Source organism: Streptomyces sp. NPDC050619 (assembly GCF_040654815.1).
Classification (GTDB): domain Bacteria; phylum Actinomycetota; class Actinomycetes; order Streptomycetales; family Streptomycetaceae; genus Streptomyces.
In genome coordinates this window covers 1-55,028 of sequence record NZ_JBFAIR010000043.1, presented here as the reverse complement: position 1 = coordinate 55,028, position 55,028 = coordinate 1, and the positions used below count along the sequence as shown (strand labels likewise).

Annotated in this window: 56 protein-coding genes (1 of these 56 running past the window's edge); 22 read left to right on the top strand and 34 right to left on the bottom strand. The window is 69.8% G+C overall.

The window, feature by feature from the left end; translation table 11 throughout:
* On the bottom strand, positions 1-321 hold the 5' portion of the coding sequence (locus tag AB0I77_RS44885; RefSeq protein WP_363288677.1) for a DUF3817 domain-containing protein. Its footprint begins 27 nt before the window's first position; 321 of the gene's 348 nt are visible here — the first part of the coding sequence; its start codon is at positions 319-321; its stop codon lies off the left edge, out of view.
* A 133-nt stretch (positions 322-454) separates the two neighbouring features.
* Here AB0I77_RS44885 and AB0I77_RS44880 point away from each other — a divergent pair, with 133 nt between their 5' ends.
* The 5 genes from AB0I77_RS44880 (at position 455) to AB0I77_RS44860 (ending at position 3,509) form a co-directional block, all read left to right on the top strand.
* A complete protein-coding gene (locus tag AB0I77_RS44880) occupies positions 455-772 on the top strand; it encodes a DUF6191 domain-containing protein (RefSeq protein WP_363288676.1) in 318 nt (105 codons plus the stop codon).
* Between the two features lie 85 nt (positions 773-857).
* Entirely contained in the window at positions 858-1,490 is a 633-nt protein-coding gene (locus tag AB0I77_RS44875) for an AIM24 family protein (protein WP_363288709.1), read from the top strand.
* A 1-nt stretch (position 1,491) separates the two neighbouring features.
* A complete protein-coding gene (locus AB0I77_RS44870; protein ID WP_363288675.1) occupies positions 1,492-2,142 on the top strand; it encodes an AIM24 family protein in 651 nt (216 codons plus the stop codon).
* A gap of 2 nt (positions 2,143-2,144) precedes the next feature.
* Positions 2,145-2,939 carry an AIM24 family protein gene (locus AB0I77_RS44865; RefSeq protein ID WP_363288674.1) on the top strand — a complete coding sequence of 265 codons (795 nt, stop codon included), beginning with the start codon at positions 2,145-2,147 and terminating at the stop codon, positions 2,937-2,939.
* 93 nt (positions 2,940-3,032) lie between these two features.
* Positions 3,033-3,509 (top strand): MarR family transcriptional regulator, encoded by a 477-nt coding sequence (locus AB0I77_RS44860; protein ID WP_363288673.1) that lies wholly within the window; start codon positions 3,033-3,035, stop codon positions 3,507-3,509.
* 212 nt (positions 3,510-3,721) lie between these two features.
* Here the strand turns inward: AB0I77_RS44860 and AB0I77_RS44855 are convergent, their stop codons facing one another.
* Together AB0I77_RS44855 and AB0I77_RS44850 are read right to left on the bottom strand one after the other, a co-directional pair.
* A complete protein-coding gene (locus tag AB0I77_RS44855; RefSeq protein WP_363288672.1) occupies positions 3,722-5,140 on the bottom strand; it encodes a HAMP domain-containing sensor histidine kinase in 1,419 nt (472 codons plus the stop codon).
* The gene (locus AB0I77_RS44850) at positions 5,137-5,805 is read right to left on the bottom strand and encodes a response regulator transcription factor (RefSeq protein ID WP_363288671.1); all 669 of its coding nucleotides are present in this window, start codon (positions 5,803-5,805) and stop codon (positions 5,137-5,139) included. Before AB0I77_RS44850 ends, AB0I77_RS44855 begins: the two co-directional genes overlap by 4 nt.
* 154 nt (positions 5,806-5,959) lie before the next feature.
* Here AB0I77_RS44850 and AB0I77_RS44845 point away from each other — a divergent pair, with 154 nt between their 5' ends.
* Positions 5,960-6,625: a PepSY domain-containing protein gene (locus AB0I77_RS44845; RefSeq protein ID WP_363288670.1), complete on the top strand. Its 666-nt coding sequence runs from the start codon at positions 5,960-5,962 to the stop codon at positions 6,623-6,625.
* Between the two features lie 161 nt (positions 6,626-6,786).
* Here the strand turns inward: AB0I77_RS44845 and meaB are convergent, their stop codons facing one another.
* Together meaB and AB0I77_RS44835 are read right to left on the bottom strand one after the other, a co-directional pair.
* Positions 6,787-7,743 carry a methylmalonyl Co-A mutase-associated GTPase MeaB gene (gene meaB, locus AB0I77_RS44840; protein WP_363288669.1) on the bottom strand — a complete coding sequence of 319 codons (957 nt, stop codon included), beginning with the start codon at positions 7,741-7,743 and terminating at the stop codon, positions 6,787-6,789.
* A 40-nt stretch (positions 7,744-7,783) separates the two neighbouring features.
* A complete protein-coding gene (locus AB0I77_RS44835; RefSeq protein ID WP_363288668.1) occupies positions 7,784-8,986 on the bottom strand; it encodes an acetyl-CoA C-acetyltransferase in 1,203 nt (400 codons plus the stop codon).
* A 150-nt stretch (positions 8,987-9,136) separates the two neighbouring features.
* On the opposite strand from AB0I77_RS44835, the gene mce reads away from it, so the two are divergent.
* The 3 genes from mce to AB0I77_RS44820 all read left to right on the top strand — a co-directional run bounded on the left by mce (position 9,137) and on the right by AB0I77_RS44820 (position 14,843).
* The gene (gene mce / locus AB0I77_RS44830) at positions 9,137-9,577 is read left to right on the top strand and encodes a methylmalonyl-CoA epimerase (RefSeq protein ID WP_363288667.1); all 441 of its coding nucleotides are present in this window, start codon (positions 9,137-9,139) and stop codon (positions 9,575-9,577) included.
* A gap of 233 nt (positions 9,578-9,810) precedes the next feature.
* Entirely contained in the window at positions 9,811-13,725 is a 3,915-nt protein-coding gene (scy, locus tag AB0I77_RS44825; RefSeq protein ID WP_363288666.1) for a polarized growth protein Scy, read from the top strand.
* 182 nt (positions 13,726-13,907) lie between these two features.
* On the top strand, positions 13,908-14,843 hold the full coding sequence (locus AB0I77_RS44820; protein WP_363288665.1) for a cellulose-binding protein: 936 nt from the start codon (positions 13,908-13,910) through the stop codon (positions 14,841-14,843).
* 86 nt (positions 14,844-14,929) lie between these two features.
* On the opposite strand, the gene AB0I77_RS44815 is transcribed toward AB0I77_RS44820, so the two are convergent.
* Positions 14,930-15,493 (bottom strand): TetR/AcrR family transcriptional regulator, encoded by a 564-nt coding sequence (locus AB0I77_RS44815; RefSeq protein ID WP_363288664.1) that lies wholly within the window; start codon positions 15,491-15,493, stop codon positions 14,930-14,932.
* Between the two features lie 84 nt (positions 15,494-15,577).
* Between AB0I77_RS44815 and AB0I77_RS44810 the strand changes: the two genes are divergently transcribed.
* From AB0I77_RS44810 to AB0I77_RS44790, 5 genes are all read left to right on the top strand, one after another.
* Positions 15,578-16,933 carry an MDR family MFS transporter gene (locus tag AB0I77_RS44810; RefSeq protein WP_363288663.1) on the top strand — a complete coding sequence of 452 codons (1,356 nt, stop codon included), beginning with the start codon at positions 15,578-15,580 and terminating at the stop codon, positions 16,931-16,933.
* 9 nt (positions 16,934-16,942) lie between these two features.
* Complete coding sequence (locus AB0I77_RS44805) at positions 16,943-17,902, top strand: ABC transporter ATP-binding protein (protein WP_363288662.1); 960 nt, start codon at positions 16,943-16,945, stop codon at positions 17,900-17,902.
* Between the two features lie 2 nt (positions 17,903-17,904).
* The gene (locus AB0I77_RS44800; RefSeq protein ID WP_363288661.1) at positions 17,905-18,675 is read left to right on the top strand and encodes an ABC transporter permease; all 771 of its coding nucleotides are present in this window, start codon (positions 17,905-17,907) and stop codon (positions 18,673-18,675) included.
* 124 nt (positions 18,676-18,799) lie between these two features.
* A complete protein-coding gene (locus AB0I77_RS44795; RefSeq protein ID WP_363288660.1) occupies positions 18,800-19,996 on the top strand; it encodes an ABC transporter ATP-binding protein in 1,197 nt (398 codons plus the stop codon).
* Positions 19,993-20,865: an ABC transporter permease gene (locus AB0I77_RS44790; RefSeq protein ID WP_363288659.1), complete on the top strand. Its 873-nt coding sequence runs from the start codon at positions 19,993-19,995 to the stop codon at positions 20,863-20,865. The genes AB0I77_RS44795 and AB0I77_RS44790 overlap by 4 nt, the downstream gene beginning before the upstream one ends.
* Positions 20,866-20,872: 7 nt before the next feature.
* On the opposite strand, the gene AB0I77_RS44785 is transcribed toward AB0I77_RS44790, so the two are convergent.
* Positions 20,873-21,205, bottom strand: coding sequence for an ATP/GTP-binding protein (locus AB0I77_RS44785; RefSeq protein ID WP_363288658.1), 333 nt, complete (start codon positions 21,203-21,205; stop codon positions 20,873-20,875).
* Positions 21,206-21,427: 222 nt separating this feature from the next.
* On the opposite strand from AB0I77_RS44785, the gene AB0I77_RS44780 reads away from it, so the two are divergent.
* Positions 21,428-22,456 (top strand): LLM class flavin-dependent oxidoreductase, encoded by a 1,029-nt coding sequence (locus AB0I77_RS44780; RefSeq protein WP_363288657.1) that lies wholly within the window; start codon positions 21,428-21,430, stop codon positions 22,454-22,456.
* Between the two features lie 90 nt (positions 22,457-22,546).
* On the opposite strand, the gene AB0I77_RS44775 is transcribed toward AB0I77_RS44780, so the two are convergent.
* Entirely contained in the window at positions 22,547-22,939 is a 393-nt protein-coding gene (locus AB0I77_RS44775; RefSeq protein ID WP_100109179.1) for an SCO5389 family protein, read from the bottom strand.
* Between the two features lie 244 nt (positions 22,940-23,183).
* Here AB0I77_RS44775 and nucS point away from each other — a divergent pair, with 244 nt between their 5' ends.
* Positions 23,184-23,855 carry an endonuclease NucS gene (gene nucS, locus AB0I77_RS44770; RefSeq protein ID WP_363288656.1) on the top strand — a complete coding sequence of 224 codons (672 nt, stop codon included), beginning with the start codon at positions 23,184-23,186 and terminating at the stop codon, positions 23,853-23,855.
* Positions 23,856-23,957: 102 nt separating this feature from the next.
* On the opposite strand, the gene AB0I77_RS44765 is transcribed toward nucS, so the two are convergent.
* The 4 genes from AB0I77_RS44765 to AB0I77_RS44750 all read right to left on the bottom strand — a co-directional run bounded on the left by AB0I77_RS44765 (position 23,958) and on the right by AB0I77_RS44750 (position 28,958).
* The gene (locus tag AB0I77_RS44765) at positions 23,958-26,513 is read right to left on the bottom strand and encodes an ATP-binding protein (protein ID WP_363288655.1); all 2,556 of its coding nucleotides are present in this window, start codon (positions 26,511-26,513) and stop codon (positions 23,958-23,960) included.
* A gap of 274 nt (positions 26,514-26,787) precedes the next feature.
* Positions 26,788-27,111: an STAS domain-containing protein gene (locus tag AB0I77_RS44760; protein ID WP_363288654.1), complete on the bottom strand. Its 324-nt coding sequence runs from the start codon at positions 27,109-27,111 to the stop codon at positions 26,788-26,790.
* 219 nt (positions 27,112-27,330) lie between these two features.
* Positions 27,331-28,179, bottom strand: a complete 849-nt coding sequence (locus tag AB0I77_RS44755; protein WP_363288653.1) for a 3-hydroxyacyl-CoA dehydrogenase family protein — start codon at positions 28,177-28,179, stop codon at positions 27,331-27,333.
* Between the two features lie 137 nt (positions 28,180-28,316).
* On the bottom strand, positions 28,317-28,958 hold the full coding sequence (locus AB0I77_RS44750) for a TetR/AcrR family transcriptional regulator (protein ID WP_363288652.1): 642 nt from the start codon (positions 28,956-28,958) through the stop codon (positions 28,317-28,319).
* An 80-nt stretch (positions 28,959-29,038) separates the two neighbouring features.
* Between AB0I77_RS44750 and AB0I77_RS44745 the strand changes: the two genes are divergently transcribed.
* Genes AB0I77_RS44745 through AB0I77_RS44735 form a run of 3 tightly spaced genes read left to right on the top strand, consistent with a single transcriptional unit; the run spans position 29,039 to position 31,170 of the window.
* Positions 29,039-29,821, top strand: coding sequence for an ATP-binding cassette domain-containing protein (locus AB0I77_RS44745; RefSeq protein ID WP_363288651.1), 783 nt, complete (start codon positions 29,039-29,041; stop codon positions 29,819-29,821).
* A gap of 13 nt (positions 29,822-29,834) precedes the next feature.
* The gene (locus tag AB0I77_RS44740) at positions 29,835-30,584 is read left to right on the top strand and encodes an ABC transporter permease (protein ID WP_363288650.1); all 750 of its coding nucleotides are present in this window, start codon (positions 29,835-29,837) and stop codon (positions 30,582-30,584) included.
* A 13-nt stretch (positions 30,585-30,597) separates the two neighbouring features.
* Positions 30,598-31,170, top strand: coding sequence for a cob(I)yrinic acid a,c-diamide adenosyltransferase (locus AB0I77_RS44735; RefSeq protein WP_363288649.1), 573 nt, complete (start codon positions 30,598-30,600; stop codon positions 31,168-31,170).
* A 9-nt stretch (positions 31,171-31,179) separates the two neighbouring features.
* On the opposite strand, the gene AB0I77_RS44730 is transcribed toward AB0I77_RS44735, so the two are convergent.
* From AB0I77_RS44730 to AB0I77_RS44720, 3 genes are read right to left on the bottom strand one after another with little or no spacing between them, the layout of a single operon-like run.
* Positions 31,180-31,449 carry a type II toxin-antitoxin system RelE/ParE family toxin gene (locus AB0I77_RS44730; protein WP_363288648.1) on the bottom strand — a complete coding sequence of 90 codons (270 nt, stop codon included), beginning with the start codon at positions 31,447-31,449 and terminating at the stop codon, positions 31,180-31,182.
* On the bottom strand, positions 31,446-31,721 hold the full coding sequence (locus AB0I77_RS44725; RefSeq protein ID WP_363288647.1) for a type II toxin-antitoxin system Phd/YefM family antitoxin: 276 nt from the start codon (positions 31,719-31,721) through the stop codon (positions 31,446-31,448). The genes AB0I77_RS44730 and AB0I77_RS44725 overlap by 4 nt, the downstream gene beginning before the upstream one ends.
* A 47-nt stretch (positions 31,722-31,768) precedes the next feature.
* Positions 31,769-32,356: a hypothetical protein gene (locus AB0I77_RS44720; protein ID WP_363288646.1), complete on the bottom strand. Its 588-nt coding sequence runs from the start codon at positions 32,354-32,356 to the stop codon at positions 31,769-31,771.
* Between the two features lie 153 nt (positions 32,357-32,509).
* Between AB0I77_RS44720 and AB0I77_RS44715 the strand changes: the two genes are divergently transcribed.
* The 3 genes from AB0I77_RS44715 (at position 32,510) to AB0I77_RS44705 (ending at position 36,291) form a co-directional block, all read left to right on the top strand.
* Positions 32,510-33,697, top strand: a complete 1,188-nt coding sequence (locus AB0I77_RS44715) for a histidine kinase (protein ID WP_363288645.1) — start codon at positions 32,510-32,512, stop codon at positions 33,695-33,697.
* Positions 33,694-34,335: a response regulator transcription factor gene (locus AB0I77_RS44710; RefSeq protein ID WP_363288644.1), complete on the top strand. Its 642-nt coding sequence runs from the start codon at positions 33,694-33,696 to the stop codon at positions 34,333-34,335. The genes AB0I77_RS44715 and AB0I77_RS44710 overlap by 4 nt, the downstream gene beginning before the upstream one ends.
* A 132-nt stretch (positions 34,336-34,467) precedes the next feature.
* Positions 34,468-36,291 carry a glycoside hydrolase family 18 chitinase gene (locus tag AB0I77_RS44705; RefSeq protein WP_363288643.1) on the top strand — a complete coding sequence of 608 codons (1,824 nt, stop codon included), beginning with the start codon at positions 34,468-34,470 and terminating at the stop codon, positions 36,289-36,291.
* A gap of 78 nt (positions 36,292-36,369) precedes the next feature.
* Here AB0I77_RS44705 and AB0I77_RS44700 read toward each other — a convergent pair whose 3' ends face one another.
* From AB0I77_RS44700 to AB0I77_RS44610, 19 genes are all read right to left on the bottom strand, one after another.
* Positions 36,370-36,816, bottom strand: coding sequence for a DUF2550 domain-containing protein (locus AB0I77_RS44700; RefSeq protein WP_363288642.1), 447 nt, complete (start codon positions 36,814-36,816; stop codon positions 36,370-36,372).
* A 161-nt stretch (positions 36,817-36,977) separates the two neighbouring features.
* A complete protein-coding gene (locus AB0I77_RS44695) occupies positions 36,978-37,352 on the bottom strand; it encodes a F0F1 ATP synthase subunit epsilon (RefSeq protein WP_363288641.1) in 375 nt (124 codons plus the stop codon).
* Between the two features lie 129 nt (positions 37,353-37,481).
* Complete coding sequence (atpD, locus tag AB0I77_RS44690) at positions 37,482-38,918, bottom strand: F0F1 ATP synthase subunit beta (RefSeq protein ID WP_363288640.1); 1,437 nt, start codon at positions 38,916-38,918, stop codon at positions 37,482-37,484.
* Positions 38,918-39,835: a F0F1 ATP synthase subunit gamma gene (locus AB0I77_RS44685; protein ID WP_363288639.1), complete on the bottom strand. Its 918-nt coding sequence runs from the start codon at positions 39,833-39,835 to the stop codon at positions 38,918-38,920. Before AB0I77_RS44685 ends, atpD begins: the two co-directional genes overlap by 1 nt.
* 20 nt (positions 39,836-39,855) lie before the next feature.
* Entirely contained in the window at positions 39,856-41,448 is a 1,593-nt protein-coding gene (atpA, locus tag AB0I77_RS44680; protein ID WP_363288638.1) for a F0F1 ATP synthase subunit alpha, read from the bottom strand.
* 135 nt (positions 41,449-41,583) lie between these two features.
* Positions 41,584-42,399 (bottom strand): F0F1 ATP synthase subunit delta, encoded by an 816-nt coding sequence (locus AB0I77_RS44675; protein WP_363288637.1) that lies wholly within the window; start codon positions 42,397-42,399, stop codon positions 41,584-41,586.
* Positions 42,396-42,941, bottom strand: coding sequence for a F0F1 ATP synthase subunit B (locus AB0I77_RS44670; RefSeq protein WP_363288636.1), 546 nt, complete (start codon positions 42,939-42,941; stop codon positions 42,396-42,398). Before AB0I77_RS44670 ends, AB0I77_RS44675 begins: the two co-directional genes overlap by 4 nt.
* A 38-nt stretch (positions 42,942-42,979) precedes the next feature.
* A complete protein-coding gene (atpE, locus tag AB0I77_RS44665) occupies positions 42,980-43,210 on the bottom strand; it encodes an ATP synthase F0 subunit C (protein WP_363288635.1) in 231 nt (76 codons plus the stop codon).
* Between the two features lie 75 nt (positions 43,211-43,285).
* Complete coding sequence (gene atpB, locus AB0I77_RS44660; protein WP_363288708.1) at positions 43,286-44,122, bottom strand: F0F1 ATP synthase subunit A; 837 nt, start codon at positions 44,120-44,122, stop codon at positions 43,286-43,288.
* A gap of 210 nt (positions 44,123-44,332) precedes the next feature.
* Positions 44,333-44,770 carry a hypothetical protein gene (locus AB0I77_RS44655; RefSeq protein ID WP_363288634.1) on the bottom strand — a complete coding sequence of 146 codons (438 nt, stop codon included), beginning with the start codon at positions 44,768-44,770 and terminating at the stop codon, positions 44,333-44,335.
* Between the two features lie 298 nt (positions 44,771-45,068).
* The gene (locus AB0I77_RS44650) at positions 45,069-46,388 is read right to left on the bottom strand and encodes an MraY family glycosyltransferase (RefSeq protein ID WP_363288633.1); all 1,320 of its coding nucleotides are present in this window, start codon (positions 46,386-46,388) and stop codon (positions 45,069-45,071) included.
* A 129-nt stretch (positions 46,389-46,517) separates the two neighbouring features.
* Entirely contained in the window at positions 46,518-47,759 is a 1,242-nt protein-coding gene (gene glyA, locus AB0I77_RS44645; protein ID WP_363288631.1) for a serine hydroxymethyltransferase, read from the bottom strand.
* 68 nt (positions 47,760-47,827) lie between these two features.
* Positions 47,828-48,496, bottom strand: coding sequence for a protein-tyrosine-phosphatase (locus AB0I77_RS44640; RefSeq protein WP_363288630.1), 669 nt, complete (start codon positions 48,494-48,496; stop codon positions 47,828-47,830).
* Positions 48,493-49,140, bottom strand: coding sequence for an L-threonylcarbamoyladenylate synthase (locus AB0I77_RS44635; protein ID WP_363288629.1), 648 nt, complete (start codon positions 49,138-49,140; stop codon positions 48,493-48,495). The genes AB0I77_RS44640 and AB0I77_RS44635 overlap by 4 nt, the downstream gene beginning before the upstream one ends.
* Before the next feature lie 52 nt (positions 49,141-49,192).
* Positions 49,193-50,032 (bottom strand): peptide chain release factor N(5)-glutamine methyltransferase, encoded by an 840-nt coding sequence (gene prmC, locus AB0I77_RS44630; RefSeq protein WP_363288628.1) that lies wholly within the window; start codon positions 50,030-50,032, stop codon positions 49,193-49,195.
* Between the two features lie 81 nt (positions 50,033-50,113).
* The gene (gene prfA / locus AB0I77_RS44625) at positions 50,114-51,190 is read right to left on the bottom strand and encodes a peptide chain release factor 1 (protein WP_363288627.1); all 1,077 of its coding nucleotides are present in this window, start codon (positions 51,188-51,190) and stop codon (positions 50,114-50,116) included.
* A 106-nt stretch (positions 51,191-51,296) separates the two neighbouring features.
* Complete coding sequence (gene rpmE / locus AB0I77_RS44620; RefSeq protein ID WP_363288626.1) at positions 51,297-51,521, bottom strand: 50S ribosomal protein L31; 225 nt, start codon at positions 51,519-51,521, stop codon at positions 51,297-51,299.
* Between the two features lie 140 nt (positions 51,522-51,661).
* Entirely contained in the window at positions 51,662-52,801 is a 1,140-nt protein-coding gene (locus AB0I77_RS44615; RefSeq protein ID WP_363288625.1) for an LCP family protein, read from the bottom strand.
* 215 nt (positions 52,802-53,016) lie between these two features.
* Complete coding sequence (locus AB0I77_RS44610; protein ID WP_363288624.1) at positions 53,017-54,822, bottom strand: trypsin-like serine protease; 1,806 nt, start codon at positions 54,820-54,822, stop codon at positions 53,017-53,019.
* Positions 54,823-55,028: the final 206 nt, after the last annotated feature.

The following is a 55,028-nucleotide window of genomic DNA, read 5'->3' as shown; positions in this document are numbered from 1 at the left end:
ACGGGCGCGGGAGGCGATGACCGCGGCGTCGCTCTCACGCCGGAGCTTGCGCTCGGCGAAGAAGCCGCCGGTGGGCAGCACGGAGAGGACGAAGTAGAGGGCGGCGGTCTTCAGCGACCACTTCGTGCGGTTCCAGGCGTCCGCCCAGAAGATCACGTACAGGATGAAGAGAACGCCGTGGATCATCCCCATCACGGGGACCGCGTTGAAGTCCGTGGTCCGCTTCAGCACCGAGCAGACCAGCAGAAGGAGGAAGGACACCGCCTCGGGGGCCGAGACAAGGCGGAGGCGGCGGATGGCGGTGGCGGTCTTGATGTCCACGGGTCACCTTCGGTGGGAGAGACGTCGACGATTGTGAACGCAAGCACAAACGTTGCCCCATTGTGGCAAACCCCTGTGCGGAGCGCGGCCGGGGGGGTGGAAGCTGGCCCCGACGGCGACCCGAGGAGCGCGCGTGCAGTTCGTCTTCTTCATGACCTTGCCGGGGCTGGTGGTCCTGCTGACCGTACTGGCCTTCGCCGATCAGCTGCTGATGCGGGCCGGCCGGGCCGGTGTGCTGCCCTGGCGGAACTCGGCGCGGCAGGGCCAGATCTCCGCGACCGGCTTCGAGCAGCTGCACGCCTCCTTCTCGCCGGGCAAGCAGAACGAGCTCAAGGAACGCCAGAGCGCGCTGGTGATGCGCGACGACGAGGAGGACGGGGCGCCGCCGTGGTCCACCGTCGACCTGACCGCGGGAAAGGCCGTCATACGGCTGCCCGGAGCAGGCGGCTGAACCCTTAAGGGTGCGGTCAGGGTGCGTCTCCACCTCCGGGACCTGTTGGTGGAGGCCTGCCTCCGGCTACCTTCACAGCGTGGCGATGTTCCGACTGCAAGGCAGCAAGGTGCTCGCCGTCGACATGACCGGGGACGCCGTGAAGGCGAAGAACGGCTCGATGGTCGCGTACGACGGGCAGATGGCGTTCAAGAAACTCAGCGGCGGCGGTGAGGGCATCCGGGGGATGGTGACCCGGCGGATCACCGGCGAGCAGATGACATTGATGGAGGTGAAGGGGCACGGGACGTGCTGGTTCGCGGACCGCGCCTCGGAGATCAATCTCGTCGGTCTCCAGGGGGACAAGCTGTACGTGGAGTCGAGCAATCTGCTCGCGACCGACGCCGGGCTCAGGACCGGCACGTCGTTCACGGGGATGCGCGGGGCCTCACAGGGCAACGGGCTGTTCACGACGACGATCGAGGGGCACGGCCAGGCGGCGATCATGTCGGACGGGCCGGCGGTCGTGCTGCGGGTCAGCGGGCAGTATCCGCTGACCGTCGACCCGGGCGCCTACATCGCGCACCAGGGGAATCTGCGGCAGTCCTTCCAGTCCGGTGTGACGTTCCGCACATTCATGGGCGAGGGCGGCGGCGAGGCCTTCCAGATCCGGTTCGAGGGCGACGGCGTGGTCTACGTCCAGCCGAGCGAGCGGAACACGATCGCGGGGGAGGTGTGACATGGCCTTGCGTGAGATCAACTCCAAGATGGTCGAAGCCACGGTCATGCCGGGGCAGCGGCTGTTCAGTCAGCGGGGCGCGATGCTCGCCTACAAGGGCGAGGTGTCCTTCACACCCAACATCCAGGGCGGCCAGGGCGGCGTCATGTCGATGCTGGGGCGCCGGGTGGCGAACGAGGCTACGCCGCTGATGACCGTCGAGGGCAGCGGCACCGTGCTCTTCGGGCACGGCGGCCACCACGTCCAGGTGATCAACATGACCGGCGACACGCTCTACGTGGAGGCGGACCGGCTGCTCGCCTTCGAGGGCACGCTGGAGCAGGGCACCATGTTCATGGGCTCGCAGGGCGGAGTCATGGGCATGGTCCGCGGGCAGGTCACGGGCCAGGGCCTGTTCACCACGACCCTCCGGGGACACGGCTCGGTCGCGGTCATGGCGCACGGCGGGGTCATCGAGGTCCCGATCACCCCGCAGCGCCCGGTCCATGTGGACCCGCAGGCGTACGTCGCCCACCACGGCGACGTCCGCAACAAGCTGTCCACCGCGCTGGGCTGGCGCGACATGGTGGGCCGCGGCTCCGGCGAGGCGTTCCAGCTGGAGCTGAGCGGCCACGGCGCGGTGTACGTCCAGGCCTCGGAGGAGAAGCTGTGAGCATGTACGGGGCTCCGGGCGGCGGCCCGACGGTCTACGACCCCATGACGCTGCCGGTCGACGACAACGTCAACAGCTACACCTTCTGCGTGGAGCTCAAGGGGAGCCAGTGGTTTCTCCAGAAGGGGAAGATGATCGCCTACTACGGCTCGATGGAGTTCAACGGCATCGGGCACGGGCGGTTGGACCGTCTTGTCCGTACGTCCTTCCATTCGCCTCTGCACGCGAGCGACTGGGTCGTGGCGGAGGGCTCGGGCAAGCTGCTGCTCGCCGACCGGGCCTTCGACGTGAACTCGTACGACCTGGAAGAGGGCAACCTGACCATTCGCTCGGGCAACTTGCTCGCTTTTCAGCCAAGTCTTGCGCTCAAGCAGTCGATCGTCCCGGGTTTTCTGACCCTGATCGGAACCGGAAAGTTCGTGGCCGCATCCAACGGTCCGGTGGTGTTCATGGAACCCCCCATCCGGGTGGACCCGCAGGCGCTCGTCGGCTGGGCCGACTGCCCCTCGCCGTGCCATCACTACGACCACGGCTACATGAGCGGCCTGATGGGCGGTCTACGTGCGATGACAGGCGTGGGCGGGGCCTCCGGAGAGGAGCATCAGTTCGAGTTCGTGGGAGCGGGCACGGTACTGCTCCAGTCGTCCGAGGCACTGATGGCCGAGCAGGCCGCGGGGGCAATTCCGCACGAGGCGGGGGTGCCCGGCGGCGGGGCGCACACAGGCCCTTCACAGCAGGCGGGGCAACCGCGCCTTCCCGGACAGCTGGGAGACCTCCAGCGTCGCTTCGGGCTGTGAGCGGTAGTCTGCGGAGTGTGACGTCGAACGTGTGCGCGCCGTCACGGAAACCCTCACTAGTTCGCCTTTCAACCTTTTAGGTAGACTTCATTTATGGAGACCGAAACGGCCACGCGGTGGCTGACCGATGCGGAGCAGTGCGCCTGGCGCACCCACCTGGAGGTCAACAGGCTGTTGACGTACCAGCTCGAAAAGGATCTGCAGCCGTTCGGCCTGACCATGAACGACTACGAGATCCTGGTGAATCTCTCCGAGTCGGAGGACGTACGGATGCGGATGAGTGACCTCGCGTCCGCCACCCTCCAGTCCAAGAGCCGACTGTCCCACCAGATCACGCGCATGGAGAACGCGGATCTGGTGCGACGCGAGAACTGCGAGTCGGACCGCCGCGGTCTGTACGCGGTGCTCACCGAGCATGGCATGGAGACGATGAAGAAGGTCGCGCCCCATCATGTGGCGTCTGTGCGGAGGCACTTCATCGATCTCCTGTCCTCCGACGCCCTGGCGGAACTCGACAAGGGTCTGAAGCCCATCGCGGAACACCTCCGCGGCCAGCGAGCCCGCCCCTAGGGCCCTTCTGACGGATCTCCGTGGAAGAAGGAGCGGCGTTCGGTGCGTGCTCTCGGCGTGCCGGGCGGAAGTCCTCGATGGGGGTCCCCCCGCGCGAGCGAAGCCGAGCGTGGGGGAGGAGCTACTAGGGCTTTCGTCCGGTGCGGCGAGAGTGCGTGCCGGGCGTCGCGACGCCGCGGAGATCCGTCAGAAGGGCCCTAGCGTCGCCAGCGTCACCCAGCGGCGAGCGGCAGGCGGAGTTCGAACAGGGCTCCGCCTGCCGGTGCGTCACGGACCGTGAGCGTGCCGCCGTGGCGTACGGCGACATCGCGGGCTATGGCGAGCCCGAGCCCGGCGCCGCCGTCGTCGCGGCTGCGGGCGTCGTCCAGCCGTACGAATCGCTCGAAGATCCGCTCCCGGTCGCCCGCGGGCACCCCGTCCCCGTCGTCGGCGACCTCTACGACGGCCCACTCCCCCAGGCGCTGTACGGTCACGGCGATCTCCGACCGGGCGTGCCGCCGCGCGTTGTCCAGCAGGTTCGTGAGCAGCCGCCCCAACTGCACCCGGGACCCGGCCACTTCCGCGGCCTCCGGCGCCTTCACGGTCACGCCCGGCCGCCCGTCGGCCTCCTCCCGCGTCAGCGCGGCGAGGTCGAACCGCGCGTCGGCCGGCCGCTCCCCCGCGTCCAGCCGGGCGAGCAGCAGCAGATCGGCGGCGAGATGCTGGAGTCGTACGGTGTCCTCCACGGCCCCCTCCACATCCAGCAGCTCGGGATGGGCGGCGCCCACCTCGAGCTGGGTGCGCAAGGAGGCGATCGGGCTGCGCAGCTCGTGCGAGGCGTCGGCGACGAACCGGCGCTGCCGCTCCACCGAGGTCTGAAGCGCGGACAGCGTCTCGTTCGTGGTGCGGGCCAGCCGGGCCACCTCGTCGTGCGTGTCCGGCACCGGCACCCGGCGTGCGAGGTCCTCCGAGGCGGTGATCGCGGCCATCTCGCAGCGGATGCCCTCGACGGGACGCAGGGCGCGCCGGGTGACCAGCCAGGTCACCACCGCGACGACGGCGAGCAGCAGCGGGAAGCCGATCAGCATGACGGTCAGCGCGGTGCTCACGGCGCGCCGCTCGGCGGACAGGGGGGCGCCGGCGTACACGGTGAGCCGGCCCTCGTGCTCGGTCTCCACCCGGACGGCGGCGAAGCGGTAGTCGGCGCTCTCGCCGTCGATCGTCGCGGAGCCGTTGGTGAACTTGGTCCTGTCCTCGATCTCGGCGTGTTCGAGGGGGTCTTCCCCGCCGTCGGAGTCGTCGTCCCCCTCATCCCCCGCACCGCCGGTCGGCGCCTGCGGCCGCACCTGGTCGCTGCCCGTGCCGCTGATCCGCCGCAGGTCCTCGCTGGCCGCGACCAGCGTCCCGTTCTCGTCGACGACCTGGACCGGCTCTTCGTCCTCGTCCAGGGGCAGCTTGTCGAACGGCTTCTCCAGGGCCAGGTAGGAGGCGATCGACCGCGCGGAGCGCTCCGCCTGGGTGTCGGCCTGGTCGGTCAGGTTGGAGCGCAGGGACAGCAGGACGGCGGCTCCGGCGGCGACCAGCGCCACGGCGACGACGAGGGTGGCGGCGAGGGTCGCCCGGGACCGGACGGAGCCGAAGAGGCGTCTCATTGCTCTGCCTCCAGCCGGTACCCGGCGCCGCGGACCGTCTTGATGAGCCCGGCGCGCAGCTTGCGCCGCAGGGCGCTGATGTACACCTCGACGATGTTCGGGTCGCCGTCGTAGGCGAAGTCCCAGACGTGCTCCAGGATCTGGGCCTTGGACACCACCTCGCCGGCCCGCAGCACGAGCTGTTCCAGGACGGCGAACTCCTTGGCGGTCAGGGTTATCTCCTCCTCCGCCAGGAACACGCGGTGGGCGGCGGTGTCGATCTTGAGGTCGCCGTTGAGGTGCACGGGCGAGGCACCGGCGCCCTGGCCGCGGCGCCGGAGCAGGGCCTTGATCCGGGCGACGAGGACGACGTACGAGAACGGCTTGGTCAGGTAGTCGTCCGCGCCCGTGTCGAGGCCCTCCGCCTCGTCGTACTCGCCGTCCTTGGCGGTGAGCATCAGGATCGGCACGTCGTGGCCGGCGGCGCGGAGGGCGGCGCAGACCCGGTAGCCGTTGAGGCCGGGCAGCATGATGTCGAGGATCACGAGGTCGTACGACGCCTCAGTGGCCCGGTACAGGCCCTCCCGGCCGTCGTGGACGACGTCCACGGCGTAGCCCTCGGCCGTCAGGCCCTTGGCGAGCGACAGGGCGAGCCGCTTTTCATCCTCGACGATCAACAGGCGCATGCGTACAGGTTCGCAAAGTGAAGCTGAAGATCACTTCAGGGGGCTTCAGGTTCCGCTCAGCGTCGGTCGGCCAAGTTGGTTGACGTCGAAAGCGCGACGAAGCAAACGAAGCGAAACGAAGCGCGACGAAGCGAATGACTTTGGAGGAAACCCCATGAAGCGCAACATCGTGATCGCCGCCGTTACGGCTGCCGCCCTGATCGGGGGCGGTACGGCCACGGCTCTCGCGGTGACGGGGGACGACGGGGGAACGGCGCGGCAGGCGGATGCGCGAGTGACCGGGGACGGTGTGCGGGACGACGACTCGGCTGAGGTGTCCGGCGATGTGACCGCGGCCGACGCCATCGCCGCCGCGCTGCGGCACGACCCGGGTACCGCCGTCTCCGTCGACCTGGATGACGAGGACGGCGACGACGGCGCGGACGACAACGGTCCGGTCGTGTGGGAGGTCGACGTGCTCGCCGGGGACGACACCTGGCACAGCGTGCGGATCGACCCCGGCAGCGGGAAGGTCCTCGGCTCCCACACCGAGCGCGACGACGACACCGCCGAGGTGCGGGCCGCGCTGAAGGGCTCGTCCGTGACGGCGGCGGAGGCCGCTCAGGCGGCGGCCGGCCAGGGGACGGTGACGTCGGTGGACCTGGACGAGGAAGGTACGTCGAAGGCCTGGGAGGCGGAGACGCGTGTCTCCGGCAAGGCCGAGCAGGACTGGCAGGTCGACCTGCACAGCGGCAAGGTCACGGCGGACCGGGCGGACCGGGCGGACCGGGCGGACCGGGCCGACGACGGTGACGACGACAGCGACGGGGACGACGACTGACGGGCGGTGCGGGTGCGTGGGGGTGGGCGTCGGGTGTGTTTCGCCCCCGCCGCCCCTACCCTTCCCGTCCCTGGGGGCTGCGCCCCCAGACCCCCGCTTCGGCCTGAACGGCCTCGTCCTCAAACTCCCCCACGACGGGCTGAAAACAACTGGCCGGCGCGTCAGCCCCGCGTCAGCCCCGTCACCAGTTCGTCCGCCGCCCGGTAGGGATCCAGCTCCCCGGCGACGATCTTCTCCGCCAGTGCGCTCAGCCGCCGGTCCCCGTGCAGGTCGCCGATCCGCTGCCGCAGGGCGGTGACGGCGATGGTCTCCACCTCGCGCGCGGCCCGGGCACGCCGGCGTTCGGTCAGGACGGAGCGCTCCTCCATCCAGGCGCGGTGCTTCTCCAGCGCCTCGACGACCTCGTCGACGCCCTCGGCGCGGGACGCGACCGTCTTGACGATGGGCGGGCGCCAGTCGCCGGGGCCGCGGGACTCGCCCAGGCCCAGCATGTGGTTCAGCTCGCGGGCGGTCGCGTCGGCGCCGTCCCGGTCGGCCTTGTTGACGACGTAGACGTCGCCGATCTCCAGGATGCCGGCCTTCGCCGCCTGGATGCCGTCGCCCATGCCGGGGGCCAGGAGGACGACGGACGTGTCGGCCTGGGAGGCGATCTCGACCTCCGACTGACCCACCCCCACCGTCTCGACCAGGATCACTTCGCAACCCGCCGCGTCCAGGACGCGGATCGCCTGCGGGGCGGCCCAGGCGAGGCCGCCCAGATGGCCGCGCGTGGCCATCGAGCGGATGTAGACACCGGGGTCGGAGGCGTGCTCCGACATCCGGACGCGGTCGCCGAGCAGGGCGCCGCCGGAGAAGGGCGAGGACGGGTCGACGGCCAGGACGCCGACCCGTTTGCCCTGCTTGCGGTAGGCCGTCACCAGCGCCGAGGTCGACGTCGACTTGCCGACACCGGGCGAGCCGGTCAGGCCGACCACATACGCCCCGCCCGTCAGCGGAGCCAGCGCCGCCATGACCTCCCTGAGCTGCGGGGACGCCCCCTCCACCAGGGAGATCAGCCGGGCCACGGCCCGCGGCCGGCCCTCCCTCGCCTGGTCCACCAGCGTGGAGACGTCCTGCATCACAGCTCCGTTCGAAGGTCGGACGTACCGGGAACCGAACTCAGGCCTTGGGTACCCGCACGATCAGCGCGTCACCCTGACCTCCGCCCCCGCACAGCGCCGCCGCACCCACACCGCCGCCGCGCCGCTTCAGCTCCAGCGCCAGGTGCAGGACGAGGCGGGCGCCGGACATGCCGATCGGGTGGCCGAGGGCGATGGCGCCGCCGTTGACGTTCACCTTTTCCGTGGAAATTCCGAGGTCCTTCATTGACTGGACCGCTACGGCGGCGAAGGCCTCGTTGATCTCGATGAGGTCCAGGTCCGAGACGTCCAGGCCCTCCTTCTTGAGGGCGTGCTGGATGGCGTTGGACGGCTGGGACTGGAGGGAGTTGTCCGGACCGGCCACATTGCCGTGGGCGCCGATCTCCGCGATCCACTCCAGGCCGAGCTCCTGCGCCTTGGTCTTGCTCATCACGACGACCGCGGCGGCACCGTCGGAGATCTGCGACGAGGAACCCGCCGTGATCGTTCCGTCCTTCGTGAACGCCGGGCGCAGCTTGCCCAGCGACTCGGCGGTGGTGTCGCCGCGGATGCCCTCGTCCTTGCTGAAGACGACCGGCTCGCCCTTGCGCTGCGGGATCTCCACCGGCGTGATCTCGGCCTCGAAGACGCCGTTCTTCTGCGCGGCGGCGGCACGCTGATGGCTCAACGCGGCGATCTCGTCCTGCTCGGGGCGCGCGATGCCGAGGCGCGTGTTGTGCTTCTCCGTCGACTCGCCCATGGCGATGTTCTCGAAGGCGTCGGTCAGACCGTCGTACGCCATGGCGTCGAGCATCTCGATCGCGCCGTACTTGAAGCCCTCGCGGGACTTCGGCAGCAGGTGGGGGGCGTTGGTCATGGACTCCTGGCCGCCGGCGACGATCACGTCGAACTCACCGGCGCGGATCAGCTGGTCGGCGAGCGCGACGGCGTCGAGGCCCGACAGACACACCTTGTTGATGGTCAGCGCCGGGACACTCATCGGGATGCCGGCCTTGACGGCGGCCTGGCGTGCCGGGATCTGCCCTGTCCCGGCCTGGAGCACCTGGCCCATGATCACGTACTGCACCTGGTCGCCGCCGATCCCCGCGCGGTCGAGGGCTGCCTTGATCGCGAAGCCGCCGAGGTCGGCTCCGGAGAAGGACTTGAGCGAGCCCAGCAACCGTCCCATGGGCGTGCGGGCGCCCGCGACGATCACCGAGGTCGTGCTGTTCGAACCGGTCATGATCTGCGATCCCCTTACCGGCCTGCACTGGCCGAGGAGTGAACGAGGGTTTACTTCGAATGTACTGAGCGGTAGTCCACCCCGTCATCGGGCTGTCAGTGTGATCGCGCGCACGTTGCGTAACCACCTCCGTCGCGCTGCACTGAATTCATGCTGACGCGAATCGACCACATCGGGATCGCCTGTCACGACCTCGACGCGACCGTCGAGTTCTACCGGGCCACCTACGGCTTCGAGGTGTACCACTCCGAGATCAACGAGGAGCAGGGCGTGCGCGAGGCCATGCTCAAGATCAACGATACGTCCGACGGCGGGGCTTCGTACCTCCAGCTCCTGGAGCCCACCCGGGAGGACTCCGCCGTGGGCAAGTGGCTCGCGAAGAACGGAGAGGGGGTCCACCACATCGCCTTCGGTACGGCGGACGTGGACGCGGACGCCGCCGACATCAAGGAGAAGGGCGTACGCGTTCTGTACGAAGAGCCGCGACGCGGCTCCATGGGGTCACGGATCACCTTCCTGCACCCCAAGGATTGCCATGGCGTACTGACAGAACTGGTCACTTCGGCGCCTGTTGAGTCACCTGAGCACTGACCCTCGTACATAGGGGCCGGTAGGGTTGGGGGCGGTCGCCGCTCCACCACGGCGATCGTGGTCCTGCCGTGACGGCAGGACCTGGCCGGGGTTCCGGGTTTCGGGGGGCGAGCGTCGGGGCAGCAGCCCGTGCTCCGCCGTTGATCTGACACCATTCCCCGGGGGCCCCGTTCGGCGGATGGACAGGGCTCGTATGGAGTGACTTGCGACCAGGGGACGGATGGGACCGCGCAGTGCGGGGCTACGAGAGCCAGGAGCGGGAGCCGGCGGCTGACGTCGACCACCTCACTCGGTTCGAAGCCGAGATGAAGCGGCTGAAGACCGAGCGGGAAAAGGCGATCCAGCACGCCGAGGACCTCGGCTACCAGGTCGAGGTGCTGCGCGCCAAGTTGCACGAGGCGCGGCGCACCATCATGTCCCGGCCCGCCTTCGACGGCGGCGACCTCGGATATCAGGCCGAGCAGTTGCTGCGCAACGCCCAGATGCAGGCCGACCAGCTGCGTCAGGAGGCCGAGCGCGAGCTGAGCCAGGCCCGGGCGCAGACCCAGCGCATCCTCCAGGAGCACGCCGAGCAGGCCGCCCGCCTCCAGGCGGAGCTGCACCAGGAGGCGGTCACCCGGCGCCAGCAGCTCGACCAGGAGCTGTCAGAGCGCCGGCAGACCGTCGAGTCGCACGTCAACGAGAACGTGGCGTGGGCCGAGCAGCTGCGGGCCCGCAGCGAGCAGCAGGCCCGCCGGCTCCTCGACGAGTCCCGTGCCGAGGCCGAGCAGGCCATGTCGGCGGCGCGTGCCGAGGCCGAGCGGGTGACCTCCGAGGCCCGGCAGCGGCTCCAGAGCGAGGCCGAGTCGGCCCGCGCCGAGGCCGAGCAGCTGCTGCGCCGTGCCCGCACGGACGCCGAGCGGCTGCTGAACGCCGCCTCCACCCAGGCCCAGGAGGCCACCGACCACGCCGAGCAGCTGCGTACCTCCACCACGTCGGAGTCGGAGGCGGCCCGCCGCGAGGCCCAGGAGCTGAGCCGGACCGCCGAGCAGCGGATGACTCAGGCCGACGCGGCGCTGCGCGAGGCGCGCAGCGAGGCGGAGAAGCTGGTCGCGGAGGCCAAGGCCGCCGCCGAGAAGGCGCTCTCCAGCGCGGAATCGGCGAACGAACAGCGCACGCGTACGGCGAAGGAGCAGGTCGCCCGGCTGGTCACCGAGGCCACCAAGGAGGCCGAGGCCACCAAGTCGGACGCCGAGCAGCTCGTCGCCGACGCCCGTGCCGAGGCCGAGAAGCTGCTGGCCGAGGCCGCCGAGAAGGCCCGCACCCTCACGGCCGAGGAGAGCGCGACCCAGCTGTCGAAGGCGGCCAAGACGGCCGAGGAGGTCCTCAACAAGGCACAGGAGGACGCGCGCGGCACCACCAAGGCGGCGGCCGAGGAGGCCGAGCGGATCCGCACGGAGGCCGAGACCGAGGCGGACCGGCTGCGGGCCGAGGCGCACGACATCGCCGAGCAGCTCAAGGGCGCGGCGAAGGACGACACCAAGGAGTACCGCGCCAAGACGGTCGAGCTCCAGGAAGAGGCCCGCCGACTGCGCGGCGACGCCGAGCAGCTGCGTGCCGACGCGGTCGCCGAGGGCGAGAAGATCCGCGCGGAGGCCCGCAAGGAGGCCGTCCAGCAGATCGAGGAGGCGGCCAGGACCGCCGAGGAACTGCTCGCGAAGTCCAGGCAGGACGCGGACGAGCTGCGCCAGAAGGCCACGACGGACAGCGAGAAGGTCCGCACCGAGGCCATCGAGCGGGCGACGACGCTGCGCCGGCAGGCCGAGGAGACCCTGGACCGCACCCGCAAGGAGGCCGAGCGCCACCGCGCCGAGGTCGTCGAGCAGTCCGAGGGCATCAAGGCCGACGCCGAGCGGGCCGCGCTCGAGCTGCACGAGGAGACCGAGCAGGCCATAGAGGCCCGCCGCCGGGAGGCCGCCGAGGAACTGACCCGGCTGCACACCGAGGCCGAGGAGCGCCTCGCCGCCGCCGAGCAGGCGCTGTCCGACGCCCGTGAGGAGGCCGTTCGGCTGCGCCGCGAGGCCGCCGAGGAGACCGAGCGGCAGCGGGCCGAGGCCGCCGAGCGGATCCGTACGCTCCAGCAGCAGGCCGAGTCGGAGGCCGAGCGGCTGCGCGACGAGGCGGCGTCCGACGCGTCCGCCTCGCGGGCCGAGGGCGAGGCCGTCGCCGTACGCCTGCGGTCGGAGGCCGCGTCCGAGGCCGAGCGGCTGAAGTCGGAGGCCCAGGACACCGCCGACCGGGTCCGCGCCGAGGCGCAGGCCGCGGCGGAGCGGCTGGCGACGGAGGCGTCGCAGGCGCTGGCCGCCGCGCAGGAGGAGGCCAACCGGCGTCACCGCGAGGCCGAGGAGTACCTGGGCTCGGCCCGGCAGGAGGCCGACCAGGAGCGCGAGCGGGCCCGCGAGCAGAGCGAGGAGCTGCTGGCCTCGGCGCGCAAGCGCGTGGAGGAGGCGCAGGCCGAGGCCGTACGCCTGGTCGAGGAGGCCGACCGGCGCGCCTCCGAGATGGTGTCGGCCGCCGAGCAGCACGCCCAGCAGGTGCGGGACTCGGTCGCCGGGCTGCACGAGCAGGCCCAGGAGGAGATCACCGGGCTGCGCAGTGCCGCCGAGCACGCGGCGGACCGTACCCGGCGCGAGGCCCAGGAGGAGGCGGACCGCGTCCGCACCGACGCCTACGCCGAGCGGGAGCGGGCGAGCGACGACGCGAACCGGCTCCGGCGCGAGGCGAGCGAGGAGTCCGAGGCCGCCAAGGCGCTCGCTGAGCGCACGATGTCGGATGCGATCGCGGAGGCGGAGCGGCTGCGGTCGGAGGCGTCCGAGCACGCCCAGCGGGCGCGTACGCAGGCCTCCGAGACCATCGCCGAGGCCGACCAGGCCGCGGGGCGCACCCGGGCGGACGCCCGCGAGGACGCCAACCGCATCCGGTCGGACGCGGCGACGCAGGCGGACACCCTCATCACCGAGGCGCGCAACGAGGCCGAGCGGCTCACCACGGAGACGATCGCCGAGGCGGAGCGGCTGCGCTCGGAGACGATCACGGAAGCGGAGCGGCTGCGTTCGGAGACGATCGCGGAGGCCGAGCGGGTCCGGGCCGAGTCGATCGCCAAGGCCGAGCGGCTGATCGGGGAGGCCTCCGGGGACGCGGAGCGGCTGCGGGCCGAGGCCGCCGAGACGGTCGGGTCCGCGCAGCAGCACGCCGAGCGGATCCGCAGCGAGTCCGCGCGGGTCAGGTCCGAGGCGGCGGCGGAGGCCGAGCGCCTGGTCAACGCCGCGCGCGAGGAGGCCGAGCGCACCCTCGACGAGGCCCGCCAGGCCGCCCACAAGCGGCGCTCCGAGGCGGCCGAGCAGGTCGACAAGCTCATTTCGGAGACCACGGCCGAGGCCGACAAGCTGCTCACCGAAGCGCAGCAGCAGGCGCTCAAGACGACGGCGGACGCGGAGTCCCAGGCCGACACCATGGTCGGCGCGGCCCGCACCGAGGCCGACCGGCTGGTGTCCGAGGCGACGGTCGAGGGCAACTCGAGGGTGGAGAAGGCCCGTACGGACGCGGACGAACTGCTCGTCGGTGCCCGCCGGGACGCGACCGCGATCAGGGAGCGCGCGGAGGAGCTGCGCGACCGCATCACGAACGAGATCGAGGGTCTGCACGAGCGGGCCCGCCGGGAGTCCGCCGAGACGATGAAGTCGGCGGGCGACCGCTGCGACGCGCTCATCAAGGCCGCCGAGGAGCAGCTGGCGAAGGCGCAGGCGAAGGCCAAGGAGCTGGTGTCGGAGGCCAATTCCGAGGCCGGCAAGGTGCGCATCGCCGCCGTCCGGAAGGCCGAGGGGCTCCTGAAGGAGGCCGAGCAGAAGAAGGCGACGCTCGTGCGGGAGGCCGAGGAGCTCAAGGCCGAGGCGATCCGCGAGGCGAAGCGCACGGTCGAGGAGGGCAAGCGCGAGCTGGAGATCCTCGTCCGCCGCCGCGAGGACATCAATGCCGAGATCTCCCGTGTCCAGGACGTCCTGGAGGCGTTGGAGTCCTTCGAGGCTCCGTCGGCGGCCAAGGACAACGGAGTCAAGGCCGGCGCCGCGGTGGGTGCCCCTCGTTCGGGTGGCAAGTCGTCAGACGGCTAGCATGGGCATCGGTTTGAGGGGTGTTCTGGGGCCTTTGACCAAGTCTTTGGCAAGCCCTCCTATGGTGAGCCACCCAAAAGGGGTCCCAATTGCAGATCAAACACGTATCCGCTCGATGACACACCGCTTCGGCCCCTAGGATTCCCCCTATCACCTCACCGGTCTCATTCGACAGGAACCCCATGAGCGACACTTCCCCCTACGGCTTCGAGCTTGTGCGGCGTGGGTACGACCGCGCTCAGGTGGACGAACGGATCTCGAAGCTCGTCTCCGATCGTGACAGCGCTCTCGCCCGCATCACCGCTCTGGAAAAGCGCATCGAGGAGCTCCACCTCGAAACGCAGAACGCCCAGGCTCAGGTAACCGATGCCGAGCCGTCGTACGCCGGTCTCGGCGCGCGTGTCGAGAAGATCCTCCGCCTCGCCGAGGAAGAGGCCAAGGATCTGCGCGAGGAGGCCCGTCGCGCGTCCGAGCAGCACCGTGAGCTCGCCGAGTCGGCCGCCCAGCAGGTGCGCAACGACGCAGAATCGTTCGCTGCGGACCGCAAGGCCAAGGCGGAGGACGAGGGCGTCCGGATCGTCGAGAAGGCCAAGAACGAGGCCTCTACGCTGCGTCAGGAGGCGCAGAAGGACGCGCAGCAGAAGCGTGAGGAGGCGGACGCCCTCTTCGAGGAGACCCGCGCCAAGGCCGCGCAGGCCGCCGCCGACTTCGAGACGAACCTCGCCAAGCGCCGCGAGCAGTCCGAGCGCGACCTGGCCTCTCGCCAGGCCAAGGCGGAGAAGCGGCTCGCGGAGATCGAGCACCGGGCGGAGCAGCTGCGCCTGGAGGCGGAGAAGCTGCGCACCGACGCCGAGCGCCGTGCCCGTCAGACCGTCGAGACGGCGCAGCGCCAGTCCGAGGACATCGTGGCCGACGCCAACGCCAAGGCGGACCGCATCCGTTCGGAGTCCGAGCGGGAGCTGGCGGCTCTCACCAACCGTCGCGACTCCATCAACGCCCAGCTGACGAACGTGCGCGAGATGCTCGCCACGCTCACGGGCGCCGCGGTGGCCGCGGCCGGTACGCCGGCCGAGGACGAGCCGATCTCTCGCGGGGTGCCCGCGCAGCAGACCCGGTAAGTGTGTGAAGCGGTGAAGTAGTACGGCTGAGGCCCGCATTCCCCGAGGGGGGGTGCGGGCCTTTGTCATGTCATGTCACCAACGGCTCACGTCACCAGCGGCAGGAACACCTGGTCCACGATCTCCTCCAGCGTCGCCTCCGCCACCGGCTCGCGGCTGAGCAGGATCTCGTGGCGCAGCAGGTCCGCGGGGAGAGTGACGACGCGTCGAGGAAGGTCCGCCGTCGGGATCTCGCCCCGCTCGGCGGCCTGTTCCACGACGGTCCGCAGCACGCCCCGCATGGTGCCGAAGAAGGACGGGTCCAGGTCCCGGGCCTCCGCCAGCAGCCCGTGCAGGACGTCGTGGCCGATGTCCCGCTGGCGCCGCGCTCCCGCCCGCAGCACCTCCAGCACGTCCTCCCGCAGCGACCCCGTGTCCGGCACTCGGTCGGCGATCGATCCCGTGCGGTGCCGCAGGGCGGCGATCACGAGTTCCGCCCGGTTGCTCCAGCGGCGGTAGAGGACCTGCTTGCCGGTCTTCGCCCGCGCCGCGACGCCCTCCATGGTGAGCTTCGGGTAGCCGACCGCCTCCAGTTCCGCCCAGGCGGCGTCCAGGAGGTCGGCCTCCAGGGCGGCACCCCGGCGCCGGGTACTCGCGTGCTCAGCGGCCATCCAGCACTCCTTTAAGAGACCTTGCGTCTCCTACGAGCCTAGCTTACCGTCTCTTAGAGACGTACCGTCTCTTAAGGAGTCCGCGTGCCCGGCACGACCCAAGAACGCCTCGACCCCGCCGTCCTCAGACTCGCCGGCATCCTCGTGCTCGGCGCCCTCGCCCCGCTGCTGGACAGCACGATCGTGTCCATAGCGATCCACACCCTCGGCACCGACCTGGACGCGTCGACTGCGGCTTTGCAGTGGGTGAGCACCGCCTACCTGCTCGCTCTCGCGACGGTGGTGCCGGTCTCCGGCTGGGCCGTGGAGCGCTTCGGTGCCCGGCGGGTCTGGCTGGGCTCGCTCGCTCTCTTCCTCGCCGGGTCCGTGCTGTGCGGGCTCGCCTGGAACATCGGCTCGCTGGTCGCTTTCCGCATCCTCCAGGGCGTGGGCGGCGGGATGCTGCTGCCCGTCCTGCAGACGCTCGTCATGCGGGCCGCGGGCGGACGCGACCTCGGCCGTCTCATGGCCGTGATCACCCTGCCCGCACTGGTCGGCCCGATCCTCGGTCCGGTGATCGGCGGCCTGATCGTCGGCCACCTCAGCTGGCGCTGGATCTTCTACGTCAACCTGCCCCTCTGCCTGGTCGCCCTCGCCCTGGCCTGGCGGGGCATACCGAAGGACGCCCCGAAGGCCCGTCACCGGCTCGACGTCACCGGTCTGCTGCTCCTCTCCCCCGGCCTGGCCGCGCTTGTGTACGGCCTGACCGAGGACGGCCTCTCCCGGGCGGCGGCCATCCCCGCGGGCGCCGCACTGGTCGCCCTGTTCGCCGTCCACGCACTGCGCGCGCCCCGCCCCCTCGTCGATCTGCGCCTGTTCCAGGACCGCTCCTTCGCCGTCTCCTCGGCGCTGATGTTCCTCAACGGACTCGCCCTGTACGGCGGAATGTTCCTGCTGCCCCTCTACTACCAACAGGCGCGCGGCGAGGGCGTGATCGCGGCCGGGCTGCTGCTGGCACCCCAGGGCGTGGGGAGCCTGCTCGCGCGGGTGACGGGACCGCTCACCGACCGCGTCGGACCCCGCCCGGTCGTGCTGTGCGGGATGCTGCTGTCGGCGCTGGGCACCCTCCCCTTCGCCTTCCCACACCCGACCGGCGCTCTCCTCGCCCTCGCCCTCGTCGTCCGCGGCCTGGGCATGAGCGCCGCGAACCTCGCCGTCAACGTCGGTGCCTACCAGGGCCTGACGCCCGACCGCATTCCGCACGGCAGCACCACCGTGCGGATCGTGCAGCAACTCGGCGGCTCCTTCGGCACCGCCGTCCTGGCCGCCGTACTGGCACAGGGACACGGCGACAGCGCCTTCCCCGACGCCTTCCTCTGGTCGACGGCTTTCACTGTTGTTGCCGTTCTCGTCGGCCTTCGTATGCCCATTGGGTTGGCATCCGCCGAATCCCGGCCCTAGCGTGGTCGCATGATCGAGCTCGAAGGGCTGACCAAGCGGTACGGCGAGAAGGTGGCGGTCAACAACCTCACCTTCGCCGTCAGACCGGGCATGGTGACGGGCTTCCTCGGCCCCAACGGCGCCGGGAAGTCGACGACCATGCGCATGATGCTCGGGCTCGACCGCCCCACCTCCGGCGACGTCCGGATCGACGGCAAGCACTACGACCAGCTGAAGGACCCGCTGACGTACATCGGCGCCCTGCTGGACGCGAAGGCCATGCACGGCGGCCGCAGCGCCTACAACCACCTGCTGTGCCTGGCGCAGAGCAACGGCATCCCCAGGAAGCGCGTGCACGAGGTCCTCGACACGGTCGGCCTCACGGCGGTGGCGAGGAAGAAGGCCAAGGGCTTCTCGCTCGGCATGGGCCAGCGGCTCGGCATCGCCGGGGCACTGCTCGGCGACCCGCGGATACTGATGTTCGACGAACCGGTCAACGGCCTCGACCCCGAGGGCATCCACTGGATCCGCAACCTGATGAAGTCGCTGGCGGCTCAGGGGCGGACCGTGTTCGTCTCCAGTCACCTCATGAGCGAGATGGCGCTGACCGCCGATCACCTGGTCGTCATCGGGCAGGGGCGGCTGCTCGCCGACACCACGATGGCCGACTTCATCGCGCGGAACTCGCGGTCGTACGTCCGCATCCGCACCCCGCAGCGCGAGCGGCTGCTCGACGTCCTGCACGGCGCCGGAGTCACCGTCGTGGAGGCCGGCAACGGCACGCTGGAGGTCGACGGCAGCAAGTCCGAGCACATCGGGGAGCTCGCGGCGCAGTACCAGATCGTGCTGCACGAGCTGAGCCCCCAGCAGGCCTCCCTGGAGGAGGCGTTCATGCAGCTGACCGCCGAGTCGGTCGAGTACCACGCACACGACGGGATGCCGCCCGAACTGCAGCAGCAGCAGTGGGGCGACTCCTGGAACAGGAGCTGAGCATGGCGGCGATCCAGGTCGTCCGGTCCGAGTGGACCAAGATCAGGTCGGTGGCCTCCACGGTGTGGACGCTCTCCTTGGCCGTGGTCGTCACCATCGCCCTCGGCATGCTGATCTCGGCGCTCCAGAAGAGCGAGTTCGACTCCATGAGCCGGACCGACCAGCTCACCTTCGACCCGACGTTCACCAGTTTCGCCGGCATGAGCCTCGGCCAGCTCGCGATGATCGTGTTCGGGGTGCTCGTCGTGTCGAACGAGTACAGCACCGGCATGATCCGCACCTCGCTGGCCGCCGTGCCGCAGCGGGGCACCTTCCTGGCCAGCAAGCTCGCGGTCGCCGCCGGCCTCGCCCTCGCCGTGGGCCTCGCCACCAGCTTCGTCACCTTCTTCCTCGGGCAGGCGATGCTCGGCACCCACAAGGCGTCGATCGGCGACCCCGGCGTGCTGCGCGCGGTGATCGGCGGCGGCCTCTACATGACCCTCATCGCGGTGTTCTCGATGGGTGTCGCCGCGATGCTGCGCTCGCCGATGCTGTCGCTGGGCATCCTGATGCCGTTCTTCTTCCTGATCTCCAACATCCTCGGCAGCGTGGACGCCACCAAGAAGATCGGCCAACTCCTGCCCGACCAGGCCGGCAGCAAGATCATGCAGGTGGTTCCCCCGGTCGACGACGACACTCCCTACGGCCCCTGGGGCGGACTCGGCATCATGGGGCTGTGGGTGCTCGCCGCGCTCATCGGGGGTTATGTTCTGCTCAAGAAGAGGGACGCGTAAAGCTCTGGGCTTTGCTTTGATTTGAGCGGAACCGTCAGCGCCCCGATAGGCTCCTAACCCTTACGGGGGCGTGTGCCCTGCTGTCCCCGAACTTTTCGATGGGTACCTCCGACGGGTGGGGAGCATGATCGAGGCAGTCGGCCTGACCAAGCGGTACGGCGACAAGACCGCTGTGTACAACCTTTCCTTCCAGGTGCGGCCCGGTGCCGTCACCGGCTTCCTCGGGCCCAACGGCTCGGGCAAGTCGACGACCATGCGGATGATCCTCGGCCTGGACAACCCCACCTCGGGGCAGGTGACGATCGGCGGCCACCCGTACCGCAGGCTGCCCAACGCCCCCCGCCAGGTCGGCGCGCTGCTGGACGCCAAGGCCGTGCACGGCGGCCGGGCCGCCCGCAACCACCTGCTGTCCCTGGCCCAGCTGTCCGGCATCCCGGCCCGCCGGGTGGACGAGGTGCTCGGCGTGGTCGGCCTCCAGGACGTGGCGAAGAGGCGGTCCAAGGGCTTCTCCCTCGGCATGGGCCAGCGCCTCGGCATCGCCGCCGCGCTCCTCGGCGACCCCCAGGTGCTGCTGTTCGACGAGCCGGTCAACGGCCTCGACCCCGAGGGCATCCACTGGGTGCGCAACCTGATGAAGGCGCTCGCGGCGGAGGGCCGTACGGTCTTCGTCTCGTCGCACCTGATGAGCGAGATGGCGCTGACCGCCGACCATCTGATCGTCATCGGACGCGGTCAGCTGCTCGCCGACATGAGCGTGACGGACTTCATCTCGGCGAACTCCGCCGACTTCGCGCGCGTGCGCACGCCCGACACCGAGCCGCCGCTGCGCGAGAAGCTGTCGTCCGCGCTCACCGAGGCGGGCGCGCACGTGCTGCCGGAGCAGGACGGCGCGCTGCGGGTCACCGGACTGCCGCTGGCCCGCATCAGCGACATCGCGCACCACGCCGACGTACGGCTGTGGGAGCTGTCGCCGCACCAGGCCTCACTGGAAGAGGCGTACATGCGGATGACGCAGGGCGCCGTCGACTACCGCTCGACCATCGACCAGAAGGCCGGGCTCCAGCAGCAGCTGCCGCCCGGCGCGCAGCCTCCGATGCCGGTGCCCGGGCAGGGCCAGCAGGGCTGGTACGCCCCGCCGCCGCCCCAGCAGGGCGGCCGGCCGTTCACGCCGCCGCAGGGACAGCCCGCTCCGGGCCCGTACGGCGCTCCCGCCGGGCCCGGCGCCGGTGCGCCCAACCCGTACGCGCAGCCGCCGCAGGGACAGGCGCCGGCCCCTGCCGCCCCCGCCGCCGACCTGACCAAGCCCGAGGACGCCCGATGAGCACCCCGCAGCCCCCGATGCCGCAGGCCGCCGCACCCAACTGGCAGGCGGCGCCCGGACCGTCGTACCCCGGCTACACCTCGCCGATCCCGGTCGTGCCCACACACCTCGGGCACGCGATCGCCTCCGAGTGGACGAAGATCAGGTCGGTGCGCTCCACGATGTGGACGCTCGGCGTCTTCCTCCTGCTCGTGATCGGCATCGGGCTGCTGACCGGCGCGGTGGTCGGCTCCTCGTCGTCGGACCTGTCGGGCGAGAACCCGCTGTCCATGGGCTTCTTCGGGCTGCTGCTCGGCAGCATGTGCATCATCACGCTCGGCGTGCTGACCACGGCCTCGGAGTACGGCACGGGGATGATCCGCACCACGATGGTGGCGTGCCCCTCCCGCGGCCGGGTCCTCGCGGCGAAGTCGATCGTGTTCTTCTCGGTCGCGTTCGTGGTCACGCTGGCGGCCGCCTGCCTCGTGGCGCTCATTCAGATTCCGCTGCTGGACGGCACCGGCGCCAAGGACCCCTCCGGCGCGGAATGGCTGAAGGGCACGGTCGGCGTCTCGCTCTACATCGCGCTGCTCGGACTGCTCTCGCTCGTCATCGGCTCGATCATCCGGCACTCCGCGGGCGCCATCACCATCATGATCGGCGCCGTGCTGGCCCCGCTGGTCATCGCGCTGTTCATGTTCTCGGAGTCCCTGGCCGAGGTGCGCGAGGCCCTGTTCGAGTACTCCATCCCGAACCAGCTCAGCGTCTTCTACTCCAACTCGCTCACCCAGACCGGCCCGTCCGGCTGGGACCCGCTGTGGATCGCCCTGGGCATCACGGCCGTCGCCTTCGCCGGCGCCTTCGCGCTGCTGGAGAAGCGGGACGTGTAGCGCCGGTTCAGTATCTGGGCGCGTTACGGGACCGCCGCACCGGCGTGGTGCGGCGGTCCTTGGCGTTCCAGCAGGCTTTGTGCCAGTGGCGGCGGTCGTCGACGCCCGCGTGCTCCGGCCAGGCGACCAGATGCGGGACGCCGTCCGGGATGAGCTGCTCGCAGCCCGGGCAGCGGTACGCCTTGCCCTGGGCGCTCGCGCCGGCCACATGACGCACGCTGTACGCCTCGCCCTCCCAGTTCTCCGTGGACTGCCAGCCGCCGTAGCGGCCCGGGCGGTCGTCGTCAAAACCAGGGCCTGACGAGCCGACTCCCTTGGGTCGGTTGCGACGCGGGGACACAGGACACCTCACGGGGCTATACAGGATGCAGGGGCTGTGTCCAGCCTACGCGGCGCGGACCGGGGTACGCGTAGAGCACCAACCCGCACAAGTCCCCCTCGTCGGGTGCCCATTCTGCAGACAATCCGCAAATCTCTTCGCCAGGCCGTGTCCTAGGCACGTGTCAGAGGGTTATGCCGGGTGGGGGAGCTCCGCGTCGGAGCCAAGGAAGCAGGAAATGCGATGCACGTAGGAAGTTTCGTGTTGGCGGCCCAGTTCCCGGGGCAGGGCCAGGGGGAGGCGCTGCACCGCGCGGTCCGCTCGGCCGAGGTCGCGGAGGAGGCCGGGCTGGACGCGGTCTGGCTGGCAGAGCACCACTTCGTGCCGTACGGCACCTGCCCGTCGGCGATCACCCTGGCCGCCTTACTGCTCGGCCGCACCCGCCGCATCCAGGTCGGCACCGCCGTCAGCGTGCTGCCCACCACCCACCCCGTGGCCCTCGGCGAACAGGCAGCCCTGCTGCACATGACGAGCGGCGGCCGCTTCTCGCTGGGCGTGGGGCGCGGCGGGCCGTGGGTCGACCTGGAGGTGTTCGGCTCGGGCCTGGAGGCGTACGAGACGGGGTTCCCGGAATCACTCGATCTGCTGGTGCGCTGGCTGCGCGAACCCTCGGTCTCGGCCGCCGGGGAGCGGTTCAACTTCCGCGAAGTCCCCGTCGTACCAAGGCCGTCGGAGTCGCTCACGGACACCGCGGGACCCGAAGTGGTCCTCGCCTGCACCTCCCCGGCGAGCGTGCGGATGGCCGCCGAGCGCGGGCTGCCGATGCTGCTCGGGATGCACGTCGGGGACGAGGAGAAGGCCGAGATGGTCGCCCTGTGGCGCAGGCACGCGCGCGCGTGTGGGCACCCGGCTCAGACGGTCCTCGACGCGGCCCATGTCTCGGCCGGCGTCTGCCAGATCGCGGACCGCCGCACGGACGCGGTGGAGGCGCTGGTGAAGGCGATGCCTGGCTGGCTGAGGCAGGGCCTCGGCGCCCATGTCACGGTGGACGGCCGCGCGCGCGGGATGCGCGACCCGCTGGCCTACACCGAACTGCTCTGCGGGCTGCACCCGGTGGGCACCCCGAGGCTGTGCGCCGACCGGCTCGCGGCGACCAGCGAGCGGACCGGCGTCTCCCGCTTCGCGCTGCTCGTCGAGGGCTCGGGAGACCTGGCGGCCACCGAGGAGAACGTACGGCGGCTGGGTGCCGAAGTCCTGCCACGGCTCGGCTGAGCCGCCCCGGCCTTGGTCGACAGGGAGCTTGCCGCTCCGGTACTTGAAGCACCTCCCGCGTACGGAGCGGCAAGCCGGTGGGTCACTGCGTCAGCAGTCCCGCAGCTCCGGAGACTGGTTCAGGAGCTGGCCACGGATCGAGGTGAAGCGGGCCAGCCTCTCGTCGACGGAGGAGTCCAGCGGGAACACCGCCACCCTGTGGCAGTTCTGGAAGGCCAGCCGCACACCGAAGTGCCGCTGCAGCGCGCCGCGTATCGCGTCACTCGCAAGCGCACGCAGCAGCTGACCGCGTGCCTGCTCGTCCGGCGGAGGCGTCTGGTTGTCGGCGAACTCGCCGCCGTCCACCTTCAGCTGGGCCACCAGGGAGCTGATCATCTCCCACGCGTAGGGCAGGGAGGTCCGGACGCAGTCGACGAAGGCAGCTTCGTCGACCTCGCCTCGCTCGGCCTGTTCGAGTAGGGCCGGTGAGACGTCGAGCGACATGGGTACTCCTCTCGCACCCCCGGTCACCGGGGGTTGCCGGACAGATAAAGGGAGTTCGCGACCCAAACACGCTGCGTACACGACCCGCGACCTCCCGTTTACTACGGTAAGCAACGGACGGTGACGGCACCAGGAGAATGCGTACATAGACAGACCCCATTGGGCACACAATCGGCCACAACCGAACAGGTACTATCTGGGCCGAATCGCGTGCACGGCAGCCCGTCGAGTAGCGTTGCCGACCATGCGTCTCGTCATTGCCCGATGCTCCGTCGACTACGCGGGCCGGCTCACCGCCCACCTGCCCTCGGCCCCCCGTCTGATCCTTGTCAAGGCGGACGGCAGCGTGTCGATCCACGCGGACGACCGGGCCTACAAGCCTCTGAACTGGATGTCGCCGCCCTGCACGCTGAAGGAGGGTTCCGGCGAGGAGGACGGCGTCTGGACCGTCGTCAACAAGGCGGGCGAGAAGCTCATCATCACCATGGAGGAGGTTCTCCACGACTCCTCGCACGAACTGGGCGTGGATCCCGGCCTGATCAAGGACGGCGTAGAAGCACACCTCCAGGAGCTGCTCGCCGACCGCATCGAAACCCTCGGCGAGGGCTACACGCTCATCCGCCGCGAGTACATGACGGCCATCGGCCCGGTCGACATCCTGTGCCGGGACGCGGCCGGGCAGACCGTCGCGGTGGAGATCAAGCGGCGCGGCGAGATCGACGGCGTCGAGCAACTCACGCGCTACCTGGAGCTGTTGAACCGCGATCCCCATCTCGCCCCGGTCCGGGGCGTCTTCGCCGCGCAGGAGATCAAGCCGCAGGCCCGCGTCCTCGCCACGGACCGCGGCATCGGCTGCACGGTCCTCGACTACAACGCGATGCGGGGCATCGAGGACGACAAGCTGCGGTTGTTCTGACGGTCGCTTTTCCGCACCCGCTTTTCTACGGTTCTTCTACGGCGTGAAGGGCCCGGTCCGTTGACGGACCGGGCCCTTCCGCGCTGAAGAACCTGCCGAACCTCAGATCACCGGGTCCGAGTTGCTGGGTGAACCTGCCTCGCTGGTCTCCGGGGCGTTGGAGGACGCCGGGCCGCTGGCCGTGTCGGAGGTCTCCGGTGTGGACGGCGGTGGCGTGGTCGTCGGCGGCGGGGTCGTCGGTGTCGGCGATGTGGGCGTCGGTGGCGGGGACGTCGTGGTCGTCGGCGGCTTCGACGGCGACGTCGGCGGCTTGGACGGCGTCGTCGGCGGCCTCGACGGCGACCGGGTCGGCGAGCCGGTCGGACCGCTGCTCGACCCCCGCGTCCCGCTGGGCTCGTCCGACGGCTCGCCCGTGTCCGTCGGGGTCGGGTCGTCGGAGGTGCCGAGGGTGCCGTCGGGGCCCGGCTCGGTCGGCCGGCTCGGCGCGTTGCCTGTGTGGCCCGAGCCGTCGTCGTCGTTCTTCGGCACGTCGGCACCGAGGTTGCCGTTCTCCACGCCCTGGCTGGCGGACGGGTTGACGCCGACCTCGCCGGCCGGAGGGTTGGCGTCCTTGTCGGAGGTGGCGCCGAGGGTCACCACCGTGCCGAGTACGGCCACGAGCAGTGCGCCCGCGCCGGCCGCCACGAGGTTGCGCCGGGCCAGGCCCTTGAGGCCGCCCCGGGCCCGGTGCCCCGACACAGCTGCCGGGCCCGACGGGGACTCGGCCCGGTAGGTGACCAGCGTGGAGCTTTCGGCGGGCGGCTGGAGCGGAGGGAACGCCGCCGGTACGCCGCCCGGGGGCGACTGCGACTCCTCGTAGCGGGCGTCGGGCACCTCCTCCCCCGCGGTGGCACCGAGGCCGGGGACCGTGCCCGAGCGGTCGGCGACCAGGGCGAGGGCGCGGCGGCCGGCGACGGTGCCGCGCTTGTCGGCGCGTGCGCCGCGCAGGCCGATGGCGGCCTCCAGCTCGGCGCGGGCCCGGTCGAACTGTCCGGCGCAGAGCGCGAGGATGCCCAACTCGTGGTGGAAGTAGGCCTCCTCGGCGACGTCCCCGGCGAGCCGGGAGGCCTCGGCGCCGGACCGCAGCGTCCGCTCCCAGGCGCTCCAGTGCCCGCCCGCGGCGAACGCGGGCGCCGCCGTGCGGGCCAGCTGCACGGTGGCGCTCTCCTCGCCCTCGGCGGGCGCTGTCGTGGCCGGCGCCAGGACGCCGAGGGCGGCGAGCAGGGCATCGGCCTCGGCGCACACGCGCTCGGGAGTGACCGAGGGGTGTCCGGCCCACCAGGCGTAGTGCTGGGCGGCGGTGAGCGCGGCGGCCTCGATGCCGTCGCCGTACCCGGCGGCCTCCAGCTGGGTCTGCACTCCGGCGGCGAGCCGGTAGCGGGAGCCGACCGGGGAGACCAGCCCGCAGGCCGCCAGCTCGCCCAGCGCGGCGTCCGCGTGGGTGTCGCCGACGAGGGCGGGCAGATGCGCCTGGTGCGGCACCTCGCCGTCGAGCGCGACGGCGAACCGCAGGGTGGCGCGCGCCGACTCGCCGAGCCGGGTGGCGAGCAGCGGGGCGGGCGCGGCGGCCTCGCCGAGCGACGGCAGGGGTACCTCCTCGCCCTGGTCGGAGTCGAAGGGCGCGTCGACCGGGAGGGCGTCCGCGAAGACGCCGAACTCGTCGACGGCGCCCGCCCCGGCCCGCAGCCGGTCGCTCTGCCGCAGCAGGGCCCCGGCCTGGACGAAGCGCAACGGCAGGCCCTCGGACTCGAACCAGAGGTCGCCCGCCCAGTTGGCCTCCTCCTCGGTGAGGACACGGCCGACGGCACGTTCCAGGAGTTCCAGGCCGTCGGCCCGCTCCAGGCCGCTGAGGAAGACCTCTTCGAGCGTGGAGTCGGCGGAGGGGGCGGGCACGTCGGGCGTGGCCGCGACCAGGAAGGCGCACTCGGGTGTGGCGTCCAGCAGTTCGTCGAGCGAGGCGCCGCCGAACTCGAGGTCGTCGAGGACGACGACCGCGCCGATCTCCCGGACACAGCTGAGCAGTTCGTCCCGGCCCGGGCGGTGCAGGGGCGCGTTGTGGACGGCGTAGAAGAGGTCGTACAAAAGGTCACTCGAAGTGCGGTGGTAGCCGCTCAGGCGGATGACGCCGTCCGGGGCGAGGTCCGCGCAGTCCTCGGCGACGACGTCGAGAAGGCTGGTGCGGCCGGAGCCGGCCGGGCCGGTGAGGCGTACGGAGCGGCCGCGGGCGAGCAGCCGTACCAGGCGCTCGCGCTCGTCCCCTCTGGCCAGGAGCGGCAGCTCGGGCCGGGCCGGGCCGGGCGGGATGGGCGGTCTGGCCGCGCGGGCGACCTCGGCGCGTTCGGCCGCGGTGAACTTCGCGGGCCGGCCGGGGCGCTCGCCGGGCGGGCAGGCCTCGATCTCGCTGCCGTCGACCGGGTTGACGGTGAGCAGGAAGTCGCCGGACACGAGCTGCACCGTGCGGGCGAGTGCGGGCGTGCTCGTTCCGAAGTCGGATGAGAGAGAGTCCCGGGACGGGCGTGGGCGCGGCGCTGGGCCTCCCCCAGTCTCGAATGCACTCGAGCGGGAGGTGCCCCCATCGTCATGGCCGTACTCCTCGGGCTCCCGGTTGTTCGGGTCCATAGGTTTCAAGCCCCCCAAAAGCGTCGTGTGCCCATCCGGCCCCTCCCGGCCTGTTGCACACCGCGCTGTCGCTTCTGGTCCGGGCCCGCTCGAGGGTGGTGCACGCTGCGGGCGACCGAACCCTAAACCTTCGCACAGTATCTACGACAGCCCGGGGTACCGCGCCGTCCGAGACGTCACAGTCTCATGAGGATGGCGCGCGTCCGTTTTTCGCGACGCGCCGGTGCGCGCCGCAGGAATCTCCCCGCCCGCCGGCGCCAACCGGTGACGGAGGTCATACGTGGGGCAGCGACTCCACCCCGATGCCGCCCTCGATCGCCAGGATGCGGTGCAGCCGGGTGGCGACGAGCAGGCGCTGCATCTGTGGCGGTACGCCGCGCAGCACGAGCCGTCGGCCGCAGCGGCCGGCCCGCCGGTGTGCTCCCATGATCACCCCGAGTCCGGTGGCGTCCCAGGAGTCCAGCTCGGACAGGTCGAGCACCAGATCGCCGACTCCGTCGTCGACGGCCGAGTGCAGGACCGTACGGGCGTCCGCCGCGCTGCGGACGTCGAGGCGGCCCCCGACGACCAGCTCGGCGTGGTCGCCCCTGATGTACATATGTGCTCCCCTATGCGTGCGTGCCGTGCTCCGCGTCGTGAAGTCCTACGTGTGTCTGCGTGCGTCCGGTGATGCAACCTCTGACGGCGTGAACCGGTTCGAGGTTGCCGTCCGTAAGCGAACCGATACCGAATTCACCCCAGGGTGTGATGCCCGAAGGGCGTGTGCGGTTTCCGTGCCTGTTGCGGTGCGTGCCTCAGTGCTTGTTCAGTGGACGCTTCAGTGCTTGTAGAAGCCCTGCCCGCTCTTGCGTCCGATGTCACCCGCGTCCACCATCCGGCGCATCAGCTCCGGCGGTGCGAACTTCTCGTCCTGGGACTCGGTGTAGATGTTGCTGGTGGCGTGCAGCAAGATGTCGACGCCGGTGAGGTCCGCCGTGGCCAGCGGCCCCATGGCGTGGCCGAAGCCCAGCTTGCAGGCGAGGTCGATGTCCTCGGCGGTGGCCACGCCCGACTCGTACAGCTTGGCGGCCTCGACGACGAGCGCCGAGATGAGACGGGTCGTCACGAAGCCGGCCACGTCCCGGTTGACGACGATGCAGGTCTTGCCGACGGATTCGGCGAACTCCCGTGCGGTGGCGAGGGTTTCGTCGCTCGTCTTGTAACCGCGCACCAGCTCGCACAGTTGCATCATCGGGACCGGCGAGAAGAAGTGCGTGCCGACGACGCGCTCCGGGTGCTCCGTCACGGCCGCGATCTTGGTGATCGGGATGGCGGAGGTGTTGGAGGCGAGGACGGCGTCGTGACGCACGATCTTGTCCAGGGTGCGGAAGATCTCGTGCTTGACTTCGAGCTTCTCGAAAACGGCCTCGACGACGATGTCCGCGTCGGCGGCGGCGTCCAGGTCGGTGGTCACGGTGATCCGGGCGAGAGCTGCGTCGGCGTCGTGCGCCTCCAGCCTGCCCTTGCTGACGAACTTGTCGTACGACGCCTTGATGCCGTCGGTGCCGCGCTTCAGCGCCTCGTCGGTGACGTCACGCAGGACGACCTCCCAGCCCGCTTGCGCGGAGACCTGGGCGATCCCGGAACCCATCAAGCCGGCGCCGATGACGGCAAGCTTCCGTGCCACTGTGCGACTCCCCTTTGAAACGCCTCACACACTGCTCATATATGCCTCTCCGGCGGACCTTAGCGCTCGTGAGGGGCTGTGTGACCGGTAAGTAATGCGCGTCACGTCTCAGATGACGGACATCACACCGGCGCCGGTCATTCCGCCCCTCGTACGGCGTAGTTGAGCACTTTCTCGCTCAACAGCTCCTCGATGTCGTCCAGGAGAACGAGCATCTCGCGGGACACTTCGTCCGGATTGCGCCCGGCGACCATTTCACGGCCGATGGTGACGAACACGGTCTGGTGGATCCAGTTGATCTGACCGGCGATCAGGTCCGGTAGCGGGTCCCCGGCACTCGCTCCGGTCTCCTCGCGCAGGGTCGCCACCAGGTGGTCGTGGACCTCCTGCTGGATGCTCCACAGCCGCGAGCGGAGCGTGGGCGCCGCGTGGATGACCCGCATGAAACGGTCGTAGCCCTCCATGAGGCCGACCCGGGGCGAGACCGCCTCGACCTCGCGGCGCAGTTCGCGCAGCACGGCCTGGGCCGCGGACTCGCCCTCGTCCCGGCCGCGCACCCAGCGCGAGAGCAGTCCCCGCACGTCGTCCGCGCGGTCCAGGAAGAGGTCCTCCTTGGTGGAGAAGTAGTTGTAGACCGTGTTCACGGAGACGTCGGCCGCGTCGGCGACCTCGGCGACGGTCACCGCGTCGAAGCCGCGCTCCAGGAACAGGCCCGTGGCGACATCCGAGATGTACTGCCTGGTCTGCCGCTTCTTCCGTTCCCTGAGTCCCTCTGCCATGTCCGAAGCCTAACGCTTCTTGGGCCCCCTGAAACTTTAGAGTCATTGCAATTTTTCAGTGACTCTGTTTTTCTGGAGTCATGGCAATCATCAGTACGGCCGGTCTGGCCCGTACCTTCCAGACCAAGCTCGGCCCCGTGCAGGCCGTGCGCGGCATCGACCTGACCGTCCGCGAGGGCGAGATCCTCGGCTTCCTCGGCCCGAACGGCGCCGGCAAGACGACCACGCTCCGCATGCTCACGACACTCCTGAAACCGACCGGCGGCGCGGCGACCGTCGCCGGCCGCGACCTGCTGACCGACCCGGCCGGGGTGCGCGCGGCGTGCGGATACGTCGCGCAGTCCGGCGGGGTGGACCCGCAGATCAGCGTGCGGGAGGAACTGGTCACGCAGGGGCGCCTCTACCGGCTCACGAAGGACCGAGCGGCCGTGCGCGCGGCGGAGTTGGCCCATGACCTGGGCCTCACCGAGCTGCTCGACCGCAAGTGCGCCACCCTCTCCGGCGGGCAGCGGCGGCGGCTGGACATCGCCATGGGGCTGGTCCACCGGCCCGTGGTGCTGTTCCTCGACGAGCCCACGACCGGCCTCGACCCCGGCAGCCGCGCCGACCTGTGGGACCTGGTCCGCCGGCTGCGCGACGAACACGGCACCACGGTGTTCCTCACGACCCACTACCTGGACGAGGCGGACGCCCTCGCCGACCGTCTGTTGATCGTCGACCGGGGCGCGGTCGTGGCGGAGGGCACGCCGAGCGCGCTGAAGCTCCGGTACGGCGGCTCGGTCGACGCGAGCCTCCAGGACACGTTCCTCGCGATCACCGGCCGCAGCGCCACCCCGACCGACACCACTCCCGTAGCCGTATAGGAATCCCTCGAAGATGCTGCTCCACGACACGGCCCTCATCTACGGCCGCTACCTCCGTCAGTCCCTGCGCTCCCGCTTCGCACTGCTCTTCGGCGTGCTGATGCCGCTCCTGTATCTCCTCTTCTTCGGCCCGCTGCTGACGGACCTGCCGCTCGGCGGACGGGGCAGTTCCTGGCAGCTGCTGGTCCCCGGTCTGCTGCTCCAACTCGGCCTGTTCGGCGCGTCGTTCGCGGGCTTCTCGGTCATCATCGAGAAGAACCTGGGCGTGGTCGAGCGCATGCGGGTCACGCCCGTCAGCCGCCTGGCCCTGCTGCTGGGCCGCGTCCTGCGCGATGCCACGGTGTTCGTCTTCCAGGCGGTGCTGCTGGTGCTGGCGGCGGTAGGGATGGGCCTGCGCGCGCCCCTGCCCGGCATCCTGATCGGCTTCGCGTTCGTCGCCCTGCTCACGGTCTCGCTGGGCTCGCTGTCGTACGCGCTGGCGATGAAGGTCCGCACCCCGCAGGAGTTCGGCCCCACGATCAACGCGCTGTCCATGCCGTCCATGCTGCTGTCCGGACTGATGCTCCCGATGACCTTGGGCCCGGCCTGGCTGGACGTCCTCTCCCACCTCATGCCGTTCCGCTATCTGGTGGACGCGGTGCGGGACGCGTACGTGGGCTCGTACGCCACGGCGCCCATGCTGTACGGCGTCCTGGTGGCCGTCGGCCTCACGGCACTCGCCGTGACAGTGGGCACACGCGTGTTCCGAACCGCCGGAGCATAACTACGCTGGCCATATGGTCAATCTGACGCGCATCTACACCAGAACCGGCGACCAGGGCACCACCGCCCTCGGCGACATGAGCCGGGTCGCCAAGACCGACCTCAGGATCTCCGCGTACGCGGACGCCAACGAGGCGAACGCGGTGATCGGCACGGCGGTCGCGCTGGGCAACCTGGACGAGGAGATCGTCAAGGTCCTCACCCGCGTCCAGAACGACCTGTTCGACGTGGGTGCGGACCTGTCGACGCCGGTGGTGGAGAAGCCGGAGTTTCCGCCCCTGCGGGTCGAGCAGTACTACATCGACAAGCTGGAGGCGGACTGCGACCGCTTCCTGGAGCAGTTGGAGAAGCTGCGGTCCTTCATCCTGCCCGGCGGGACGCCGGGCGCGGCCCTGCTCCACCAGGCATGCACGGTCGTAAGGCGTGCCGAGCGCTCCACCTGGGCCGCACTGGAGGTGCACGGCGAGGTGATGAACCCGCTGACGGCGACCTACCTCAACCGCCTTTCCGACCTGCTGTTCATCTTGGCGCGGGCGGCTAACAAGGAGGTGGGGGACGTGTTGTGGGTGCCGGGTGGGGAACGCTGAGGCGGAGAGTCACAGGCGCCGGTAGATGTCCCGACGGTGCCCCACCTCGACGACCAGGATGACGAGCTTGCCGTCGTCGATCATGTAGGCGATCCGGTACGCGCCAACACGCAGGCGGTACAGCTCGTCGCGCCCCGACAGCTTCTTCACGTCCGCGTCATCACGGTAAGGATCGTCGCCGAGGCGGCTGAGCGCGTGCAGGATTCGCAGCGCTGTGGTCTGGTCGATCACCTTGAGCTGACGGCGTGCGGTGGCAGTGAATTCGAAGGCGTACTTCACGCGACGCCCGGCGCGGACGTGCCGAAGATGTCAGCGAGCACGTCCGCCAGAGTGGCGCGCGGCCCGTCGCCCTCCTCCGCGAGGGTCTGCACGGCCTTGCGCGCGAGCAGTTCGTCGGCGGCCTCCTCGAGCGCCTCGTACTCCTCTATGGGCACGATTGCGGCGACCGGGGTGCCATCGCGGGTGATGACGGTGGGCTCCCCTTCCTCCGCATGATCAAGGAGCCGTGTGAGGTTGGCTCGGGCTTCGCGCACGGATACCGAGTCGTCCATACAGCGAGTGTACTCGCTTTCGTGTACACGGCACGCCGACGCCCGACTCATCGACGGGCACTCTCCTTCGTGGACGTCACCCGGTGGTCCGCCTCGGGGACGCCCGGCCCCCTCTTCGGCCAGATCAGATACGTAAGCGCGATCAGGCCGTGGATCCCCGCGGCCCTGAGCGCCGCCCACTGGAAGGACCGCAGCGACGAGGTGTCGCCGTCGCCGCCGACGTACCAGACCGCCGCCTGGAGCAGCGCGCACGCGACGGCCGCCGCCAGGAGCGTACGGAGCCACAGGCCGCCCTCGTGGCGGGACCGCGCCATGCCGTAGCGCGGGGGCTTCGCAGGCTTCGGGGCCCCGGCCAGCCGGTGGGCCGCGTGGCCGTCGAGCCAGCGGATCGTGTAGTGGCCGTAGCCGACCGTGAAGCCGATGTACAGCGCCGCCAGGCCGTGTTCCCAGCTCGGTTCGGCGCCGTTCTTCAGGTCGATCGCCGTCACGACGAACAGGACCAGCTCCAGCACGGGCTCGCACAGCAGCAGCACCACGCTCGTGCGGCGCCGCTTCAGCAGATAGCGGACGGCCAGGCCCAGTGCCAGCAGCACCCAGAAGCCGACCTCGCAGGCGATGATCAACGCGACGATCACGACTCGCTCCCTTCGGTCACCCTTCCAGGCTCGCGGGCCGCGCGATCCGGATCGTCGTCGGCGGTGACGAACTCGCGGTACATCGAAAGATGCAGTCCCGGACCCTTCGTGGGAATCAGGTGTCCGGCACGTGGGCCGTGTTGGGATGGAGTCATGGCCCCGCGACCGCCCCGCCCGCACCGCTTCGACCTGTGCGCCGCGCTCGCCGGACTGCTCGGCGGACTGCTGCTGTGGGGCGTCGGCCTGCCCACCCGCCCGGCCGACGAGCCCTACGTACTGTTGGACGGCCGCTGGCCGGTCCTGCTGCCGCTCGCCGTGATGGCGGGCTGCGAGGCGCTGCGCCGCACCCTCCCGCGCACCGCCCTGCTGATCGGCGTGGCGGCGCTGACGCTGGACTCGGTCACCCAGGGCAGCCTGGTCACGGTCGTGATGTTCAGCGACCTGGTGTACGCGGCCGTGGTGTACGGGCCGCCCGCCACCGCCCGCCGCGTCCCCTGGATCACCGGACTGCTCACCGTGGCCGGCACGGTGGTGCCCCTCGCGATCTGGCAGGTGCCGGAGATGCTGCTGATCGGCGTGGTCATCGGCCTGGTCGCGCTGATGCCGGCGGCGACCGGCTGGATCGTCCGCAACCACCGCGACGCCGCCGAGGCCGCCCGGCTGCGCGCCGAGCAGACCACGCTGCTCGCCGAGATGGACCGCGCCCAGGCGGTCACCGCCGAACGCGCGCGGATGGCACGGGAATTGCACGACATGGTCGCCAACCACCTGTCCGCCATCGCCATCCACTCCACCGCCGCACTCTCCCTGGACGACCCGACGACCTCCCGGGACGCGCTCGCCGTCATCCGCGAGAACAGCGTGAAGGGCCTCGCCGAGATGCGGCGGCTGATCGGGATCCTGCGCGAGGGCGACAACGAGCCGGCCGCGACACCGACCCTCGAAGGGCTCCCCGCCCTCGTCGAGGGCGCCCGCGCCAACGGCCTGGACGTCAGCCTCGACGCCGCACACGGCCAGGTCCCCGCGCCGGTCGAACTCGCCGCGTACCGCATCGTGCAGGAGTCCCTCACCAACGCCCTCAAGCACGCCGGTCCCGGCCGCGTCACCGTCAAGCTCGCCCAGCAGGACAGCTCCCTCACCGTTGCCGTGACCAGCCCGTACGGCGACCGGGAGGGGCCGAGCGCCCCCGGCTCGGGTGCCGGACTGGTGGGAATGCGCGAACGGGCCGCGCTGCTGGGCGGCAGCTTCGAGGCCGGCCCCCTCGAAGACCCGGGCTCGGCCGACGGCAAGATCTGGGCCGTACGGGCGACACTTCCCGTCACCGAAGGAGACCCCGCATGATCCGCGTCCTGGTCGCCGAGGACCAGTCCGCCGTCCGCGCCGGACTGGTCCTCATCCTGCGCAGCGCCCCCGACCTCGAGGTGGTCGGCGAGGCGGCGGACGGCGAGCGGGCGGTGGCGCTGGCGCGTGAACTGCGCCCCGATCTGGTCCTGATGGACATTCAGATGCCACGGCTGGACGGGGTGTCGGCGACCCGGCAGGTCGTCGCCGAGGGCCTCGCCGACGTGCTCGTGCTGACCACCTTCGACCTCGACGAGTACGTCTTCGGGGCGCTGCGGGCCGGAGCGTCCGGATTCCTGCTGAAGAACACGGAGGCGAAGGACCTCATCGCGGCCGTACGGACGGTCGCGGCCGGCGAGGGCCTGATCGCCCCGGCCGTCACCCGGCGCCTGATCGCCGAGTTCGCGGCCCGGCCGGTACGCGAGCCGACCGCCGATCCCGCGGTCCTGGACAGCCTCACCCGCCGTGAACGCGAAGTACTGTCCTGCCTCGGCAAGGGGCTGTCCAACGCCGACATCGCGACCCGCCTCGACATGGCCGAGGCCACCGTGAAGACGCACGTCAGCAGGCTGCTGGGGAAGCTGGAGCTGCGCAGCCGGGTGCAGGCGGCGGTGCTCGCGCAGGAGTTGGGGATCTGACCGACCGGCGCCAACGGCGTCCCGAAATGGTCCAGACCTATTGACCTCTGGTCCAGACCTTTCTATTCTCGCGACACTGCGGGCCTGATGGCTCAGGTCATGCCCCGACACCCCCAATAAAGGAGGCGCTGCATGCGCTTCAGACACAGAGCCGCGGCAGGGTTCGCGACCCTGCTGCTCCCCTTTGCCGGTCTCGTCGGCCTCGCGAGCCCCGCCCAGGCCGCGACCAGCGCGACGGCCACCTACGCCAAGACCCAGGACTGGGGCTCCGGTTTCGAGGGCAAGTGGACGGTGAAGAACACCGGCACCACGGCCATCAGCTCCTGGACCGTCGCCTGGGACTTCCCCTCCGGTACGTCCGTCACCTCCGCCTGGGACGCCGACGTCACCTCCTCCGGCACCCACTGGACCGCCAGGAACAAGTCCTACAACGGCACTCTCGCCCCCGGCGCCTCCCTCTCCTTCGGCTTCAACGGCACTGGCACCGGTTCGCCGTCCAACTGCAAGCTCAACGGCGGCAGTTGCGACGGAACCAGCGTCCCCGGTGACGCGGCTCCCTCCGCCCCCGGCAAGCCCACCGCCTCCGCCATCACCAACACCTCGGTGAAGCTGGCCTGGAGCGCGGCCACCGACGACAAGGGCATCAAGAACTACGAGGTCCTGCGCGACGGTGCGAAGATCGCCACCGTGACGACGACCTCGTACACCGACACCGGCCTGACCGCCGGCACCGACTACTCGTACTCCGTCCAGGCCCGGGACACCGCCGATCAGACCGGCCCGGTCAGCGCCGCGGTCGCCGTGCGCACCACCGGCGGCACCACGGAGCCCCCGCCCACCGGCTCCAAGGTCAAGCTCGGCTACTTCACCGAGTGGGGTGTCTACGGCCGCGACTACCACGTAAAGAACCTGGTGACCTCCGGCTCCGCGAAGAAGATCACGCACATCAACTACGCGTTCGGCAACGTCAAGGACGGCAAGTGCGTCGTCGACGACACCTACGCCGCCTACGACAAGGCGTACACCGCCGACCAGTCCGTCAACGGCACCGCCGACACCTGGGACCAGCCGCTGCGCGGCAACTTCAACCAGTTGCGCCAGCTCAAGGCCAAGTACCCGAACATCAAGGTGCTGTACTCCTTCGGCGGCTGGACCTACTCCGGCGGGTTCGCGCAGGCCGCGGCCAACCCCGCCGCCTTCGCCGCCTCCTGCAAGGCCGTTGTCGAGGACCCGCGCTGGGCCGACGTCTTCGACGGCATCGACATCGACTGGGAGTACCCCAACGCCTGCGGCCTGACCTGCGACACCTCGGGCCCCGCGGCCTTCAAGAACCTGATGCAGGGCCTGCGCTCGGAATTCGGCCCGAACTACCTGGTCACCGCCGCGATCACCGCCGACGGCACCTCCGGCGGCAAGATCGACGCGGCCGACTACGGCGGCGCCGCGCAGTACGCCGACTGGTACAACGTGATGACGTACGACTTCTTCGGCGCCTGGGCGAACACCGGCCCGACCGCCCCGCACTCGCCGCTCACCTCGTACGCCGGCATCCCGACCGCCGGCTTCACCTCCGCCGACGCCATCGCCAAGCTGAAGTCGAAGGGCGTCCCGTCCGCCAAACTCCTGCTCGGCATCGGCTTCTACGGCCGCGGCTGGAGTGGCGTCACCCAGTCCGCCCCCGGCGGCACGGCGACCGGCGCGGCTCCTGGCACCTATGAGGCGGGCATCGAGGACTACAAGGTGCTCAAGACGTCCTGTCCGGCCACCGGGACCGTCGCCGGCACGGCGTACGCGTACTGCGGCACCGACTGGTGGTCGTACGACACGCCTTCGACGATCGTCGGGAAGATGACCTGGGCCAAGAACCAGGGCCTGGGCGGCGCGTTCTTCTGGGAGTTCAGCGGGGACACCACGGACGGCGAGCTGGTGAACGCCATCAACCGCGGTCTCTCGTAAAGAAGTTCGCTAGGCCACATTGACGCTCCCCCAGACTTCGTCCGGGGGGACCCCCACCCAGCGAGTAAATGTGACCTTTCAGGCCACATTTACTCGCTGTCCGGGCGGGGCCGCTTCCAGCCACGCGAGGAAACCGGTCAGCGCGTCTTCGCTCATCGCGAGTTCGAGACGCGTGCCCCGGTGCAGACAGACGAGGATGACGGCGTCGGAGAGCAGCGCCAGCTCCTCCTCGCCCTCGGGGACGCGGCGGCCGGCCACCTCGATCGCCGAGCGCTCCAGGACGCGGCGCGGGCGGGGGGCGTAGGAGAAGACGCGGTACCACTCGACCCGGTCGCCGTTGTAGCGGGCGACGCCGTAGGACCAGCCCTTGCCGCTGGTGTCGGGTTTCTCCGGCACGTCCCAGCGCAGACTGCAGTCGAAGGTGCCGCCGGAGCGCTGGATGAGTCTGCGGCGCAGGCCGAAGACGAACAGTCCCAGCACTACCAGGGCCACGACCAATCCGCACACAGTCAGGGCGAGGACCATCGACACCGACCTCCTCGTCTCCTCGGTTACGGATTTCCCCGTAACTTTCTCGGTAACGGAATGGAAAAAACACCCACATTTGCCTCAGCCGCGACTGGTACCGGATCGCTCCGGTTCCAGCCGCGGCTGAGTGACGTCATCGCGTGACGCGGGCGCTGGGGTCAGCGCGCCGTCGCCGCACGCAGTCGTACGTCCGCGCGACGCTCGGCGTGGGCGTCGCCCTCCGCCTTCGCGCGCTCGAGCTCTCGCTCCGCGCGCTGGACATCGATCTCGTCGGAGAGCTCGGCGATCTCGGCCAGCAGCGACAGCTTGTCGTCCGCGAACGAGATGAATCCGCCGTGCACCGCGGCGATGACCGTCCCGCCATCACTCGTACGGATGGTCACCGGGCCCGACTCCAGCACACCGAGCAGCGGCTGGTGACCGGGCATGACGCCGATGTCGCCGGACGTGGTGCGCGCGACGACCAGGGTGGCCTGGCCGGACCAGACCTCTCGGTCGGCCGCGACCAGCGCAACGTGCAGCTCAGCAGCCAAGGTGGCTCCTCGGGTCACCACCCGGCTGTTTCGCCGGGTGTTGGTTACAAGTCTAGTGGGCGTGACTGAGGGGGCGGGACGCGCCCGCCCCCTCACACGTGAGCACGGGGCTCACTTCGAGCACGAGGCTCAGGAGACGCCCAGCTCCTTGGCCTTGGCCTTGAGGTCCTCAAGACCGCCGCACATGAAGAACGCCTGCTCCGGGAAGTGGTCGTAGTCGCCGTCGCAGATCGCGTTGAACGCGGTCACCGACTCGTCCAGCGGTACGTCCGAACCGTCCACGCCGGTGAACTGCTTGGCGGCGTGGGTGTTCTGGGACAGGAAGCGCTCCACGCGACGGGCACGGTGGACGACGAGCTTGTCCTCCTCGCCGAGCTCGTCGATACCGAGGATCGCGATGATGTCCTGGAGATCCTTGTTCTTCTGAAGGATCGTCTTGACGCGCATCGCGCAGTCGTAGTGGTCCTGCGAGATGTAGCGCGGGTCCAGGATCCGGGACGTGGAGTCGAGCGGGTCCACGGCCGGGTAGATGCCCTTCTCGGAGATCGGACGGGAAAGCACCGTCGTCGCGTCGAGGTGGGCGAAGGTGGTGGCCGGGGCCGGGTCGGTCAGGTCGTCCGCGGGGACGTAGATCGCCTGCATCGAGGTGATCGAGTGACCGCGGGTGGAGGTGATGCGCTCCTGGAGGAGGCCCATCTCGTCGGCCAGGTTCGGCTGGTAACCCACCGCGGAGGGCATACGGCCGAGCAGCGTGGAGACCTCGGAGCCGGCCTGGGTGAAGCGGAAGATGTTGTCGATGAAGAACAGCACGTCCTGCTTCTGCACATCGCGGAAGTACTCCGCCATGGTCAGACCGGCCAGGGCCACCCGCAGACGGGTGCCCGGGGGCTCGTCCATCTGACCGAAGACCAGGGCGGTCTTGTCCAGAACGCCGGACTCTTCCATCTCCGCGATGAGGTCGTTGCCCTCACGGGTGCGCTCACCGACGCCCGCGAAGACGGAGACGCCCTCGTGGAGCTTGGCGACGCGCATGATCATTTCCTGGATCAGCACGGTCTTGCCGACACCGGCACCACCGAACAGACCGATCTTGCCGCCCTTGACGTACGGGGTGAGCAGGTCGACGACCTTCAGGCCGGTCTCGAACATCTCGGTCTTGGACTCGAGCTGGTCGAAGGCCGGGGCCTTGCGGTGGATGGTCCAGCGCTCGCCCTCGTACTGCTCGTCGACGTTCAGCACCTCACCGAGGGTGTTGAACACCTTGCCCTTGGTGAAGTCGCCGACCGGGACGCTGATGCCCTTGCCCGTGTCGGTCACCGCGGCCTGGCGGACCAGGCCGTCGGTGGGCTGCATCGAGATGGTGCGGACCAGGCCGTCACCCAGGTGCTGGGCGACCTCCAGGGTCAGCAGCTTCTTCTCGTCCGCGTTCGCCGGGTCGGCGACCTCGACGTGCAGGGCGTTGTAGATCTCGGGCATCGCGTCGACGGGGAATTCCACGTCGACGACCGGGCCGATGACCCGGGCGACGCGGCCCGTGGCAACGGCCGTCTCAACTGTCGTCGTCATTACCTGTCACTCCCCGCGGTCGCGTCGGCCAAGGCGCTGGAGCCACCGACGATCTCGCTGATTTCCTGGGTGATTTCGGCCTGGCGGGCCGCGTTGGCAAGACGGGCGAGCGTGTCGATCAGCTCGCCCGCGTTGTCGGTCGCCGACTTCATCGCGCGGCGGGTGGCGGCGTGCTTGGAGGCAGCCGACTGGAGCAGCGCGTTGTAGATCCGGCTCTCGACGTAGCGCGGCAGAAGGGCGTCGAGGACGTCCTCCGCCGACGGCTCGAAGTCGTACAGCGGAAGGATCTCGCCCTTGGTGTGCGACTCCTCCGCTACCTCGTCGAGGCTGAGGGGCAGCAGGCGGTCGTCGACCGCCGTCTGCGTCATCATCGAGACGAACTCGGTGAAGACGATGTGGAGTTCGTCCACGCCGCCGTCCGCCGTCTCCGTCTCGATGGCCTCGATCAGCGGGGCCGCGACCTTCTTCGCGTCCGCGTACGAGGGCTCGTCGGTGAAGCCCGACCATGACTCCGTGATCTTGCGCTCACGGAAGTTGTAGTGGGCGACTCCACGGCGGCCGACGATGTAGACGTCGACCTCCTTGCCCTCGGACTCCAGGCGCGCGGTCAGCTGCTCCGCCGCCTTGATGGCGTTGGAGTTGAAGGCGCCGGCCAGCCCGCGGTCGCTCGTCAGGAGCAGCACCGCGGAACGGGTCGCCGTCTCCGCCTCCGTGGTCAGCGGATGCTTGGTGTTCGATCCGGTGCCGACCGCCGTGACCGCGCGGGTCAGTTCCCGCGCGTACGGCGTGGAGGCCGTCACCTTGCGCTGCGCCTTGACGACGCGCGAGGCAGCGATCATCTCCATCGCCTTGGTGATCTTCTTGGTCGCGGTGACGGATTTGATGCGACGCTTGTAGACCCGGAGCTGGGCTCCCATGAGTCAGGTCCCTTCCGTCGTCACTTACCGGCGGCGGCCGGAGCTTCCTCGCCGAGAAGCTTCCCGTCCGAGGTCTCGAACTGCTTCTTGAACTCCGCGACGGCGTCGCTGATGGCCGTGATCGTGTCGTCCGACATCTTGCCGCCCTCCTTGATGGAGGTCATGAGGCCCTGCTCCTTGCGGTGCAGGTACTCCAGCAGCTCCTTCTCGAAGCGGCGGATGTCGTTGACCGGCACCTCGTCCATCCGGCCGGTGGTGCCGGCCCAGATGGAGATGACCTGGTCCTCGGTGGCCATCGGCTGGTACTGCGGCTGCTTCAGCAGCTCGACCATCCGCTGACCGCGCTCCAGCTGCGACTTCGACGCGGCGTCCAGGTCGGAACCGAAGGCGGCGAAGGCCTCCAGCTCACGGAACTGGGCGAGGTCCACGCGGAGCCGGCCGGACACCTGGCGGATCGCCCGGTGCTGGGCGCTGCCGCCGACTCGGGAGACCGAGATACCGACGTTCAGGGCCGGACGCTGGCCGGCGTTGAACAGGTCGGACTCCAGGAAGCACTGGCCGTCGGTGATGGAGATGACGTTGGTCGGGATGAACGCCGAGACGTCGTTGGCCTTGGTCTCGACGATCGGCAGACCGGTCATCGAGCCGGCACCCATCTCGTCGGAGAGCTTCGCGCAGCGCTCCAGGAGGCGGGAGTGCAGGTAGAAGACGTCACCCGGGTAGGCCTCACGGCCCGGCGGGCGGCGCAGCAGCAGGGACACGGCGCGGTAGGCGTCGGCCTGCTTGGAGAGGTCGTCGAAGATGATCAGGACGTGCTTGCCCTCGTACATCCACTGCTGGCCGATGGCCGAACCGGTGTACGGCGCCAGGTACTTGAAGCCGGCCGGGTCGGACGCCGGGGCGGCGACGATGGTCGTGTACTCCAGCGCGCCGGCCTCTTCGAGGGCGCCACGCACGGAGGCGATGGTCGAACCCTTCTGACCGATGGCGACGTAGATGCAGCGGACCTGCTTGTTCGGGTCGCCGGTACGCCAGTTGTCGCGCTGGTTGATGATCGTGTCGACGGCCAGGGCGGTCTTGCCGGTCTGGCGGTCACCGATGATCAGCTGACGCTGGCCACGGCCGATCGGGGTCATCGTGTCGACGGCCTTGTAGCCGGTCTCCATCGGCTCGTGCACCGACTTACGGGCCATGACGCCCGGGGCCTGAAGCTCCAGGGCGCGCCGGGTGCTGGTCTCGATCTCGCCGAGGCCGTCGATCGGGGTGCCGAGCGGGTCGACGACGCGGCCGAGGTAGCCCTCGCCGACGGCCACGGACAGGACCTCGCCGGTACGGGAGACCGGCTGACCCTCCTCGATACCGCTGAACTCACCGAGGACGACGCAGCCGATCTCGCGCTCCTCGAGGTTGAGGGCGAGACCGAGGGTGCCGTCCTCGAACTTCAGCAGTTCGTTGGCCATGGCCGAGGGCAGGCCCTCGACCTTCGCGATGCCGTCGCCGGCAAGGGTGACCGTACCGACCTCCTCGCGCGAGGCCGCGTCCGGCTTGTACGACTGGACAAAGTTCTCCAGCGCGTCCCGGATCTCCTCCGGCCGGATCGTGAGCTCCGCCATCTGGGTTCCCTGCTCTCCTTGTTGGGCCCGAAGTTTCACTTTGGGGTCTGGGGGCGACCCCCAGGATTCTTCTGCACGGCCCAACACGGGCCGTAATAAGTACGTACTGCTCTTAAGGCTGCTATTAAGTTGCCGCTAGCTCGCCAGTCGGCGGCCGGCGTCCTCGATACGGTCCGCGAGGGAGCCGTTGATGACCTCGTCGCCGACCTGCACCCGGATCCCTCCGATGACCTCGGGGTCCACGTCGAGGTTCAGGTGCATCGTGCGGCCGTAGAGCTGCGCGAGGGCGGCGCCCAGGCGCTGCTTCTGCGGGTCGCTGAGCGGTACCGCCGAGGTCACGACGGCCACCATGCGGTCCCTGCGCTCGGCGGCGAGCTTGGACAGGGACTCCAGTCCCGCCTCCAGGCTACGTCCCCGCGGCGCGGTAACAAGGCGCGTGACCAGACGCACGGTGGTCCGGTCGGCCCGGCCGCCGAGCAGACTGCCGAGCAGTTCGCCCTTGGCCGAGGTCGTGGCCTTGCGGTCGGTCAGCGCGGCGCGCAGCTCGGTGCTCGAAGAGACGATCCGGCCGAACCGGAACAGTTCGTCCTCGACGTTGTCGAGCTTGCCCGCCCGCTGGGCGGCGGTGAGGTCGGCGAGGTTCGCCAGCTCCTCCAGTGAGTCCGCCAGGTCGCGCGACTGCGACCAGCGGGAGCGCACCAGGCCGGACACCAGGTCGACGGCCGGGCCGCCGACCTGCGAGCCGAGCAGGCTCTGGGCCAGCTCGGCCTTGGCTTCTGAGGCCTTCGCCGGGTCGGTCAGGACCCGGCGCAGCGACGCCTCGCGGTCGAGCAGCGCGGTGACGGCGGCCAGCTCGTCGGCGAGCGAGCCCGCGTCCACGGACGTGGAGTCCGTCAGCGCGTCGAGACGCTCACGTGCGGCTGCCAGGGCCTCGCGGCTCGCTCCGTTCATCGGCTGGCCTCGGCCTTCTCCTCGAGCTCGTCGAGGAAGCGGTCGATGACACGGCTCTGCCGGGCGTGGTCCTCGAGGGACTCGCCGACGAGCTTGCCGGCCAGTTCGGTGGCGAGCTTGCCGACGTCCTGGCGCAGCGCGGACGAGGCGGCCTTGCGGTCGGCCTCGATCTGCGTGTGCCCGGCGGCGACGATCTCCTCGCGCTGCCGCTGGCCTTCCGCGCGCATCTCGGCGATGAGCGTGGCGCCCTGCTCCTGCGCCTCCTGGCGCAGCCGCGCGGCCTCGTGACGGGCCTCGGCGAGCTGGGCCTTGTACTGCTCGAGGACGCTCTGGGCCTCGGTCTGCGCGGCCTCGGCCTTCTCGATACCGCCCTCGATGGCCTCGCGGCGCTCTTCCAGAACCTTGTTGATGTTCGGGAGGAGCTTCTTGGCGAGGAAGCCGAAGACGATGACGAAGGCGATGAGGCCGATGACGAGCTCGGGGATCGGCGGGATGAGGGGATTTTCCATCTCCTCAGACGCCACGATGAGCAGCTGGCTCATGTCGTTGCCTTTCGTCTAGTCGGCTGGTCGTGGATCCGTCAGACGCCGTAGACGAACGGCATGACCAGACCGATCAGGGCGAGCGCCTCACAGAACGCGAAGCCCAGGATCTGGTTGGCGCGGATCAGGCCGGCGGCCTCGGGCTGACGGGCCAGGGCCTGGGTGCCGTTACCGAAAATGATGCCGACGCCGACGCCGGGGCCAATGGCAGCGAGGCCGTAACCGACGGAGCCGATGGAGCCTTCGACAGCAGCAAGAGTCTGGGACATGCCAGTTCTTCCTTTTCTTTACGGACCGGTGGGGGTTGGCCACCGGACGTCTGCGGGGTTGGTGGGGGCGGGCGCTCAGTGGTGCTCGGCGAGCGCGCCCTGAATGAAGGTGCAGGTCAGAAGCACGAAGACGTACGCCTGAAGGGCCTGGATGAACAGCTCGAAGGCCGTCATGACGATGACCATGATGAACGAGACGCCGGCGTAGGCGATGCCGATGCCGTTCAGCAGGTACCAGCTGGCGATCGTGAAGAGCAGCAGCAGGGTGTGGCCCGCGAACATGTTCGCGAAGAGTCGCACCGCGTGCGTGAACGGCCGGACCAGCAGGTTCGAGAAGAACTCGATCGTCATGGACAGCGGCAGCACCGCGCCGAGCGACTTGTCGTAGCCCGTGAAGTTCTTGAAGGCGCCGACGAATCCGTGCCTCTTGAAGGTCAGCGAGACCCACAGGATGTAGACGATGATCGCGAGGACCGCGGGGTACGAGATGATCGACGTCACCGGGAACTGGGCGACCGGGACGATCGACCAGAGGTTCATCATCCAGATGAAGAAGAACAGCGAGACGACGAGCGGGACGTACTTCTCGCCTTCCTTCTTGCCGATCGTCTCGTAGACGACACCGCGCCGGATGAAGTCGTATCCCGTCTCGGCGACCATCTGGAGCTTGCCCGGGACGACCTTCGGCTTGCGGAACGCCGCCCAGAAGAAGCCGATGATGATGACCGAGCCGAGCAGGGCCAGCAACATCGTCTTGTTGAAGTAGACGTTGCTGTCCGCGTCACCCACGAGGGGCTCGAACAGGAACGAGTGCAGGCCGGGAGCCGGGAAGCCACAGCCGTCGAAGATGTGGCAGTCGGTCTCGAAGGCGAGCACCTGCGTCGGGTCAGCACTCACCGCGGGCTCCTTCAGCGTGACGCATAGGTACGGCAACCTCGTTGTGTCGGCGCGGCACTTGGCCGCAGTTCGGCACGGGACTGGTGTTTCGGATGTAGGGGCGGCTCTTGGGCATCTCGCCTCGCGATTGAGCAGGCGTCAGCTCAGATGCCCGCGCCCGCGATGCCGCAGTTGGCACCGGACGATAGCAGGATCTCTTAGGCGCGCTTATCCCGGCCCTACCTCTCACGACGAGTGGCCCGTCTTCGCGGGCTTCTCGCCCTTCTGGGAGTCGGGTTCGACATAGAGGATCTTGGCCTTCATGTGGGCACGGGTCTGCGCACCGATCCAGGCAAGGGTGGTGGCGACCAGCGTGAAGGCGAAGGCCCTGGGGTGAAACAGCGTCGTGTTCTTGAACGTGGCCAGGAAGACGAACAGCAGGAGGATCTGCGTCGTGTAGAGCATCAGACCCATGGCCTGGAAGAGGTGCGGAAGCGATTTCGCGGTGCGCTGAAGAATGTAGAGCCCGATGCCCATGAAAAGAATCGTGAGCACCGTCGCGACAGCTGCCCCGACAGCCCCGTCGCCACCGACGACCACACCGCTCACCAGGGCGGCAATGGCGCCTACGGCAGCTGTGGGCACAGCGGCCTGGAGCAGGATCCGGACGTCGTTGGACGGCATGGCGGCAACTCCGCTTTCGCAGGGGGGCAGGGTGTCGTCATGGACGAGCGTAGTCCCGGGTTGAGTGGGAACCTCACGCCAATGGACCGTCGCACTGCGGTCCTTCGGCTCTGGCCCGGGTTCTCGTGAACCGTATCACAAACTATTTGATGCGGTCTTTACCAAGTGGTGTGCTCGGTGTCACACATGAGAGTGACAGTGCGCGTCTGTGCAGGAACACGGGTGGCTTGTCTGGTATTGGGATGCTTCGCTTCCCCACGACTTGGCAATGCTCTAGTCAGATTCTTACCTTGTCGCGTCAGCGCGAGGTCCCGGCCTTGCGCCGGTCCAGGGGACGCGAACGGGCGCCGAGGGCGGTCGCACCGTTGACACCAGCCACTGCGGCGGCCACCGGAGTGCGGCGCTCCTCCTCCACCACGGCCGCCGGCACGGGCTCCTCGACGGTCACCCGGCGGCGGCGGTAGCGCGGCGGCACGACGTTCTCGGCCCATCGCGGGGCGCGCGGGGCGAAGCGGGGCAGCAGGAGCAGCAGAAGCCCGATCGCGCTGAGGAACACGACGCTGAGCACGATCCACATGGACGCCGAGTTCACCGAGTAGGCGAGCGCGCCGAAGGCGATCAGCGCCGACCAGAAGTACATGATCAGCACCGCGCGGCTGTGCGAGTGGCCGATCTCCAGCAGCCGGTGGTGCAGATGCCCGCGGTCGGCGGCGAACGGCGACTGGCCGCGCCAGGTGCGGCGCACGATGGCCAGCACCAGGTCGGCGGCCGGGATCGCGATGATCGTCAGCGGGAGCAGCAGCGGGATGTAGACGGGCACCGTCTGGTGCACGGCCGCCTTCTCGGACCCGGCGAACAGCTTGAGCGCGTCCGGGTCGACCTGCCCGGTGATGGAGATGGCGCCGGCGGCCAGCACCAGGCCGATCAGCATCGAGCCGGAGTCGCCCATGAAGATGCGCGCCGGGTGCATGTTGTGCGGCATGAAGCCGAGGCACATGCCCATCAGGATCGCCGAGAACAGCGTGGCCGGGGCGGCTGCCTCGATGCCGTACGAGACCCAGACGCGGTAGGCGTACAGGAAGAACGCCGCCGAGGCGATGCACACCATGCCGGCCGCGAGGCCGTCGAGGCCGTCGACGAAGTTGACCGCGTTGATGGTGATGACGACGAGCGCGACCGTCAGCAGGGTGCCCTGCCACTGGGTGAGCGCGACCGAGCCGACGCCGGGGATGGGCAGCCACAGGATGGTGAGACCCTGCATGACCATCACGCCGGCGGCGATCATCTGCCCGCCCAGCTTGATCAGGGCGTCGATCTCGAACTTGTCGTCCAGGACGCCGATCAGCCAGATCAGGGCCGCTCCGGAGAGGAGGGCCCGCGGTTCGTTGGACTTCGCGAACACCTCGTTGAGGTTGGCGAGGTGGTCCGCGACCAGCAGGCCCGCGCACAGGCCGAAGAACATGGCGATCCCGCCGAGCCGCGGAGTGGGTTCCCGGTGCACGTCACGGGCCCGGATCTCCGGCATCGCTCCGGCCACGATCGCGAACTTCCGTACCGGCCCGGTCAGCAGGTACGTCACGGCGGCCGTGATGCAGAGCGTCAGCAGGTATTCACGCACAGGCTTCCCCACGGGTCTCGCTGGCCATCTCAGTCCCACACACTAGCGATGGACGCATACGGTTGGGGACTTCCGGGTAGCGACGATGGTTGCACGGGTGGCTGTGTACCGAGCTCCGCCTACCCCCGTTCAGCCCGGATACGGCGGAAATCCCCCGGCCAGCTCCCGCACTTCTTCACGTGCTGTCTGGCTCTCGACCTCGTTCCTGAGCACCTGCGCGAACAGCAGGGCGATCCGTGCCATCTCCGCCTCCGCCATGCCCTGCGTGGTGACGGCCGCCGTGCCGAAGCGCAGGCCACGGGCATCGGCGTGCGGCAGCGCACAGCAGTCGAGCACCATCCCGGCGGCGGCGAGCCGGCCGCGGGCGGTGCGCCCGTCGACGCCGAGGGGCGCCGGGTCGGCCGTCACCAGATGGGTGTCGGTGCCGCCGGTGGTGATGACGAGCCCCTCGGCGGCCAGCCCCGCCGCCAGCACCCGCGCGTTGGCGACCACCTGATGGGCGTACGCGCTGAAGGCCGGGGTCGCCGCCTCGCCGAACGCGACGGCCTTGGCGGCAATGGTGTGCATCTGAGCTCCTCCTTGAGTGAACGGGAAGACGGCTCGGTCCACACGCTCCGCCAAGTCCGAGCCGCACAGGATCATTCCGCCGCGCGGGCCGCGCAGCACCTTGTGGGTGGTGGCGCAGACGACATCGGCGTACGGCACCGGGTTCGGGGCCGCTCCCCCGGCGACGAGCCCGATGGGATGGGCGGCGTCGGCGATGAGATAGGCGCCCACCTCGTCGGCGACGTCCCGGAAGAAGGCGTAGTCGATGTGCCGGGGGTAGGCGATGGACCCGCACACGATGGCCTTGGGCCGGTGCGTCTGGGCGAGAGTCCGCACCTGCTCGTGATCGATGAGCCCGGTCTCCGCGTCCACCCCGTACCCGACGAAGTCGAACCAGCGGCCGGAGAAGTTGGCGGGCGAGCCGTGCGTGAGGTGACCGCCGTAGGGCAGGCCGAGGGCGAGGACGGTGTCGCCGGGCCGCAGCAGCGCGGCGTACGCGGCCAGCACGGCCGACGATCCCGAATGCGCCTGCACATTGGCGTGTTCGGCCCCGAACAGCGCCTTGGCCCGCTCTACGGCGATGCGCTCGGCGACGTCGACGAGTTCGCAGCCGCCGTGGTACCGGGAACCCGGGTACCCCTCCGCGTACTTGTTGGCGAGCCGGGAGCCGAGGGCGGCAAGGACGGCCGGCGAGGTGAAGTTCTCGGCGGCGATCAGCTGAAGCGTGGTCGACTGCCGGTCCGCTTCCGCGAGCAGGATCTCGGCCAGCTCGGGATCCTGCCGCCGCAGGACATCGGCGCTCTCGGGGGCATGGGTGAGCGACATGGCGAACTCCGGGCGTCGACGGTGACGTACGTCCAATGTAGGCCCGGGACGGACGGGGTGCTCGGTGGTTACGCCCGTGCAGGTACACCCGTGAGAGCGGTGACGACGGGATCCAGCGCCTGGTTTATCTCGTCCCCGATCGACCGGAAGAACGTCAGCGGCGCCCCGTAGGGGTCGTACACCTCGTCCGCCTCCGCCGTCGGCGCCAGCAGCCATCCGCGCAGCGCCGCGGCCGCGCGGACCAGGGCGCGGGCGCGGGCCACCATGCCGTCCTCCAGGGGCGGCAGGGTCGCGGGGTCTATCGCCTTCACCAGGCGGGTGAACTCCTTGAGGGTGAAGGTGCGCAGGCCCGCCGAGTGGCCCATGGAGATGACCTGGGCGCGGTGGTCGCGGGTCGCGGTCAGGACCAGGTCCGCCATGATGACGTGCTCGTCGAGCAGTTCGCGGCCGGTGAAGCCGGAGGCGTCCGCGCCGAAGTCGGCCAGCACGGTCTCCGCGTTGGCCTCCATGGGCGCGCCCTCATGGCCCCAGGTGCCCGCGCTCTCCACGATCAGCCCGCCCCACAGCGGGTCGCCGAGCCGGTCCGCCAGGGCATGCCGGGTCAGCCGCTCGGTGATCGGCGAGCGGCACACGTTGCCGGTGCTGACGTGGAGGATGCGGAAGCTGTCGAGAGGGAGGCCGAAGGTCCCCGTGTCTTCCCCGTTCCATATGCCACGCCCCGCGTCAGGGGCCGTCAATTCGCCACCTCGAGGTCGGGTACGACCTTCCTGAGCTCGTCCGCGGAGATGGCGCCCTCGCGCAGCAGGAGGGGCACCTCGCGGGTGACGTCGACGATCGAGGACGGGACGTTGCCGGGGGTCGGACCGCCGTCCAGGTAGACCGACACCGAGTCGCCGAGCATCTCCTGCGCCGCGTCACAGTCCTCCGGCGCCGGGTGGCCCGTCAGGTTGGCGGAGGAGACCGCCATGGGGCCGACCTCGGTCAGCAGCTCGATGGCCACCGGGTGCAGCGGCATACGGATGGCGACCGTGCCCCGGGTGTCCCCCAGGTCCCACTGCAACGACGGCTGGTGCTTGGCGACGAGGGTCAGGGCACCCGGCCAGAACGCGTCGACCAGTTCCCAGGCCAGCTCGGAGAAGTCCGTGACGAGGCCGTGCAGCGTGTTCGGGGAGCCGATGAGCACGGGCGTGGGCATATTGCGGCCCCGGCCCTTGGCCTCCAGCAGATCGGACACCGCTTCCGAGGTGAACGCGTCGGCGCCGATGCCGTACACCGTGTCCGTCGGCAGCACCACGAGCTCGCCACGGCGGACGGCGGACGCGGCTTCGCGCAGACCGGTCGTGCGGTCGGTCGCGTCGTTGGTGTCGTATCGCCGTGCCATATCTAGCGGGCCTCCTCGTACACGTGCTTCTGGGAAAGACTCTGCGGCGCGCTCACGGCATCGCCCTGCGGGCCGTGGCGAAACGCGGGCGGTTGTTGAGGTCGGGATGGTCGGCCGCGTCGGCCCAGCCCCGCTCCTCGGTGAAGATCCACGGCACCTGGCCGCCCTGGGTGTCGGCGTGCTCGATGACGACGACACCGCCGGGGCGCAGGAGCCGGTGTGCGGTGCGTTCCAGTCCGCGGATCAGTTCGAGGCCGTCCTCGCCCGAGAACAGGGCGAGTTCGGGGTCGTAGTCGCGGGCTTCGGGAGCGACGTACTCCCATTCGGTCAGCGGGATGTACGGCGGATTGGAGATGACCAGGTCGACATGGCCGTCGAGGTCGCGGAAGGCGTCCAGGGCGTTGCCCTGACGCAGGTCGACCCTGGACCCCTCCATGTTCTTCCGGGTCCACCTCAGGGCGTCCTCGGACAGCTCCACGGCGTGCACACGCGAGCGCGGGACTTCCTGGGCGAGGGCGAGCGCGATGGCACCGGACCCGGTGCACAGGTCGACGATCAGCGGCTCTACGACGTCCATCGCGCGGACGGCGTCTATGGCCCACCCGACGACCGATTCGGTCTCCGGACGCGGCACGAACACCCCTGGCCCCACCTGGAGTTCCAGGTACCGGAAGAACGCCCGCCCGGTGATGTGCTGGAGCGGCTCGCGCTGCTCACGGCGCGCGATGACCTCCCAGTAGCGGGCGTCGAAGTCGGAGTCCTTCACGGAGTGCAGCTCGCCCCGCTTCACGCCGTGCACGAACGCGGCGAGCTCCTCCGCGTCGTTGCGCGGCGAGGGCACGCCGGCGTCGGCCAGCCGCTGGGTGGCCTGGGCCACCTCTGCGAGCAGCACGCCTCGGGGGTTTGGGGGTCGCCCCCCAAATGATTGCTGCACGCAAGTCCTCCGTGTCTTACTCGTCCGTGGGTACGTGCCTTACGCGGCTGCCAGCTTCGCCGCTGAGTCCGCGTCGACGCAGGCCTGGATCACCGCGTCGAGTTCGCCGTCCAGGACCTGGTCCAGGTTGTAGGCCTTGAAGCCGACTCGGTGGTCCGAGATGCGGTTCTCCGGGAAGTTGTAGGTGCGGATCTTCTCGGAGCGGTCGACGGTGCGGACCTGGCTGCGGCGGGCGTCGGCGGCCTCCCTCTCCGCCTCCTCCTGCGCCGCCGCGAGCAGCCTGGAGCGCAGGATACGCATCGCCTGCTCCTTGTTCTGCAGCTGGCTCTTCTCGTTCTGGCAGGAGGCGACGACTCCGGTGGGAATGTGCGTGATGCGCACCGCGGAGTCGGTGGTGTTGACGGACTGGCCGCCCGGGCCGGAGGAGCGGTACACGTCGATGCGGAGGTCGTTCGCGTTGATCTCGACGTCGACCTCCTCCGCCTCGGGGGTGACGAGCACGCCGGCCGCGGAGGTGTGGATACGGCCCTGGGACTCGGTCGCCGGAACCCGCTGCACGCGGTGCACGCCGCCCTCGTACTTGAGGCGGGCCCACACGCCCTGGCCGGGCTCGGTGGCGCCCTGGCCGCCCTTGGTCTTCACGGCGACCTGGACGTCCTTGTAGCCGCCCAGCTCGGACTCGGTGGCGTCGATGATCTCGGTCTTCCAGCCGACGCGCTCGGCGTAGCGCAGGTACATCCGCAGCAGGTCGCCGGCGAACAGGGCGGACTCGTCGCCGCCCGCGCCCGCCTTGACCTCCAGGATGACGTCCTTGTCGTCGTTGGGGTCGCGCGGGACGAGCAGCAGGCGCAGCTGCTCCGTCAGGTCCTCGCGCTGCTTCTCCAGCTCCTTGACCTCGGCGGCGAAGTCGGGGTCGACGGCGGCGTACTCGCGTCCGGTCTCGATGTCGTCGCCGGTCTGCTTCCAGGAGCGGTACGTGGCGACGATCGGGGTGAGCTCGGCGTAACGCTTGTTCAGCTTGCGCGCGTTGGCCTGGTCGGCGTGGACCGACGGATCGGCGAGCTTCGTCTCCAGATCGGCGTGCTCGGCGACGAGTTCCTCGACGGCCTCGAACATCTTGGGCTCCTGATACTGCGGTAAGGGGAAGGCGGGCGACCAAAAACGCCGGTCCCGGTGCGCCCCTGGGCGGGGGCACGACCGTGGACCGGCGAAAAGGAGCTCGCTACTTCTTGGAGCCGGCAGAAGCCTTGCCGAAGCGGGCCTCGAAGCGGGCCACACGGCCACCGGTGTCGAGGATCTTCTGCTTGCCCGTGTAGAACGGGTGGCACTCGGAGCACACGTCGGCACGAATGGCGCCGCCCTCGATCGTGCTGCGGGTGGTGAACGACGCGCCGCAGGTGCAGCTGACCTGCGTCTCGACGTACTCGGGGTGGATGTCGCGCTTCAAGGTGTCTCCTAGATTTCGGGAGGGCGCCGGGTCGCAGCCGCGGGATGCGGGAGCGTGAACCGGAGCCGACGTACCAGTCTGCCAGGACTGGGGTCATCCACCCAAACCGAGGGCCTGGGTCGTCTATTCCTGCGGGCCGTCTAGGAGTCGCTCACGACGCCGCCGGCCTCGCCGGTGGCCGTGCCCTTCGTGGCCGACTTCGGGATCGCCTTGTCGTTCTTCAGCGCGGTCCACACCTGCTTGGCCTTCGCTTCCTCGACGATGACGCGGTTCGCGTCGGCCGGGTCGTACTCGACCGGCATCGTGACCATGTGCATGCGCGAGGAGCTGATGCCCTTGAGGCCGTTCGCGAAGGCCATGAGCTTGTTCACCGAGCCCAGGTCGGAGTCGGTCGTCACGGCCTTGGTGGCGGTGTTGGCGAGGTCGTACAGCTTCGTGGGGTTGCCGAACAGGTCGACGTGCTTGACCTGGTTGATCAGCGCCTTGATGAAGGCCTGCTGGAGCTGGATGCGGCCGAGGTCGGAGCCGTCGCCGACGCCGTGGCGGGTACGGACCAGGCCGAGGGCCTGCTCGCCGTCGAGGTCGTGGGTGCCGGCCTTCAGGTCGAGGTGGCTGTCGGGGTCGTCGATGTCCTTGGTGGTGGTGACCGTCACGCCGCCGAGTTCGTCGATGAGCTTCTGGAAGCCGCTGAAGTCGACCTCGAGGTAGTGGTCCATGCGGATACCGCTGAGGGACTCGACGGTCTTCACCGCGCAGGCGGCGCCGCCGGTGGAGTACGCGGAGTTGAACATCACGCCGTCCGCGGCGTCGTGCGTGTCGCCCTTGGTGTCGGTGCACTCGGGGCGGTCGACGATGGTGTCGCGCGGGATGGAGACCACGCTGGCCTTCTTGTGACCCTCGTAGACATGCACGACCATCGCGGTGTCGGAGCGGGCGCTGCCGTCGTCGATGCCGCCGCCGAGCTTCTCGTTGCTGCCGCCGGAGCGGGTGTCCGAGCCGAGGACGAGGATGTTCTCGGAGCCGTTGTCGACCTTGGTCGGCCGGTCGGTGCCGAGGGCCGAGTCGATGTCGACGCTCTTGATGTTGCCGTTGAGCTTGAAGTACACGTAACCGGCTCCGGTACCGCCCAGCACGACGATGCCCGCGGCGGTCCAGGCCATGATCAGCAGGCCCTTGCGCCTGCCGCGGGGTTTGCGGCGGCGGCCCTTGGCGCGGTGGCGCGGGCCGGCGGTGCCGGACTCCCCCGGTATGCCGGACTCCGGCGTGCTCTCGGCGGACATGCGCTCCTCGAATCTCGTCCCGGTCGGTTACCCCCTGCTTTCAGGGTCAGGCGTGGTGGATACGACACGTATCCACCATCGTCACTCCGCCTGGTCAGACGGCGAAACTCGGCAAAGGGTTGCACAACGCACTGTGACCACCCTGTGCACAACGGGCACAAGGTGGTCACAGTGCGTGACAGTCCGATCGGGGCGGACCCCGCTCACCTGCGGGTTCAGCCGAAGATGTCGTACTGCTTGAAATCGGTGCCGACGGAGATCCTTGTGGCGAAGATCTCGCTGGTGGCCTTGCCGGTGCCCTTGTAGAGGTAGAGCGTGCCGCCGGGGGTGCGGGCCAGGAAGTCGGCCTTGCCGTCGCCGGTGACGTCACCCACCGCGTCGAAGGCGTTGTACGTCGTGCCGCTCCAGGTGCGTACCTTGATGCGGCTGGAGAAGGCGCCCGTGCCGGCCTTGCCGGTGCCCTTGTACAGGTACACGTAGCCGTTGCTCGCGCCGCGGGCGATCAGGTCGGTCTTGCCGTCGCCGGTGAAGTCGCCGTGGCCGCGCAGGGAGTTGTACTGGTTCCAGCCGGAGCCGACCTTGACCCGGGCCGCGAAGGTGCCGTTGCCCTGGCCCGGGTAGATCCACAGGACGCCGGCCGAGTCGACCGAGAGCAGGTCGGGCCGGTAGTCGCCGGTGACGTCACCGGGGGTGAGGATCCGGGTGCGGGTCTTCCAGTTGTCGGCGATCTGCTTGGGGTCGGCCCAGCTCCCGGTGGCCGGGACGAAGCGCCACCAGTAGACGTCGCCGGTCGCGCTCTCGCGGTACACGTAGTCCTGGTAGCCGTCCCGGTTGAGGTCGGTCTGGAGGACGACGTTGATGCCGGTCCAGTTGCCCCAGGACTGGCGGGCGCCGAAGGAGGTGCCCTTGGAGTCCTTCTCGTAGCCGGTCTTGGTGGAGGCGTTGCGCACCCACAGGTCGGCCCGGTGGTCACCGCTGAGGTTGGTGTCGTCGACGCGCGGATAGGCGGCGCCGACGTACGTGCTGACCTTGGTGAAGACGCTGTACGCGCCGCTCGCGACGCAGTTCGCCACGCCCCAGGAGACGACGCCGACGATCCGGTTGTTCACGATCAGCGGGCCGCCGGAGTCGCCGTTGCAGGCGGAGGTGGTGCCGGTGTCGCTGCCGGTGGCGGGCTTGCCCGCGCAGACCATGTGGCCCTTGACGAAGTCGGCGCCGTAGTAGCGGGCGCAGGTGGCGTCGGACTGGACGGGCAGCGTGGCCGTCTTCAGCGTCTCGGAGATGTCCTGGCTGGTGGAACTGGTACGGCCCCAGCCGTAGACCTTCGCGCTGGTGCCGGCGGCGTACGAGGCGGTGTCGCCGGACGTCGTCATCCGGATCGGCGTGGCCTTGACGGGGTTCGGCAGGGTGAGCACCGCGAGGTCGTTGTCGAGGGCCGCCGAGCTGTACGACGGGTGGTACCACTGCCGCCAGACCCCGCTGACGGTGCCGCCGTGCAGGTCGTCCGCCGAGGGCAGCTGCGAGGTCCCGGTGACGATCGCGCCGTTCGCATGCCAGTCGTAGCCCTTGACGCAGTGCGCGGCGGTGAGGATCTTCGTCGGCGCGATGACGGCGCCGCCGCAGAAGAAGCCGGTGTCGTCGCTCTCGTCGGCGGTGCCCTGGTCGTCGGTGTACCAGAGCTGGGCCATCCACGGGGCCGTCGTGATGGTGGTCGTCGTACCGCCGATGATCATCGGGTCGACGGTGCCGGTGCCGGTGCTCGCGCTCAGGGACGACTTGGCCGTCGTGGCGCCCGGGGTGTCGTCACCGGCCATGGCGCCGGCGATCCGCCGTTCCAGCTCGGCGAGCGAGGGCGTGCTGATGGCGGTGGCCTTGGCGGGCGGCTTCGGTGCGGCGGTGGTGGCGGCGCCCGCGGATGTCGTCAGCAGTGCCGCGGCGAGCGCGGCGGCCAGGCCGACGGCGCCGATGGGCAGGGCGATCCGTATCCGGCGTCTGTGTCGGCCGACGCTGCCTCCTGACATGGGTGTACCCACGCAAGTCCCCCCTCGGGATAAGAAGTTCTTGGTCGAAAATTTGACCGAAGGGCGTGATCTTACAACGGCGGTGGGCAGCGCAAAGGGCCGCCCCTGTTGCTTGGGTTCTAGTGGTCGTTGCAACACCCCAGTTCAGGGGATGCAATGGACTTCGAGATCCGTAGGGACCGGACGGCTCAGGGCCCTGTGAGGCT

Bases quoted from the DNA above. Each gene is read 5' to 3' on its own strand.
- AB0I77_RS44745 (WP_363288651.1), top strand. From the start codon at position 29,039: ATGGCAATCATCAGTACGGCCGGTCTGGCCCGTACCTTCCAGACCAAG.
- AB0I77_RS44635 (WP_363288629.1), bottom strand. From the start codon at position 49,140: ATGGCACGGCGATACGACACCAACGACGCGACCGACCGCACGACCGGT.
- AB0I77_RS44725 (WP_363288647.1), bottom strand. From the start codon at position 31,721: ATGGACGACTCGGTATCCGTGCGCGAAGCCCGAGCCAACCTCACACGG.
- AB0I77_RS44685 (WP_363288639.1), bottom strand. From the start codon at position 39,835: ATGGGAGCCCAGCTCCGGGTCTACAAGCGTCGCATCAAATCCGTCACC.
- AB0I77_RS44845 (WP_363288670.1), top strand. From the start codon at position 5,960: ATGAAGCGCAACATCGTGATCGCCGCCGTTACGGCTGCCGCCCTGATC.
- nucS (WP_363288656.1), top strand. From the start codon at position 23,184: ATGCGTCTCGTCATTGCCCGATGCTCCGTCGACTACGCGGGCCGGCTC.
- AB0I77_RS44750 (WP_363288652.1), bottom strand. From the start codon at position 28,958: ATGGCAGAGGGACTCAGGGAACGGAAGAAGCGGCAGACCAGGCAGTAC.
- atpA (WP_363288638.1), bottom strand. From the start codon at position 41,448: ATGGCGGAGCTCACGATCCGGCCGGAGGAGATCCGGGACGCGCTGGAG.
- AB0I77_RS44670 (WP_363288636.1), bottom strand. From the start codon at position 42,941: ATGAGCCAGCTGCTCATCGTGGCGTCTGAGGAGATGGAAAATCCCCTC.
- AB0I77_RS44655 (WP_363288634.1), bottom strand. From the start codon at position 44,770: ATGCCGTCCAACGACGTCCGGATCCTGCTCCAGGCCGCTGTGCCCACA.
- glyA (WP_363288631.1), bottom strand. From the start codon at position 47,759: ATGTCGCTCACCCATGCCCCCGAGAGCGCCGATGTCCTGCGGCGGCAG.
- AB0I77_RS44615 (WP_363288625.1), bottom strand. From the start codon at position 52,801: ATGTCCGCCGAGAGCACGCCGGAGTCCGGCATACCGGGGGAGTCCGGC.
- AB0I77_RS44865 (WP_363288674.1), top strand. From the start codon at position 2,145: ATGTACGGGGCTCCGGGCGGCGGCCCGACGGTCTACGACCCCATGACG.
- AB0I77_RS44820 (WP_363288665.1), top strand. From the start codon at position 13,908: ATGAGCGACACTTCCCCCTACGGCTTCGAGCTTGTGCGGCGTGGGTAC.
- AB0I77_RS44790 (WP_363288659.1), top strand. From the start codon at position 19,993: ATGAGCACCCCGCAGCCCCCGATGCCGCAGGCCGCCGCACCCAACTGG.
- AB0I77_RS44780 (WP_363288657.1), top strand. From the start codon at position 21,428: ATGCACGTAGGAAGTTTCGTGTTGGCGGCCCAGTTCCCGGGGCAGGGC.
- atpE (WP_363288635.1), bottom strand. From the start codon at position 43,210: ATGTCCCAGACTCTTGCTGCTGTCGAAGGCTCCATCGGCTCCGTCGGT.
- AB0I77_RS44870 (WP_363288675.1), top strand. From the start codon at position 1,492: ATGGCCTTGCGTGAGATCAACTCCAAGATGGTCGAAGCCACGGTCATG.
- AB0I77_RS44700 (WP_363288642.1), bottom strand. From the start codon at position 36,816: ATGGTCCTCGCCCTGACTGTGTGCGGATTGGTCGTGGCCCTGGTAGTG.
- AB0I77_RS44800 (WP_363288661.1), top strand. From the start codon at position 17,905: ATGGCGGCGATCCAGGTCGTCCGGTCCGAGTGGACCAAGATCAGGTCG.
- AB0I77_RS44710 (WP_363288644.1), top strand. From the start codon at position 33,694: ATGATCCGCGTCCTGGTCGCCGAGGACCAGTCCGCCGTCCGCGCCGGA.
- AB0I77_RS44775 (WP_100109179.1), bottom strand. From the start codon at position 22,939: ATGTCGCTCGACGTCTCACCGGCCCTACTCGAACAGGCCGAGCGAGGC.
- AB0I77_RS44835 (WP_363288668.1), bottom strand. From the start codon at position 8,986: ATGACCGGTTCGAACAGCACGACCTCGGTGATCGTCGCGGGCGCCCGC.
- AB0I77_RS44740 (WP_363288650.1), top strand. From the start codon at position 29,835: ATGCTGCTCCACGACACGGCCCTCATCTACGGCCGCTACCTCCGTCAG.
- AB0I77_RS44850 (WP_363288671.1), bottom strand. From the start codon at position 5,805: ATGCGCCTGTTGATCGTCGAGGATGAAAAGCGGCTCGCCCTGTCGCTC.
- atpD (WP_363288640.1), bottom strand. From the start codon at position 38,918: ATGACGACGACAGTTGAGACGGCCGTTGCCACGGGCCGCGTCGCCCGG.
- AB0I77_RS44765 (WP_363288655.1), bottom strand. From the start codon at position 26,513: ATGGACCCGAACAACCGGGAGCCCGAGGAGTACGGCCATGACGATGGG.
- AB0I77_RS44875 (WP_363288709.1), top strand. From the start codon at position 858: ATGTTCCGACTGCAAGGCAGCAAGGTGCTCGCCGTCGACATGACCGGG.
- AB0I77_RS44760 (WP_363288654.1), bottom strand. From the start codon at position 27,111: ATGTACATCAGGGGCGACCACGCCGAGCTGGTCGTCGGGGGCCGCCTC.
- AB0I77_RS44805 (WP_363288662.1), top strand. From the start codon at position 16,943: ATGATCGAGCTCGAAGGGCTGACCAAGCGGTACGGCGAGAAGGTGGCG.
- AB0I77_RS44815 (WP_363288664.1), bottom strand. From the start codon at position 15,493: ATGGCCGCTGAGCACGCGAGTACCCGGCGCCGGGGTGCCGCCCTGGAG.
- AB0I77_RS44675 (WP_363288637.1), bottom strand. From the start codon at position 42,399: ATGAACGGAGCGAGCCGCGAGGCCCTGGCAGCCGCACGTGAGCGTCTC.
- mce (WP_363288667.1), top strand. From the start codon at position 9,137: ATGCTGACGCGAATCGACCACATCGGGATCGCCTGTCACGACCTCGAC.
- AB0I77_RS44715 (WP_363288645.1), top strand. From the start codon at position 32,510: ATGGCCCCGCGACCGCCCCGCCCGCACCGCTTCGACCTGTGCGCCGCG.
- AB0I77_RS44855 (WP_363288672.1), bottom strand. From the start codon at position 5,140: ATGAGACGCCTCTTCGGCTCCGTCCGGTCCCGGGCGACCCTCGCCGCC.
- AB0I77_RS44735 (WP_363288649.1), top strand. From the start codon at position 30,598: ATGGTCAATCTGACGCGCATCTACACCAGAACCGGCGACCAGGGCACC.
- meaB (WP_363288669.1), bottom strand. From the start codon at position 7,743: ATGCAGGACGTCTCCACGCTGGTGGACCAGGCGAGGGAGGGCCGGCCG.
- AB0I77_RS44860 (WP_363288673.1), top strand. From the start codon at position 3,033: ATGGAGACCGAAACGGCCACGCGGTGGCTGACCGATGCGGAGCAGTGC.
- prfA (WP_363288627.1), bottom strand. From the start codon at position 51,190: ATGTTCGAGGCCGTCGAGGAACTCGTCGCCGAGCACGCCGATCTGGAG.
- AB0I77_RS44795 (WP_363288660.1), top strand. From the start codon at position 18,800: ATGATCGAGGCAGTCGGCCTGACCAAGCGGTACGGCGACAAGACCGCT.
- AB0I77_RS44610 (WP_363288624.1), bottom strand. From the start codon at position 54,822: ATGTCAGGAGGCAGCGTCGGCCGACACAGACGCCGGATACGGATCGCC.
- AB0I77_RS44705 (WP_363288643.1), top strand. From the start codon at position 34,468: ATGCGCTTCAGACACAGAGCCGCGGCAGGGTTCGCGACCCTGCTGCTC.